Origin of the sequence: Bradyrhizobium sp. Gha (assembly GCF_900113735.1) — a bacterium.
Lineage (GTDB): Bacteria > Pseudomonadota > Alphaproteobacteria > Rhizobiales > Xanthobacteraceae > Bradyrhizobium.
This window is the reverse complement of the sequence record NZ_FOQM01000002.1, coordinates 111883-167039: the sequence shown is the minus strand read 5'-3', so window position 1 is coordinate 167039 and position 55157 is coordinate 111883. Positions and strand designations below refer to the sequence as shown.

The window sequence follows — 55157 nt, the reverse complement described above, 5'->3', positions numbered from 1 at the left end:
CGAGCGACATCGGCACCGCATCCTGCAAATGCGTGCGCCCCATCTTCAGCACGCGATCGAATTCGCGGCCCTTGGCGAAGAACGCCTCCTGAAGCTGGCGCAGCGCCGTCATGTAGCTCTCGAGCCGCAGGATCAGCGCCAGCCGAAACGCGGTCGGATAGGTGTCGTTGGTCGACTGGCCGTAATTGACGTGGTCGTTCGGGCTGACGTGCTGGTAGTCGCCCTTGACGAAGCCGAGTGATTCCAGCGCGAGATTGGCGATCACCTCGTTGGCATTCATGTTGGTCGAGGTGCCGGCGCCGCCCTGGATGAAATCGGTGACGAACTGGTCCATCATGTCGCCGGCGATGACGCGGTCGCAGCCGAGGATGATGGCATCGGCGACCTTGGCGTCGATCGCGCCCAGGTCGCGGTTGGCCATCGCAGCGGCCTTCTTCACGTAACCGAGCGCCTTCACGAAGTAAGGCTCCTGGTTCATCGGAATGCCGGTGATGTGGAAGTTCTCCTTACCCCGGATGGTCTGGACGCCGTAGTAGATGTCGTCGGCGATCTCACGCTGTCCGAGGAAGTCCTGCTCCGTGCGACTCATGGGCGCTCCTTGCTGCTCGCGCGACGTCCCTAGTTCTGGCACAGCGCGCTGGTGACGACGGTATCGGTGCGGCAATCATCCGGTTTGCGTTGCCTGCCCGGAATGAGAACTTTGGCCGAGCACTTCTCGGCAGCGTCGGTGTTCAGACTCTTGCCTTCCCTGTAGCCCTTGCTCTGGCAGAGCTGGTCGGCGGCGGGCTTGCAGTCGGGCGCGCCATTGGACGAAACCGGACACGCCGCCCGGCCCGACACCATGGTGGCCGGCCGCGCCAGGCGCGACAGATCGTTGATGGTCTCGCCGGGGCTTTTGATGGGCGGCAGGATCGAGGGCAGCTTGTCGAACAGCTTGCCCATTTCGTTGAACAGCCCGGGGTTTTCCTCCCGCGCGGGCGGGGCCGAGGGAGCGGGCGTCGAGGACGGCGCCGCGGCCAGCGGTCCCTGCTCCTGCAAGCCAAGCGACGGCGGCGCGGATTGCGCCCATCCGGTCCCGCCGACAGCAAGCAACAGCAGCACTGCTGACGTCAGCGTCCCGAGCCGCACCACCGGATTGCCGGATCGAACCATCATGCAGGCAACCGTAGCCGAAGCCGGCGCAGCGGCAAAGCCGCCGTGGATCCAAATCCTAGATCAGCTTGATCGCCACCACGAAGCCGAGCACCAGCACGGCAGCGCCCAGCGCGACCCACAGGCCGAGATGCTTCTCGATGCGCTCGCGGATCCAGTCGCCATAGCGGTTGAGCAGGATCGCCACGATGAAGAAGCGTCCGCCGCGCGCGACGATCGAGCACAGGATGAAAAGGACGAGATTGTAGCCGGCAAAGCCCGAGGTGATGGTGACGAGCTTGTAGGGGATCGGCGTCAGTCCCTTGAGCAGGATGATGACCGCGCCCCACTGGGCGTAGGAGGCACGAAAGGCATCGACCTTGTCGCCGAGGCCGTAGACCTGGATCAGCCAGTGGCCGACCGAGTCGAACAGCAGCGCGCCGATGGCATAGCCCAAAAGGCCGCCCAGCACCGACGTCGCCGTGCAGATCGCCGCATAGACCCAGGCACGCTGCGGGCGCGCCAGGGACATCGGGATCAGCATCACATCCGGGGGAACGGGAAAGAACGAGCTTTCGGCGAAAGCCACGGCCCCCATGATCCAGAGCGCGTAGGGCTTGTGGGCGGCGTCGATGCACCAATCATAGATACGTTTCAGCATGGCGCCGCGATGAAGCACCATGGGACGGATTTGTCCATCGTGAGTTTTGTGATGATTTAGTGCCGTTTCCGTGCCGAACGGCCCTCGAGCGCGACGATCGGACGCCGGGGCGAGGTACGGGGTGAGGCGACCTTAGGCAACTTCATCGACGATTTCGGCAGCTTTTCGGCAATGCCGAGCATGTCTTCCCGTCGCGACATTTCACGCCAGACATCTTCGGGGCGGACGCCGGCGGAAGCCCAGAGCACGGTGAGGTTGTAGAGCAGGTCGGCGCTTTCCCGGATCACCGCTTCGGTGTCGCCGTTGACCGCATCGATCACGACCTCGATGGCCTCTTCGGCCAGCTTCTTCGCCATTTTAGAGGAGCCGCGCTGAAACAGCCGCGCGGTACGCGAGATTGCGGGATCAAGGTCCCTGGCCGCGAGCACAGCCAGATATAGCCGCTCAAGCGAATCACTCATGCAGGCAAAATTACTCTAAACAAATGGTCGACGCGTTAACGCTTGACAATAAAGGCAAAAAGGCCGGCGCGACAAGCGCGCCGGCCTGTTCGTCGATGGCTTATGGCCGAACGGTTAATTGCAACCCCACCCGGAATAGCCGTGGGCGCAGACCTTGTCGTAACCGCCATAGCGCTCCTGATAGCCCGAGCCATAGTAATAGGGGCCATAGCCGGGGCCGCCATAGTAGACCGGGCCGCTGTCGTAGTAGTAACCCGGACCCGCATCATAGGCGTAGGCGTCACGGGTCGCTGCGATCGCAAGGCCGGTGCCGATGGCGCCGGCGATGGCCGCGCCAGCGAAGGCCGCACCGCCACCACCATGCCAATGGCGGCCGCCTGCGAACGATGCGGTGGGGGCGACGGCGGTCAGCGCGAGCACCGCCGCGGTGGCCAGAACGGCCTTGCGGCCAGCAAATTTCGCAAATCGGTCGAACATGATTTGGACCCTCCTTGGGACCTCTGGGGTGCCTCGAGACAGGCTCATGTCCTTCAAACACCCGCATCCCATCTTGGGTTCCCCACCCCCAACACAAGCTGAATGGGGTTGCGTGAACATGACGCAACCGCCGCTCATCTCCTGTTCAGGTTGAAGGATGCGCCCCCCCCCCGCACAGGCTCGGCCACGCCAGACATTGGCTCGAGACATTGGCTAAAGACGCCCAAAGCTTCGCTGTATCTCGCTGACGATCCCTGCTTAAAATGCAATCGCATCGTCACATCGCCTGTCCCGGTCAGCGCCGCCTCATGTCCATCTTCAGCCTCTATACCCGCGTTCTCGAGTTGCTCGGCAAGGAGGCGCGGCTGGGCTGGTTGCTGGCCTTCGCAAATCTTCTGCTCGCCGCCTCGCAATTCGCCGAGCCGGTGCTGTTCGGGCGCATCGTCGACGTGCTCTCCGGCAAGACGGTGCAGGGGTCGAATTCCGCATGGCCGTTCCTGACGGCCTGGGTGGCGTTCGGGCTGTTCACAATTGCCTGCAGCGCGCTCGTTGCTCTGCAGGCGGACCGGCTTTCCCACCGCCAGCGTCAGGCGGTGCTGACGAGCTATTTCGAGCACATCCTGCAGCTGCCGCTGACGTTCCATTCCGGCACCCATTCGGGCCGGTTGATGAAGGTGATGCTCAACGGAACCGACGCGCTGTGGCGGCTCTGGCTCGGCTTTTTCCGCGAGCATTTTGCCGCGATCCTCTCGGTCGTGGTGCTGCTGCCGTTGTCGCTGTATCTGAACTGGCGGCTCGCGATCCTTCTGTTCGTGCTGTGCATCGTCTTCACGGCGTTGACGACCTTCGTCGTGCGCAGGACCTTCGGCATGCAGATGGCGGTCGAGGAGCAGTACAGCGAACTCTCCGCGCGCGCCTCCGACGCGCTCGGCAACGTCGCGCTGGTGCAGAGCTTCGTGCGCGTCGAATCCGAGGTGCAGGGACTGCGTTCGGTTGCCGACCAGCTGCTTGCGGCGCAAATGCCGGTGCTGTCCTGGTGGGCGCTCGTCACCGTGATCACGCGCGCCTCCACCACCATCACCGTGCTCGCGATCTTCACGCTCGGCATCGCACTCCATGACCAGGGCCTCACCTCGGTCGGCGAGATCGTGATGTTCGTGAGCTTCGCGACGCTGCTGATCCAGAAGCTCGAGCAGGTGGTGAGCTTCATCAACAACGTGTTCATGGAAGCCCCGCGCCTGCGCGAGTTCTTTGGCGTGCTCGATGCGGTGCCGGCAGTCCACGACCGGCATGACGCGATCGATGCGGGCAGGCTGTCGGGTCTCGTCGAGTTCAACGACGTCACCTTCTCCTATGACGGCAAGCGGCCGGCGGTCGAGGACCTGTCCTTCACGGCACTGCCCGGCCAGACCATCGCGCTGGTGGGCCCGACGGGCGCCGGCAAGTCGACCGCGATCGCGCTGCTGCATCGCGCCTTCGATCCGCAATCCGGCTTCATCAGGATCGACGGCATGGACGTGCGCGGCGTCACGCTGACATCGCTGCGCCGGAACATCGGCGTCGTGTTTCAGGAAGCGCTCCTGTTCAACCGTTCGATCGCGGAGAATCTGCGCGTCGGCAAGCCGGATGCGACCGAAGCCGAGATGCGCAAGGCTGCGGAGCGCGCGCAGGCGCTCGATTTCATCGAGCGCAGCGGCGGCTTCGAGACCAATGCCGGCGAGCGCGGCCGCATGCTGTCCGGCGGCGAACGGCAGCGGCTGTCGATCGCGCGCGCGCTGCTGAAGGATCCACCGATCCTGATCCTGGACGAGGCCACCAGCGCGCTCGACGCGGTCACCGAGACCAAGGTGAACGCCGCTCTCGATGAAGTGATGAAGGGCCGCACCACCTTCGTGATCGCGCACCGCCTCTCGACCATTCGCAATGCCACGCGGATCCTGGTGTTCGAGAACGGACGCGTGATCGAAAGCGGAACTTTCGATGAACTCGTGGCCAAGGGCGGCCATTTTGCCGAGCTCGCCAAGGCTCAGTTCATGGTGCAGGAACGGGAACAAACACAGGTCCAGGCAAACGCAGGGCGTGGCGCGAGTGCGGCCGAGGCCGCGACTTCTGCCGCCAAGTCCTCCTGACCAAGTCCCCTCGACAAGTCCCCGCAGCACCGTCGAAATTCAGCCCATTTCATTGCGGAATACCAGGCGGAAGCCCTATTCTCGACGCACCAGCCGGTATAGGTTTGCGACCGCCGCAAGCGGCGGAGCTGGATTTCAGAACCGTACATCAGACGAGAACCGTCCATATCAGGCGGATCTCCCAGGACCGGAATCGGATAGTGCACGCCTTTCGCCCGCTGCTTCGCAAGTCCCTGTTCAACCTGTTCGCTGCAGCGCTCGCCATCGGTGCGCTCGTCCTGCCGCGCCTCGCCAATGCCGAAGCGCTGCTGCTGATCGAAGCCGACAGCGGCAAGGTGCTGCAAGCCGAGAACGCGACCGTTCCCTGGTATCCGGCCTCCGTCACCAAGATCATGACCGCCTATGTGACGCTGAAAGCGGTGAAGGACGGCAAGATCACGCTCGATACGCTGCTGACGGTGTCGCCGATGGCCGCCTCGCAGTCACCCTCGAAGATGGGCCTGCGTCCGGGAACACAGGTCACCGTCGACAACGCGCTGAAGATGATGATGGTCAAGTCGGCGAACGACATGGCCGTGGTGCTCGCGGAGGGCGTCGGCGGTTCGATCGACGGCTTCGCCGACATGATGAACGACAACGCGAAGCGATTGGGCATGACGCAGACCAACTACGTCAATCCCAACGGCCTGCCCGCAGACGGGCACGTCACCTCGGCGCGCGATCTCGGCATTCTCGCGCGCTCGTTCCTGCGCGACCTGCCGGAATACGAGTCCTACGTGCACATCCCGGCGATCCGCTTCGGCAAGCGCATCACGCCGAATTTCAACAAGCTGATCGGCCGCTATCCCGGCGCCGACGGTTTCAAGACCGGCTTCATCTGCGCCTCGGGCTATAATCTCGTGGCATCGGCCACCCGCAACGGCCGCCGCCTGATCGCGGTGGTGCTCGGCGCCAATTCCGGCACGGCGCGCGCGGTGAAGGCGGCGCAGCTGCTCGAGCGCGGCTTCAGCCAGGATAATCTGTCGTGGCTGCGTCCTTCGCTCGGCACGGTCGAAAACCTCGTGCCGGTCGACGCCTCTCCGCCGAACCTGCGCGAGGAAATGTGCGGCGGTCATCGCAAGCATCCGGCCAGCGACGACGACGATGCGTTGATCGCGACCAATGGCGCGACGGGCGGCCCGGCCTCCGCAACCGGCGGCGCAGCCCAGGTGACGTTCTTCACCGCAGGCCTCCAGCCCCCTTTGATGAAGGCCTCCGAGCTGATGGCTTCAGCACCTGCGGCCGCAGAGCCCGTGGTGGTGTACACCGGCCCGACTCGCACCGGCGCGGCCCTGGTCGCGGCGGTCGCAGCCGACACCGACCAGCAGAGCCCGCCGAAGGCGCGTGGCAAGAAGTCGCGCGTCGCCAAGAAGCCTGACGCCGGCAGCGATTCCAAGGCAGATGCCAAGAGTGAAGCGAAGACGGCAGCTGCAAAACCGGCGGCGACCAAGCCGGATGTGGCTGCCAAGAGCGATGCCAAGGCCGACACCAAGACCGCGGCAAAGCCGGCGGCAAGCAAGCATGCCGCGGCCAAGTCTATGGACAAACCTGCAGCGAGCAGCGATCAGGCTGCCGCCAAGCCGGCCAAGCCGAAGGCGGCCACGAAGCCGAAGCCTGCGCCCAACAACAGCTAGGTTAACGCGGCCGGCGCGGTAGCTGCGACCGCACTTCGCACCTGCGGCAGCGATTTGCGACCATTCCGGTAGCCACTCTCCAGCCTTTGCCCTAAGCCTCGGCCTCCAAGCCTGGACCGCTTGCCAGCCGTTCCCGCAGGCTCGATACTGCGGCAATGAGGCAAGCCCGAGACACAACGGGCTCTGATGCAAGAGAGGGGAGTTTCCATGGAGCGCATCTGGCTCAAGCAATATCCGCCCGGCGTGCCCGCCGATGTCGAGCCGACGCAATACGCATCGCTGGTCGACCTGCTTGAGGAGAGCTTTGCGAAATTCGCCGACCGCAAGGCGTTCATCTGCATGGACAAGGCGATCACCTATCGCGACCTCGACCAGATGTCGCTGGCGCTCGCGGCTTACCTGCAGGGTCGCGGCCTGCAGCGCGGCGCTCGCGTCGCAATCATGATGCCGAACGTGCTGCAATATCCCATCGCCACCGCCGCGGTGCTGCGCGCCGGATTTGCCGTGGTCAACGTCAACCCGCTCTACACCCCGCGCGAGCTGGAGCATCAGCTCAAGGATTCCGGCGCCGAAGCCGTCATCGTGCTGGAGAACTTCGCGCATACCGTCGAGCAGGTGGTCGCGAGGACGGCGGTCAAGCACGTCATCGTCGCCAGCATGGGCGATCTGCTCGGCTTCAAGGGCATGATCGTCAATCTCGTCGTCCGCCGCGTGAAGAAGATGGTGCCGGCCTGGTCACTGCCGGCCTCGGTGTCGTTCAACGACGCGCTCTCGGCCGGACGTGGCCAGACCTTCAACAAGCCGAAATTGTCGCCCGGCGACGTCGCCTTCCTGCAATATACCGGCGGCACCACCGGGGTCTCAAAGGGCGCCACGCTGCTCCATCGCAACATCGTCGCCAACGTCTTGCAGAACGATGCCTGGCTGCAGCCGGCGCTCAATGCGCCGCCGCATGTCGAGCAGCTCATGATCGTCTGCGCGCTGCCGCTCTATCACATCTTCGCGCTGACGGCCTGCTACCTGCTCGCGGTGCGCGCCGGCGGCTGCAATCTGTTGATCCCGAACCCGCGCGACATCGCAGGTTTCGTCAAGGAGCTGGCGAAGTACCAGGTCAACAGCTTCCCGGCAGTGAACACGCTCTACAACGGGCTGATGCATCACCCCGACTTCAAGAAGCTCGACTTCTCCAAGCTGAAGATCTCCAACGGCGGCGGCATGGCGGTGCAGCGCCCCGTGGCCGATCAATGGAAAGCGATCACCGGCTGCTTCATCGCCGAAGGCTACGGCCTGTCGGAGACCTCGCCGACGTTGACCTGCAACCCGGCGACGGCAACGGAGTTCACAGGCACGATCGGCATTCCCGTGCCTTCGACCTGGATCTCGATCCGCGACGACGATGGCAACGAGCTGCCGCTCGGCCAGGCCGGCGAGATCTGCGCCAAGGGCCCGCAGGTGATGTCGGGCTACTGGAACAGGCCGGAAGAGACCGCGAAGGTGATGACGGCCGACGGTTATTTCCGCACCGGCGACATCGGCATCATGGACGAGAAGGGCTACACCAAGATCGTGGATCGCAAGAAGGACATGATCCTGGTCTCCGGCTTCAACGTCTATCCGAACGAGATCGAGGAAGTGATCGCGAGCCATCCAGGCGTGCTGGAATGCGCCGTCATCGGCATTCCCGACCCCAAGTCGGGCGAAGCCGTGAAGGCCTTCGTGGTCAAGAAGGACCCGAACCTCACGGCTGAATCCGTGATCAAATTCTGCCACGAGCAGCTGACCGGCTACAAGGTGCCCAAGCACATCGAATTCCGCAGCGATCTGCCCAAGACCAATGTCGGCAAGATCCTGCGCCGCGAGCTGCGCGACGAGAAGAAGGCCCAGGCGGCGTAACGCTGCCTCTCTCCCGGAAACGGCGCGCGGCTGCGCGCCGTTCCGTCATTGTGGCCGACACGGAGCAATTCAGGAATGTATCTGCGGAGGCAGTCTGGATTGCCTCGTCGCCAGCGCAGAATTGCTCGGCAAGTTTGTCGCGGGCTGCTCGCAATCACGAGAAAAAGGCCCCGCGGCCTCATCGCAGCTGTTTGAAGCCGTTTCCCTCCGGCGGTAAAATGCTCTAGAACAGCCCCGGCCCCTTCCATGGAGAAACGACGATGGCGATCCAGACTGGCGACAAGCTGCCCGAGGCGAAATTCCGCGTGATGACGGCGGAAGGCCCGCAGGTGAAGACCACCGACGATATCTTCAAGGGCAAGAAAGTGGCGCTGTTCGCGGTGCCCGGCGCCTACACCGGCACCTGCCACAAGATGCACCTGCCGAGCATCTTCCTCAACGCCTATGCCATGAAGGACAAGGGCGTCGACACCATCGCGATCGTCTCCGTCAACGATGCCTTCGTCATGAATGCCTGGAAGCGCGACACCGACCAGCGCGACGAGGCGATCTTCCTCGCCGACGGCAATGCCGACTTCGCCAAGGCGATCGGCATGGAGCTCGACGCCTCCGGCAACGGCCTCGGCATCCGCTCCAAGCGCTATTCGATGCTGGTCGAGGACGGCGTGGTCAAGAAGCTGAATGTCGAGGCGATGCCCGGCAAGGTCGAGGTGTCGGGCGGCGATACGCTGCTGGGGCAGCTCTGAGATCAACGTCATTCCGGGGCGCCTCGAAGAGGCGAACCCGGAGTTTCGAGATTCCGGGTTCGGTGCTTCGCACCGCCCCGGAATGACGAAGCAAACTACTCCGCCACCCGCGCTTGCAACCTTGCCTTCACGATCCCGTCCCGCGCGAGCTGATCCGCGCGCTCGTTTTCGGGATGACCGGCGTGGCCCTTCACCCAGTGCCAGCGAACCTCGTGCGCCTTCAGCGCGGCATCGAGGCGCTGCCACAGTTCGACGTTCTTGACCGGCTTCTTGTCGGCGGTGCGCCAACCGTTGCGCTTCCAGCCGTGGATCCAGCCGGTGATGCCTTGCCGGACATACTGGCTGTCTGTGTAGAGATCGACCGTGCACGGCTTCTTCAGCGCTTCGAGCGCGGAGATCGCCGCCATCAATTCCATCTGGTTGTTGGTGGTGTGCGGCTGGCCGCCGTTCAGCTCCTTTTCCTTGTCGCCGAACTTGAGAATCGCGCCCCAGCCGCCGGGCCCGGGATTTCCCGAACAGGCGCCGTCGGTGAAGATCGTGACGTTGGGGAGCTCGCTCACGCGACCAGTCCTGACGGTATCAACCCGTAATCGCGCGCGCTGGACACGCTCTGGTGGAAGCGCAGCTTGCGAAAATACTCCAGCGGATCCTTCGGCTTCACCAGCGCGCCCTCGGGCACGTTGAGCCAGTCGACCAGCCGCGTCAGCAGGAAGCGGATCGCAGCGCCGCGCGCTAGGAGCGGCAGCGCAGCCTCTTCCGCTTCGGAGAGCTTGCGCACGCGGCCGTAGGCGCCCAGGAAGGCGCGCGCCTTGGTGACGTTGAAGGAATGGTCCGGCTCGAAGCACCAGGCATTCAGGCAGATCGCGACGTCATAGGCCAGCATGTCGTTGCAGGCGAAGGTGAAGTCGATGATGCCCGAGAGCTTGTCGCCGAGGAAGAAGACGTTGTCGTTGAAGAGATCGGCGTGGATCACGCCCTCGGGGAGATCCGTCGGCCAGACGCCCCCAGAGAGATAGTCGAGCTCGGCCGCGAGGAACGCGCGCAGGCCCGGCTGCACCTCGTCGGCACGGTCCGCCGCCGCACTGAACAAAGGTCGCCAGCCGGCAACCGAGAGCGCGTTGGCCCGCTTGATGGCAAAGTTCGCGCCGGCCAGATGCATTCTCGCGAGCCCGTCGCCCACGCCGGCGCAATGCACGGCATTCGGCTTGCGCGGCCAGATGCCTTCGAGAAAGGTGATGATCGCGGCGGGCCTTCCCTGCATCTCGTGCAGCGCCTCGCCGTCTTTCGCCTTCACCGGCAGCGGGCAGTTCACGCCGTGCTCGGCCAGATGCGTCATCAGCGCGAGGAAGAACGGCAGATCGTTCTTCGCCACGCGCTTCTCATAGAGCGTGAGGATGAACGAGCCTTGAGTCGTGTGCAGCAGGAAGTTGGTGTTCTCGACGCCCTCGGCGATGCCCTTGTAGGAGAGCAATTCGCCGATATCGTATTGCTTCAGGAAATCCGCAAGCTCGTCGGCGGCAACGTCGGTATAGACCGCCATAAAAATCTACTCAGCGGCGGCTTCGGGGCGCACCTGGCGCGGCAGCGGGAAGAACTCGTTCTCTTCGGCGGCCGAGACCGTCTCCACATGCAGCGTGTAGCGCTCGGCGAACGCGTCCATGATCTCCTCGACGATCACTTCGGGCGCGGACGCACCTGCAGTGATGCCGAGGCTCTTGATGTTGCCGAACCTGGTCCAGTCGAGGTCGGCGGCGCGCTGCGCCAGCACCGCGATCCCGCAGCCCTCGCGCTCGGCGACCTCGCGCAGGCGCTGCGAGTTCGACGAATTGGGGGCACCGACAACGATGAGGGCATCGACCACCGGCGCCACCTTCTTCACCGCGAGCTGGCGGTTGGTGGTGGCGTAGCAAATGTCTTCCTTGTGCGGCCCGTTGATGTTCGGGAAGCGCTCCTTGAGCAGCGCTACGATTTCCGCGGTGTCGTCGATCGACAGCGTGGTCTGGGTCACGAAAGCGAGGTTGTTCGGATCCTTCGGCGAGATCGTCTTGGCGTCCTCGGCGGTCTCGATCAGGGTGACGGCGCCCGTCGGGAGCTGGCCGAGCGTGCCGACGACTTCAGGATGATGGGAATGGCCGATCAGGAAGATCTCGCGGCCGCGCTTGAAGTGGATCGCGGCCTCGCGGTGCACCTTGGTTACCAGTGGACAGGTCGCATCCAGCGAGAACAAATTGCGCGACGAGGCGTCGGCCGGAACCGATTTCGGCACGCCATGGGCCGAGAACACCACCGGCGCGGTGGTATTCTCAGGGATTTCGGCGAGCTCCTCGACGAAGATCGCGCCCTTCTTCTTCAACCCGTCGACGACGTATTTGTTATGCACAATCTCGTGGCGAACATAGACGGGGGCGCCATACTTATCGAGCGCCCGTTCCACGGTATCGATCGCCCGGACCACCCCGGCGCAGAAGCCGCGAGGAGAACAAAGCACGATCTTGAGGTCTGGTTTGGCTGACATTGAGCGATCTCGGGACCGAATCACCCCATTCGCCTGCGGGCGGGGGACGGGTCGATGGATGGAAAAAGGCGTAAAACCGTCTGCTTCGACGTTATAGCGGCTTGAGAGGGAATTGGGCCCCCTTTCAGGCGCTGTCAAGGCACTATCTATAGCAGAACCATTGCGTGGCTACCCCCTCCGGGCTTATATAGCGCGAATTCCCTGTCATCGCTGATGACCACCGGTTTCGCCTCCAGAGGGGTGGGCGAAGCACAAAGGAGATTTGCCATGAGCAACGCACCTCTGATGCCCAAGGCGACCGCCGTCTGGCTGCTCGACAACACCGCGCTGACCTTCGACCAGGTCGCCGATTTCACCAAGATGCACCCGCTCGAGGTGCGCGCGATCGCCGACGGCGACGCCGCGCAAGGCATCAAGGGCATGGACCCGATTTCCAACGGCCAGCTCACCCGCGAGGAGATCGAGAAGGGCGAGAAGAACCAGGACTACCGGCTCCGTCTCCAGGAGAGCAAGGTCGTGCTGCCGCCGCAGCCCAAGCGCAAGGGCCCGCGCTATACCCCGGTGTCGCGCCGCCACGAGCGCCCCAGCGCCATCCTGTGGCTGCTGCGCAGCCATCCCGAGCTCAAGGACGCCCAGATCATGCGTCTGGTCGGCACCACCAAGAGCACCATCGCCAGCGTCCGCGACCGCACCCACTGGAACACGTCCCAGCTGACCCCGATCGACCCCGTGACGCTCGGCCTCTGCTCGCAGATCGAGCTCGATTTCGAAGTGGCGCGCGCGGCCAAGGAAAAGCCGATCGACGCAGCCTATGGCGGCGCCACGCTGCTGCCGGCCTCCGAGACCACCAAGAAGGACGAGTACGAACAGTCGGAGAAGTCGAGCGACGACCTCAACGTCGACGCCGTGTTCGCCAAGCTCAAGACCCTCGGCGGCAAGAAGCACGAGGAAGAGGAGGAGTAAGGCTCCTTTTTCGTCATCGAAACGCAAAGCGCGGCGGGGCAACCCCGCCGCGCTTTTGTTTTGAAAGCCTCAACCTCGTCATTGCGAGCGCAGCGAACCAATCCAGTCTGTCTCCGCGGAGGGATGCTGGATTGCGTCGCTGCGCTCGCAATGACGGAAGAAGCGTCGATCAGGGCCGCTACGGATGGTTCAGCATGTATTCGCCGAGATCGCGCTGACGGCGGTCGGCGCGCGAGGTGGCGGCGCTGCGCTGCACGTCGCGGTCCTTGCGACACGCCACGTATTCTGGTGAACCCTGCGCATAGCCGCGGCTCTGGCACACCGCATCATCGTCATCACCGCCCATCGCCACCGGCGTCTGGTAGCGCGCCGAGCAGGCGGAGAGAGCGATGGCGAGCAGAACGGCTGCGAGCAGGCGCGGCGCGGTGGCGAGTGGCATACGAGGTCCCCTGTTGGCCGGCCTTGTTTAGCGCGGAATGAGGAGATTGTAAGTCGCCGTCGCTCACACCCTCCCCTTCAGCGCCTCCCCGATTTCATCCAGCACCTTGGGATCCTCGATCGTGGCGGGCATGGTCCAGGCCTCGCCGTCGGCGATCTTCTTGATGGTGCCGCGCAGGATCTTGCCCGAGCGCGTCTTGGGCAGCCGGCCGACGGTGATGGCGAGCTTGAAGGCGGCGACCGGACCGAGCCTGTCGCGGACCAGCGCGACGATCTCCTTCTCGATCTCGGCTGGCGCGCGCTTCACGCCCGCCTTCAGCACCAGGAAGCCGCAGGGCACCTCGCCCTTGATCGGATCCTTGACGCCGAGCACGGCGCATTCGGCGACGTCGGGATGCGAGGCCAGGATCTCCTCCATGCCGCCGGTGGAGAGACGGTGGCCGGCGACGTTGATGATGTCGTCGGTGCGGCCCATGACGAAGACGTAGCCGTCCTCGTCCTTGTAGCCGGCGTCCGAGGTTTTGTAGTAGCCGGGGAACTCGCTCAAATACGCTTCCCTGAAGCGCGCGTCCTGATTCCACAGCGTCGGCAAACAGCCTGGCGGCATCGGCAGCTTGATCACGATCGAGCCCATGGTGTTGGGGCCGACGGGCTTTGCCGCTTCATCCACGACGTCGACCTGGTAGCCCGGCATCGGCACCGTCGGCGAGCCGTGCTTGACCGGCAATTGGCCGAGGCCGACCGGATTGCCGGCGATGCACCAGCCGGTTTCGGTCTGCCACCAATGGTCGATGACAGGCACCTTCAGCTGCTGCTCCGCCCATTCCACCGTCGGCGGGTCGGCCCGTTCGCCGGCGAGGAACAGCGTGCGGAATTTGGAAAGATCGTATTGCCGGATGAACCTGCCTTCCGGATCTTCTTTCCTGATCGCGCGAAACGCGGTCGGCGCGGTGAAGAAGGCGACCGCCTCGTGCTCGGAGATGACACGCCAGAACGCGCCGGCATCGGGGGTGCCGATCGGCTTGCCCTCGTACATGATCGAGGTCGCGCCGTGCAGCAGCGGGCCGTAGACGATGTAGCTGTGTCCGACCACCCAGCCGATATCGGAGCCGCACCACCAGACCTCGCCCGGCTTGACACCATAGAGGTTGAACATCGACCATTTCACCGCGACCAGATGGCCGCCATTGTCGCGCACGACGCCCTTGGGAATGCCTGTCGTGCCCGACGTGTAGAGGATGTAGAGCGGATCGGTGGCGGCAACCGGCACGCAAGGAGCGCGCCTGCCGTCGTTCATCGCCTTGCGGCGCAGGCTCGCCCAGTCATAATCGCGCTTCGGCGTGAGGTCGCAAGTCAGCTGCGGACGCTGCAGCACGATGCAGGCCTTCGGCTTCGCGGACGCCAGCTTGATCGCCTCGTCGAGCAGCGGCTTGTACTGCACGATGCGGCCAGGCTCGATGCCGCAGCTTGCGGAGAGAATGAGTTTTGGCTGCGCATCGTCGATGCGGGTCGCAAGCTCCTTCGCGGCAAAGCCGCCGAACACCACGGAGTGCACGGCTCCAATACGGGCGCAGGCCAGCATCGCGACCACAGCCTCCGGGACCATCGGCATATAGAGGATGACGCGGTCGCCCTTGGCGACGCCAAAGTCCTGCATGATCGCGGCGAGCGCCTGCACCTCGGCCAGCAGCTCCGCATAGGTGAACCTGGTGACGGAATTCGTCAGCGGCGAATCATGTATCAGCGCGACCTGGTCAGCGCGGCCACGTTCGACGTGACGGTCGAGCGCGTTGTAGCAGGTGTTGACGATCCCACCGGCGAACCAGCGGCCATAGACGCCCTGCGCGCCATCGAAGATCGTCTTCGGCGGTTCGATCCAGTCGATCTCCTTCGCCGCCTCGGCCCAAAAGCCTTGGGGATCAGCCAGCGAGCGCGCGTGGACTTCGTGATATCGGCTCTTTCCCTGGATGTTCATCCCGGCGCTCCCGTTCCGTTTATTGGCCTCGCCTTGACCTGACGCCTGGACGTCAGTCCCGCCATGACGGGGATCAAGTGCCGACCGTTGTTTGAAGGGTATTTTCCCGGGAACGGGACAAGGTTCAAGCTGAAAAGGATGGGCCTTTTGGAGGAGGGAAGGGAACGATTGAAGCAAGCTGGAGCCTCACTAAAGGTGAGCTCTCTCCCCCCTTGTGGGGGAGAGCTGGAGAGGGGGGTACCCACAAACTCCGTTCCGAGTTCGTGGCCACCCCTCTCCCTAACCCTCCCCCACAAGGGGGGGGAACGCAGCTTGCTCGGAGAAGCAGTTACCCCTCCATCGCATTCAACCGCTGCAGCCGGTCCTGCATGACCTTCTTCAGATCGTAGCCGGGGTGGCGGAAGCTCGCGTCGCGGGTGGCGAGGAACTCATGTTGGGATTTGCGCAGATCGGCGGCCGAGCGCCGGCTCATCGAGCGCAATACGCGCTGATAGGCCTGGGCGAGCTGGCGGTCGAGCATGCCGAGCTGTGGATCGGCGCAGATCACCTTCTCCACCTCGCGCCTGGCATGGGCGCAATCGAATGACGGTCCGTTGCCGGAATTCGCAGCGAGCGGCTGCGGCGGGACGGCCCCGAACTTTGCGATCTCCGCGATCATGGTGCGGCGACCGTCCGCGGCGTTGGTGTTGCCGGGGTCGAGCCGCAGCGCCGTCTCGTAATCGGCCAGCGCCTTCCTGCGCTCGCCCATCTTGGTGTAGAGCACGGCGCGGTTGTTGTAGGCCTTCGCGAAGTCAGGATCGAGTTTCAGCGCGTCGTTGTAGTCGCTGAGCGCCGCGCCGAACTCGCCCTTGAACTGGTAGGAATCGCCGCGATTGGTGAAGAAGTTCGGCCGCGGCGCCAGCTGAAGCGCCTGGTTGTAGTCGACGATCGCCTTGTCGTAGTCTTTGGTCGCGGCATAGGAGAGCCCGCGATTGTCGTAAGATTCCGGCACTTTCGGATCGAGCCTGATCGCCTCGTCGTCATCGGCGATGGATTTGTCGAGCTGGCCGAGCTTCTTGTAGGCGGCGCCGCGATTGGTGTAGCTGCGCGGCCGGTTGGGATCGAGCCGCAGCGCCGCGCTGAGATCGCTCACCGCCTTGTCGTAGTCGCCGTTGAGATAAAAGGTTGCTCCGCGGTCGGACCAGGCCTGCGCATAATCCGGCTTCAGCTTGATCGCTTGGTCGTAATCGGCGAGCGCGCGGTCGAGTCGGTGCTGGTTGGTGTAGGCGACGCCGCGCTGTTCATAGGCTTCGGCATCTGTCGGATCGAGCTCAATCGCCTTGCTGAGATCGGACGCGGCGCGGTTGAGATCGCCGCCAGCCTCCCGCAACAAATTGCCGCGCAACCGCCAGGCGCTCGCGTTCTTGCCATCGAGCGCGATGGCGCGATCGATATCCCGCAACGCCTGCGTGAGACCGCCTGATATCCGCGCATTGGCATCGGCCCGAACCAGCAGCGCCGCGACGCGATCGGACGCCGGGTTCGAGCCCTGGTCGATGACGGCGCTGCATACCGAGATCAGGTCCGCAGGCGCAGCCTTGCTGCCCATCACGCAATCGGCTGCGGACGCCGGGGCGGCAAGCCACAGGCTGAGCGCCGCACCGAGAAGGAAGGCGCCCAGCCGACCATTTGCAATCGGGAATGCTTGCGCGCAAGAACGCGAGCCGCACATGGGGATAACTCCGTGACTCGGGTTTTCCGGTTGTCGCGGCGACGGGAGAGTGGGTTCAAAACGGGCCATTAACCTCTCCCGTGTGCGAGCAGCTCTGGCTGCTCTAACGGTCAATTCCCGTCGCCGCCGTTCAGCCGTTGCAGCCGCTCCTGCAGCGCCTTCCTCAGATCATATCCCGGCCGGCCAAACCCGGCGTTCCGGCGGGCGATGAAATCATCCTGATCGTGCTGGAGAGTCTTCGCCTGAGCCGGATCGCGCGCCGCGCGGACCGCGCGCGCATTGGCGGCATAAACCTCCCTATCGAGGTCCGCCAGTTCGCGATTTCCGCAGATCGCCTTTTCGACAGGGCGGTGCGCGCCTGCGCAGTTGAAGCTGGGCCTGCCGGCAACCGCCATCTGCGCGCCGATCCGCTCGATCTCGCGCGCCATCGCCTTGTGGTTGGCCTTGGCTTTTTCATGGTTCGGATCGATCCGGAGCGCCGCGCCGAAATCCAGCACCGCCTTGGGCTTGTCCCCCTTTTTCAGCCAGAGCTCGCCCCGCGCGTTGAAAACATCGGCGAGCGTGGGATCGAGCAGCAGCACGCGGCTGTCGTCGGCGATGGCGCGGTCGATCTGGTCATGACGCGCATAAAGCGCGCCGCGCGCGATCAGCGCCTTGATCAAGTCAGGCTTCACCGTCTTCTCGTTATCGATGACGGCGGCGCAGGCCGCACCTGCCTTGTCCGTATCATCGGCCGCAGCTGCGGAAAGGCATGAAGCGATGTCGACTTGCACGATTGCCGCCGGCTCGCCCCCGGCCGCAGCATCAGCCGCTCCAGCCAAGATCGCCAAGAGCGCCGAGAGCAGCGCTGCAGCCGACATCTGGATGAACTTTTGAAAACGCATGCTCGTTGCGCTCGGAAAGGCTTGCCTCGAGGCCGTATTATTCATCATACGACCCGGTCGGTGCTAGGTTGTGGCGCCGCTCACACCGGTTTTGGGGACCAATTTGTCGACATTCGAATGGATCATCGTGCTTCTGCTCGGCGCCGTTGCATTATCGGCGCTGGCGCGGCGGATCAAGGTCCCCTACCCGACCTTTCTTGCGATCGGCGGCGCGCTGATCGCCTTCGTGCCTGATAGCCCGACCTGGACGCTCGATCCGAATCTGGCATTGGCGCTTTTTGTCGCACCGGTACTGCTGGATGCCGCCTTCGACACCTCGCTGCGCGACCTGCGCAAGAACTGGGTTCCGGTCTCGACCCTGGTCGTGGCCGCGGTCGGCCTGACCACGGCCGGCGTCGCCTATGTCGCACATCGCCTCTTTCCGGACATGCCCTGGGCCGCCGCGGTGGCCCTCGGTGCGATCGTCGCACCGCCGGATGCCGCGGCTGCGGTCGCGATCCTGAGTCAGGTGAAGCTGCCCTACCGCATGGTCAAGGTGCTGGAGGGCGAGAGCCTGCTCAACGATGCCAGCGCGCTCCTGATCTATCGCATTGCGGTCGGCGCCGTCGTCATGGAGCACCTCAAATGGAGCGAGGTCGCGCCGACGATCGCGCTGGGGCTGGTCGGCAGCGTCGTCGCCGGACTTGTCGCGGGACGCATCATCCCGCTGTTCATGGAACGGGTGAAGGAAGCGCCGAGCGCGATCATCGTCCAGTTCGCCACCACCTTCCTGGTCTGGATCGCCGCCGAGCATCTCGGCCTCTCCGGCATCCTCACCATCGTCGTCTATGCCATGACGATCGCGCGCTCGGCAGGGCAACGCGTGCCGGCACGGCTGCGGGTGCCGTCCTATGCCGTATGGGAGACGATGGTGTTCGTGCTCAACGTGCTCGCCTTCATGCTGATCGGCATGCAGATGCGGCCGATCTGGACGCGGCTCGATACGGATGTGCGCTGGGAATATTGCGTGGCGGCGGCCTGGATTCTGGCCACGGTGATCCTGGTGCGGCTGGCCTGGATCACGTTCTACCGCACCACACTGCGCGTGCTGATGGCGAATGGGATCTATCACCCGAAGGATCCGAATCAGGTCGCTTCGCCGAAGGGCGGTCTCATCATCTCCTGGTGCGGCATGCGTGGCCTCGTCACGCTGGCGACCGCCTTCGCGCTGCCGGAGAACTTCCCTTATCGCGATTTCGTCGTCTTCATCGCCTTCGCGGTGGTGCTGGGCTCGCTGGTCATCCAGGGCCTGACGCTGCGGCCGCTGATCCTGGCCTTCGGTCTCAAGGACGACGACCCTGTCGGCATCGAGGTCGCGCGCGCCCGCGCCATCGCCTATCGCGCCGCGCTCGATGCCATCGAGGACGATCCCTCGGAGGAGGCTGAAATCCTCAGGCTCGAATACCGCGCCGTCCTGATGCAGGCCGACGATGATCCGCACGGCGGCATCGCCAACGGCGAGCTCCCCGCCGATCCCCTGCGCCGACGGGCGATCGAAGCCGCACGGAAATCGATCTTTGCCCTGCGCGCCACCGAAGTGATCGGCGACGACGCGTTTCACCGGATCGAGGAAGAATTGGATCGCGCGGAGTTGAGTGCGGGGGGATAGTCGTGGAGCGCGAGGCGAAGCTCACGCCCCCGCTTTGCACGTGATCCCGCCGTCGACCACGAGCTCGATCCCCGTGACATATTTCGACTCGTCCGACGCCAGGAACAGCGCGGCATTGGCGACATCGAACGCATCGCCCATATGGCCCATCGGCACCTGCGCATCGCGGGCGCGCCACATCGCCTCGACATCGCCCTTGGCGTAGCTCGCAGCCAAGCCTGCCGAATGCTCCACCATCGGCGTTTTCATCAGGCCGGGCAGGATCGCGTTCACCCGCACGTGATGCTTCGCGAACTCGATCGCTGTGGTGCGCGTCATCTGGTTCATCGCGGCCTTGGAGGTGCCGTAGGTGACGTAGGAGATCCCCATATGGCGGATCGAGGCGATCGAGGAGATGTTGATGATCGAGCCGCCGCCCTGCTTCACCATCACGGGGATGACGTGCTTCATGGCGAAATAGGCGCTCTTGAGATTGACGGAGAAGACGCGGTCCCAGCTTTCCTCGGTGACCTCGACCACGCTGCCCATCTCGGCGATGCCGACATTGTTGTCGAGCACGTCGATGCGGCCATAGGCCTTGAGACACGCCGCGACCATCACCTCGATGTCGCTCGCCCGCGAGACGTCGGCCGTGAATGCGACCGCCTTGCCGCCTTCGCCGGTGATGATCTCTGCGGTCTCCTCGGCAGCAGTGCGGTTGCGGTCGACGCAAAACACCTGCGCGCCTTCGCGCGCAAAGGTCACCGCGGTGGCCTTGCCGTTGCCCCAGCCGGGTCCGATCGAGCCGGCGCCCACCACCATCGCAACCTTGCCCTTGAGACGGTCCATCGCGTGTCTCCCGTGTCGTTTTTTGTTGGAGCCCGGATCTCTGCCGGCGCTCATCTTGTGGGGGCACCATCTCGCCGCACGGGGGGAGAGGGTGAGCCCCGTCACTGGCAACCCCTTACTGGAACGTCATGTCCAGGCACTTGGAGATGTCGGAACCGAGGCCGGAGGAGATGGTGATGCAGCCGCGGATCTTCTGCGCGGTCATATCGGCGGCCCAGACCGAATAGCCGCCGGGGCCGAAGAACGAGTTGGTGTTCGGCGGCTCGGTCTCCGTCGCGTCGAAATCGTAGTGACCGTCGGTCTCGAAGATGCGCGGCTTCTTGGTGCAGCCGCCGTCGGTCTGGACGTTGATGACTTCCTTGTTGTCGCGGGTCAGCGCCAGCGAGACCTGGCAGCGGAAATATTCCGAGGTCTTGGTATTGAAGAGATAGGTGTAGGACTTGCAGGTCGCGGTATTGAGCTTGCCCGGGGCAAGGCCGCGGCTGCACGAAATCCGCTGGTTGTGGCTGAGCTGGAAGTCGTCGGCCCGGGCGGCCGGCGCCAGCGCCGTCAGCGACATCAACGCGGCCCAGCAGAATTTAATGACATGACGCATTCGAATCACCCCCAGCACTATCTTTGGTCGTGTTGCGTTCTAGACTGAAAGCGGAACATAGTCGCGAGGGGACGAAGGGAAAATCACAAACTGCTGGGCAAGACGTGATGCGCTGCGGCGCCATCGCCGATTGACCCGGCTGCATCGTTCGTGATTTGTTCAAACGGGCACCACCGATGGTGGGGAGATGGATGATGGCATTTTCAATCAAGACATTTGCAGTTGCAGCGGCACTGGGCGCGCTCGCCGCGCCCGCTTTCGCGCAAAACACCGCGACGCCGTGGGAGCTCAAACCGGACACCGGCTATGCCTATGACAAGGAAGGCAAGACGTTTTCCTACAAGATGGGCACCAGCAATGCAGGTGAACTCCTGAAGGGCGCCAAGAAGGTGCCGAAGGGCACGCTGTTCTTCATCGGCCAGAACGGCCAGCTCTATATGCGCAGCGGGCAATATCTCGAAGGCGACGGCCGGTTCAAGTTCGGGCCGGATCAGTAGAGGGCGCGCCACACATATGGTGTCATCGCCCGGCCTTGACCGGGCGATCCAGTATTCCAGAGACACCCGTGAGACACGGAGAAGCCGCGGCGTAATGGATGCCCCGGTCAAGCCGGGGCATGACAGCAACTGCGAGTTAAAACGCCGCCGCGAGCTCCCTTGCGCCGGCATTGTTGCTGTTGCTGTCCATCCGCGCATCCGTCACCGCCAGCAGCTTGGCCACCGTGTCGTGGCGGATCGCGACCGGGTTGCGCTCATAGCCGCTGCGCTGGAAGAAGTTCGAGGTCGGCACCTGCTCGCGCATCGCCTGCGGCATCGTCACCATGTCCAGGCCGGTGCCGTCGCCGGTGAGGTTCATCATCTCGAGCTCGGCCGCGGTGAGTGGACGGGTGTAGCCCTTGGCGCGGGCGAACAGCACCGAGGTCAAGAGTTTGTGGGTTTGCAGCATCGGCCCGATGTCGATGTCGAGCACCATCGCATGCATGGCCCAGCCCTGCGCGGTGTCGCCGATCTTCTCGTGCTCCGACCAGGTGTCCGGCACCGACTTCGCATGCGCCACCATTTTCTTCAGAACGCCAAGCTTGTGCTCGAGCAACTGCCGCGTCGGCCCGGAGGAGCGCGCGATCTTGTCGGAGAGCGCGCGGATGAACTCATGCCCCTGCTCGGCGAGCAGCTCGACGCTGTTGGTGGTGAGCAGCTGGTTGTAGCCCATCGCGGTCGAGATCGCGCGCTTGCCACCATGCTCGATGCCGGCCTGCACGTCGAAATTGCCGGTGCCCCCCGTCTCGAACGAATAGACCCGCACCGCCTGCTCGCGCGTCAGCCCGGATGCGAGCGCGTAGCGCGCATAGGCACGCTTGAACTCGACCTCGGAGGTCGGCCGCTGCGGCGTGAATTGATAGAGATCCTGCGCTGCGCGCAAAAGATCGGAGGCGACCGGAAGCGCCTTGCGGGGAGGACGGCTCGGCGTTTCCTCCGGCTCCGGATTCACCGGCCGCTTCGGGCCGGTATAGACAGGCGGCTGCTCCAGCACGTAGTCGTCGAGCGTGATCTGCTGCCCACTGCGCCGCTTGGCGTTGCGGCCTTTCCGCTTCTCCGTGACCTGGCTCCAATAGGCGCCGGCCTCTTCGTCGAAGGCGCCACGGATCTGCTGATACTCCGCCAGCTTGCGGCGATATTCCAGCACGGCCGGCGATGCGCCGCCGCCTTGCGCGAAGAACTGCGACAGCAGCTGGGCGTTCGCATTGCGAACGGCGGATGGCAGCGCGTCGGACTCGCCGCCACGCGCGGCGGGAACGAGCAGGACCAGCGCGAGTGGAACCAGCGCCAGATATGTTCGAATCGAATGATGCATGCTGCCCTCTTAGCAGGCATCAGGTAACCGTCACGTTAACACGCCGTTTACCATCTCATTTCCAGGCGAACACCGGCTGTTCCAGGTCGGTGACGCGGGTCTGCCGCCCGGCCAGCACCTCGCGGAACTGGTAGATGAGCGCCGCGGTCGGTGCGTGGATCAGGCTCATCTGGTGATGGAAGCGGATCACGCGGCGACTGCTCTCGGGTATCGCAGTGAAGTCGAAGGCATCATCGCGCTCGATCGTGTCGAGCGCGATGCGATGGACCGAGGCGACCTCGTCCGGGTTCGGCACGATGGCGGCGCTCTCGTCGGCCCAGACCACGACCGGCGTGATCAGATAACCGGAGCGCGTCGGATAGTCGTCGAGGAGACCAAGCACGGCGTCAGGTGCAAGCCTGAGCGCGAGTTCTTCCTCGAGCTCGCGCAATGCTGCCTCCACCGGCGTCTCGCCGGCGTCGCAGCGACCACCGGGCAGCGCCCACTGGCCGCGATGGGCGCGCAGGCTCGATGCGCGCGTGGTCAGCAGAAATGCCGTGTCGCGACCGTCATTGGATGCGGTCAGCGCGAGCACCACCGCGGCGCGCTTCAGCGCCGATGGTGCGGCGACATCAGGCAGCCGCGCAAATCCAGCGCAGGCCTCTGCGATATTCCGTCTGGTGGCATCGCCGAAAGCTCTCATGATGCTTGACTACACCAGGACCGCGCTCGATGAAACGAGGAGAGATCAAGCGTTGCGAGGATGGACGGGGCGATGACGAGCAAGACGGCCGCAAAGCTCAAATCCGAGGGTTGGAGCATCCTGGAGACCACGGGCTTCATGCACCTGGTCGGTCCCCTGTGGGAGCGCAAGGTCGACGGCCACTACGAATTCGCGCTCGCGACCGAAGACAAGCACCACAACCGCCGCGGCATGGTCCAGGGCGGCGTGATGATGACCTTTGCGGACCGCACCTGCGGCATGAGCGCCCGTTATGTCTGCGGCAAGGAGTACATGGCCACGGTGCAGCTCGACACGCATTTCGTCGAGGCCGGCCAGATCGGCGACATCCTGATCTCCCGCCCCCGCGTGGTGCGCTCGACCCGCAGCCTGATCTTCATGAGCACCGAGGTCACCGTCGACGGCCGCTGCGTGGTGATGGCGAACGGCGTGTTCAAGATCCTGAAAGGGCCGGAATAGGCGCACGCTTGAGCTGCCGCCGCTCCCTCCACGTCATTGCGGAGCGAAGCAATCCAGCATCTCTCCGCGGATGCATTTCTGGATTGCTTCGCTGCGCTCGCAATGACGGACGCGGCTGGCTAAGGTGGCCCGCCAACAAGCCTCGAGGAAACAGCCCATGCAATACCGCCAACTCGGCCGCAGCGGCCTGAAGGTCTCGCCGATCTGCCTGGGCACCATGATGTTCGGCGGCCCGACGGATGAGGCGGCTTCGCACCGGATCATTGCCAAGGCTTACGAGGCCGGTGTCAATTTCATTGACACGGCGGACGCCTATTCGAAGGGCGCGTCCGAGGAAGTCGTCGGCCGCGCGATCGGCAACGTCAGGCACGCCTGGGTGCTCGCGACGAAACTCGCCAATCCCATGAACACTGGTACGGGGAACGATCCCAATCGCGTCGGACTATCGCGACGCTGGGTGTTGCAGGCGGCGGACGAAAGCCTGAAGCGGCTCGGCACCGACTACATCGACATCTACTATCTACACAAGGAAGACCATGCGACGCCGCTGGAGGAGACGGTGCGCGCGATGGGCGATCTGATCCGATCAGGCAAGATCCGCTACTTCGGCGTCTCCAACTACCGTGCCTGGCGCGTCGCCGAGATCTGCAACATCTGCGACCGGCTCGGCATCGACCGCCCCGTGGCGAGCCAGCCCTATTACAACGCGATGAACCGCATGCCCGAGGTCGAGCACTTTCCGGCCTGCGCCTATTACGGCCTCGGCGTCGTGCCCTATAGCCCGCTGGCGCGCGGCGTGCTCACCGGCAAGTACAAGCCCGATGCAGCGCCGGACAAGGAGACGCGCGCCGGCCGCAATGACCTCAGGATGATGCAGACGGAATGGCGGCCGGAATCGCTTGAGCTCGCGCAGGAGATCAAGACTCACGCCGAGAAGAACGGCATCACCGCCGGCCAATTCGCGGTCGCCTGGGTGCTCAATTCCGGTTTCGTCTCCTCGATCGTCGCCGGCCCGCGCACCGAGGAGCAGTGGGACGGCTATATCCGCGCGCTCGACTACCGCTTCACCGCGGAGGACGAGGCGTTGATCGACCGGCTGGTCGTGCCGGGGCATCCCTCGACGCCGGGCTACAACGACCCCGCCTATCCGATCGAGGGACGCCGCGCGCGAACGGCGTGAGAGCGGGAGACGACAATGGCGATTGAAGACCGCTACGGTCTGCCACTTTCGACCTCGTCGCATGAGGCGGCGTCCGCCTATCGCGAGGGCGTCGATCTCATGCTCTCGGGCTGGACCGGCACGGCGGAAACGCTGGAGCGCGCCATCGCGGCCGATCCGGATTTCGCGCTGGCCCACATCGCCCGCGCCCGCGTGCACGCATTCTATCAGCAGGGCGATCTTGCACGGAGCAAAGCCGCCTCGGCGCGCGAGCTCGTCGCCGTGAGCGGCACCGCGCGGGAGCGCTCGCATGTCGAGACGCTGGCGCTCGCGATCGAGGGACGCGGCCCCGATGCGATCGCAGCGGTGTTCAAACACATCGAAAGCTGGCCGCGCGACGCCGTGGTCCTATCGCTGCCGCTCGGCGCGTTCGGCCTGTTCGCCTTCTCCGGAATGGCCGATCACGACCGCGCGCGGCATGAACTCTGCGAGCGCGTCGCGCGTCATTACGGCGAGGACTGGTGGTTTCTCACCATGTCCGGCTGGGCGATGACCGAGAATGGCGACGTCGCGCGCGGCCGCGCTGTGACCGAGCGCGGCTTCGATCTGCGTCGGGCCAACGCCCACGCCGCACACGCCGTGCTGCATGCGATGTTCGAGGATGGCTCGATTGAGGACGCAGACCGGCTCGTCGACGAATGGATTCCCAGCTATGACCGCGCCGGAATCCTGCACGGCCATATTCGCTGGCACCAGGCGCTCGGCGCACTCGAGCACGGCGATGCGGCCCGAGCGCTGGAAATCTATGCCGACGTGCTGCAGCCCTCCGCCACGCAGGCGCCGGCGCTCAACGTCATCACCGACAGCGCCTCGCTGCTCTGGCGCCTGTCGGCCTATGGCCACGCCGTGCCGAAGCCGCTCTGGGTCGAGGCCGACGTCACCGCACAAAAACTGTTCCCGAAATCAGGCCTCGCCTTCGCCGACGTCCATATGGCGTTGTTTGCGGCCGCGACGCAAAATCACGGAGCGCTCGCGACGCGCCTTGCCGCGATCGAACAGCGCCTTGCCGACGGCAAGCTGCCGGCAGGCCCCGTTGTGCCGGCGATCTGTCGCGCGCTGGCAGCCTTCGCGAACGAGAATTACGCCGCTTGCGTGCGTGAGCTCTCACCTGTCCTCACCGACGTCGTGCGCATCGGCGGCAGTCACGCCCAGCGCGAGCTGATCGAGGACACCTTCCTCGTCGCCCTGATGCGCAGCGGCGAGCTGCCACGCGCCCGAAGCCTACTCGACGCCCGCCTGCACCGCCGCCCATCCTTGCGCGATACGCGCTGGCAGGCTGCGATGGCTTGAGGCAGGATGGACACAACGCGGCCGGAGAACGCCCATGACCGAGATCGTTACGTTGGAGTCTCTCGCGGCGCGGGTTACGCCGGGCCAGTCGCTGGCAATTCCCGTCGACGGCTCGGGCGTGGCGATGACGGCGACCGCGGCGCTGTTGGAGGCCGGAGTCCGCGACCTCAAGCTGATCTGCGTGCCGATCTCAGGCCTGCAGGCCGATCTCCTGATCGGCGCCGGCGCGGTCGCCTCGCTGGAAACCAGCGCGGTGTCGCTGGGCGAGGCCGGCGCCGCGCCGCGCTTCACCGCCGGCATCAAGAGCCGCGCCTTCACGATGCGCGACTCCACCTGCCCGGCGATCTATGCCGGCCTGCTCGCCGCTCAGAAAGGCGTGCCGTTCATGCCGATCGCCGGCATCATCGGCAGCGATCTGCTCAACGTGCGGTCCGATTGGCAGGTGATCGACAGTCCCATCGGCGAGGCGCGCAAGGTGGTCGTGGTGCCCGCGATCTCGCCTGACGTTGCGCTGTTTCACGCACCCGAAGCCGACCGCGACGGCAATGTCCGCATCGGCCGGCATCGCGAGCTCGCCGACCTCGCTTATGCGTCGAAGCGCACGCTGGTCACCGTGGAGCGCATCATCGATCGCAATCTGTTGGATGGCGAGGATTCCGCTGCCGGTGTGCTGCCTTCGCTCTATGTCGACACCATCGCCGTCGCCGAACGCGGCGCCTGGCCGCTGGCGCTGTGGGACGAATATCCGGCCGACGAGGCCGAGATTGCGCGCTACGCCGCGATGGCGCGCAGCGAGGACGGCTTTCGCGCCTACCTCTCGGCCTTCCTGACCCATCGCAGGCAGGTGGCGTGATGTCAGCCGAGCGCGAGCGGCGCGAGATCCTGATTGCGACCATTGCCGATCTGCTCGACGGCATCCGTCACGTCGCCGTCGGCGCGTCGTCGCCGATCCCTGCGGCCGGGGCCATGCTGCTGCGCGCCCGCAACGAGCTCCGTGGCAAGCCGCCGGTGCGCATCTCGATCCTGGGATCGCGGGCGCATAGTTTCTTCACCAATGGCGGCATCGAGCTGTTCGACTGTGCCGCGCAAGGCCGGGTCGACGCCTTCTTCCTCGGCGGGGGCCAGATCGACGGCGAGGGCAACATCAACCTGGTCGGCACCGGCGATTATCCCGCGAGCCAGGTGCGCTGGCCCGGCTCGTTCGGCTCGGCCTATCTCTACCATCTCGTGCCGCGCGTGATCCTGTTTCGCGAGGAGCATTCGCCGCGCGTGTTCGTCCCCAAGGTCGATTTCGTCAGCGCGCGTGCCATGACGCCTGAGGTGCCGCGCCGCGGCGGGCCACATGCGCTGCTGACCAACATGGCACTGTTCGACTTCGATCGCGAGGCAGGCGGCTTCGCCTTGCGCTCCGTGCACCCGCCCTTCACCCCGGCCGACATCAGGGAGAACACGGGCTTCGCCTATCAGGAGCCGGACGTCGTGCGCGAGACCCCGCGGCCGGATGCCGCGACGCTGGCGCTGCTGCGCGGGCGGATTTTCGATGAGCTTGCCGAGACTTATCCGGCTTTTGCACGGACCATGAAGCAGGCGGCATGAGGCCTGCTTCCTTGCTGCCACGAAAAAAACATCGGCTTGGCGGCAAGTGCCTGCTAGCACGGGTTGGGGCGGGCGGTCAGGGCGAATCGCCGATGGGTGGCGCGGTGGTATTCCAGACGGGCTTGGCCGGACACTTGACGGAGCAAACGGGATCGCAACCAGTTTGCGATTTGACGGTTCGTGGATGGAACTTCCGCCCGTCCGTGGCCCGCTGGCACATGAGCCTGACGATGCGCCGCCACGGACTGGTTTTGGCTGCCTCTCTCATTGCTCTCGCAAGTCCTTGTTCGGCCGAATCTTCCACCACGGTCCCGGTGAACAATCCGCCGGCGCAACAGAATTCACTTGTCGACATGCTGGCTCTGATGTCGGGCCACTGCAAGACGCTGAAGGTCGCCGGGCGTCCCTTTGCCTGCAAGACCGTGGCCTTCGCCCACGACGACAAGGGCCGGGTCAATTTCGCCGTCGCCGTCGACGACCCCAGCGACGAGAACCACGTCGTGTCCTTCTCCGGCCAGAACGGCAAGCGGGCCGACGACAATTCGTATGAGCTGCCGATTGACCGCATGCTGCTCAACTCCAAGCACAGGCCAAAGGTTGACGGCCTGCCGGTCCCGGCTGCGCAGACCTCCACCGGCACCTGCCGCCAGACCGGCAATTTCGCCGCCAGGAAGGTGAATGACGTCACCTGCTCTGCGACCGACAGCGAAGGCCGGACGTATGAATTGCTGTTCGTCTCCGACGGCACGCCAGTCAGTGTGCGCCGGATCAGGCAATCCTCGCCGTCGGTGCAGGATCCGTTCAGGTAACGACGTCATTCATCGCCGACGTGAATGATCACGGCCATGCACTGGAGCGCTTCATGACGCGCGATCGCCTGTTTCTGCTGCGCCAGGGTTTCGAAGACCCTGCGCTTCCCGGCCGCCGCTTCTTTTGCTGGCACTGCGCACTGATCGAGGGCGTGCTCGCCTCGTTTCCAGCGCTGGCCGAAAAACTCGACGTCGAGCGCATCGCCTGGCCGAAGCCGCGGCGAGAGGTGATCGCACTGGTCGGCGAGGAGAACCAGTGGCTGCCGCTGCTGGTGCTGGCGGATGGAGCGACATCGCCGCATCAGACCGGCAGTCATCGGGGACAGGCGTTCATCAACGACAAGGACGCCATCCTTGCCGCGCTGTCGGAGCGCCACGGCTTCCCCGAGCCGCATCCGTAGAGCTCGTCCCGAAACGAGGGATAATCGGCATTGCCTGCGCCAGCGAGCGCCTCGCATACTCGGCACGCCAGCCCGGAATCCCTCGCCATGCGCAATCCCCTTCCCGCTCTCATCGTCGTCGACGTGCAACGCGCATTCGACGAATGGCAGGCGGCGGGCAAGCGGCGCAACAATCCGGATGCGGTGGCGCGCATCGCCGATCTGCTCGCGGCATTCAGGACGAGCGGCGCGCCGATCTTCCACATCCGACACGAAGGCACCAAGCCGAACTCGACGTTTTTGCCGTCGCGCACCGGATACGCCGTCATCGACGAGGCCCGCGAGCAGGCGGGCGAGCCCGTCATCGTCAAGCGCGTCAACAGTGCGTTCATCGGCACCGACCTCGAGACGCGCCTGCGCGCAAGCGATATCGCCGCGCTCGTGATCTGCGGCGCCACCACCAATCATTGCGTGGAGACGACGACGCGGATGGCCGGCAATCTCGGCTTCGAGACGGCGCTCGTGCGCGACGCAACCTGGACATTCGACCGCATCGGCCCCGATGGCGAGGCGCATTCGGCCGAATCCATTCACGCGATGACGCTGTCTAATCTCAACGGTGAATTCGCCCGCATCGTGACCACGAGCGAAATCGTCGCCTCGCTCGCAGCCGTGCGACAATAAATCTCGGCGCGATTGGTCGTCGCTCGTCTGCGTCGTTTCGACGCCCGCTCTCGCCGGAACGCCAGCAACACCCATCTGTTGTCACTCGACATCTCAACTGGAGTGATGACATGAAGTATCTCTTTGTCGCGATGGCCATCGGCGCTGCTGCGCTCAACGCGTCAGCAGCCAACGCGGCCGGCGGCGAGAAGCCCAAGCCGAACGCGCGCCTGAGCCAATCGACCGATATCAGCGCGCAGCACAGGCATGGCCATCACGGTCATCGCCAACACCATTGGCGCCCGCATCACCACGGCTATTATCGTCCGCACTATCGCTACGGCTATTACCCGCGGCATCACGGCTATTACGGTGGCGGCCCCTACGGCTATTACGGCGGCGGCCCCGGCGTGACATTCAGCTTCGGCGGAGGCCGCTGGTGAGACAAAAGGCCCGCAGAGATGCGGGCTTTCTTTCTCATTCCCGCAAGATCATTCCCGCAGTCTCCATTCCGCTCGCGAGGGCAGCCTCCACCGTTCCCATGTCGCGACCGCGATAGAGCGCCTCGCCGGAAAACAGCACAGGGCCGTCGGCGCGCGCGAGACGCTCTTGCGCCGCGCGGCTCATAGGCGCCACGGGCAAACGGATCGTGCGCCCAATTGGCAGCCGCGGCCGCAACGACCTCCCGCGCGATATCCTCGCGGGACAGGCCGAAGATGGCTGCGAGGGAGTCGATCCCGATGCCGATCAGACCTTGCGGATCGAGATGCGACAGCTCCGCCGTTCGCGGACCGCCGAACCATCCCGTGAGCACGGGATGCTGATCCGGCTGCCGTGTCCACCACACCGGAATCGTCGCGTCGGACAGCAGGAAGAGCATGTCGGATAAGTCCTGCCTCTGCTCGCGCCACCATGGCCGCGTGAACCGCAGCAGGATCTTGATGACACTTCCGAAGCCGATATCGTCCGAGGCGGCTGCCTTTGCACGCGCGGCTGGTGGCAGCGCGATCTCGCGCAGCAGCGGCAGCGGCACGGTGAGGATCACGCGATCGCAACCGTGCGTCTCGCCGGCCGCACGGACAGCGACCTTGCCGCCGCTCTGCTCGATCGAGGTGACCACGGCGCTGAAATGAATTGCAACGCCAGACCTGCGGCACTCCGCCGCTAAAAAGTCGACCAGGCCGCCATAGCCGCCATCGATCCGCGCCTGGGTCGCGTGTCCGTCATTCATCCATTCGTCGCGCAGCGCCAGTGTCGAGGCGCGCTCGGGGTCGGCCGCGTCATAGCCTTCGACCATGCGCTCGACCGCGTGCCGCAAACGCGCATACTCCGGTCCCGCGAAATGCCGGCGCAGGAAATCGGCGACGGTGATATCCCCGGTCAGATCCTTCACCGCGGCATGAAGTTGTTCGTCATAAGGATCGCGCCGGTTTTCCCGCGAGAATTCCGTGCCGTCGAAGCTCCATTGCGCGCCGCCGATGGTTCGCACGGTCAGCGCGGCCTCTCGCGCGAGCCGGCGCGTGAGCGGCGCCTCGCCATGGACGAATTCGGCACCAAGGTCGGCGGGATAGCCGAACTTGGCTGCCGGCAGCGGATGGATGCGGCCGCCGCAACGCTCCCGCGCCTCCAGGATCGTGACCCGTTTGCCGCCGCGGGCGAGCACGCGCGCCGCCATCAGGCCGGCTGCGCCCGCGCCGACGATGACGATATGCTCTGGCCTGTCGGACATGCTGCTATTGGCGCGCGGGTTCGTTCTGGATGAGATAGCGCAGCAGCAACACGCCGCCGCCGAGTTGTCGCGTGCTCTCCAGCGTCAACGCAGTCAGTGGCGCGCGTTTGTCGCCGTCGGCTTCGTTCGAATCAAACACGAAGGGTGCGCCCCTGGCGCCATCGATGGCGGGACTGAGGATCAGATTGAATTCGTCGATCAGGCCTGCGCGCAGGAACGCGCCATTGGCGACGCCGCCGCCTTCCACCAGCAGACGTTTTACGCCAAGCTCGCGATTGAGAATCTCGACCGTCAAGGCGAGGTCGATCTCGGATTTGCCGGCAAACATATACGACACCCCGTCGTCGCGGAGCCCCGCAAGGTGCGAGTCCGGCACGCTCTCGGTCAGCACCACCACAACAGGATCGCCGCCAATGTCGGAGCGGCCCCAGCCGATCTTGCCGCGCGCGTCGAGCACGACCCCATAAGATTTAGCGTCACGCCGCACGAACCAGTTTTCGCGCGGCAGCTTCTCACTCGTGTCGGGATAGGGCTTTCCCCTGGCGAACTCCGAGCCGGTGACGCGGCCGATCACCCAGGCATCACCGCCGAGCTCGTCATGGATCTTCTCGAACCAGTCGGTGCCGGCGCCCTTCGGACGCCAGCGGCTGGGGTGGGTGCGGCCGTCGAGGCTCGCATGCATCAGACAGATGACGTAGGGCTTCATATGAATTCTCCATACCCGCATGTCACGCCGGGTTGCCGCCTTCTCGTGATCGTCCGGCGCCCGGTCTTTTACGATGGCCGCGTCTGCATGATCAGCCCGGTCGCCGGCGCGGCAGCATTAGCACAAGGGCAGCGCGACGGGGGCGGATGCGCCATTCAGAACAAGGCTGCGAAGCTCGTACTTATCGAAATTACCCACCGTCTGGCCAGTGATCCCGAGAAAGGGTCCGTCGCATTCCTCGGGAAGCGTTGATGGGCACCACGCTTACTTCGCCCATCGGCGTCAGGAACAAGGAGCCCGGGCAAAGCGCGAAATTCTTCATATGAACTTCTTGAGGGCGCTTGCGGCGATCCGCAGGTCGTTGAACATCGTCAAAAACTGGAACGAGAGGACAAAAAAACCCGCATAAAACGGACCTTTACTCCTTTTTTCGGCGGCCCTTACGAAGGGTGCGAGCTTGCCGGCAATAATTGGCGCGATGAAGGAGGCGACGACCACGCCGATGACTGCACCACCGATCACGTCGCTCGCATAATGATATCCTGCAAATATGCGTGGCATGCAAATCACGAGGAGTGACCAGGTGTATGCCGCAAGCCCCAGCCGCTTCGAGAGAAGCCACAGCGCGGTCGAGAGGGCGAAATACACCGCCGCATGGTCGCTCGGAAATGAGCTCCAATGCTCCAAGACGGTATCTTCGGGCGTGATCCCCAAGGGCGGTATGAAGGCGGGATCACCGGCGTGGAGCGGACGGACCCTTTCGGGAAGAGCATCCTGAATTGCCCGGGAGAGCGCTCCCGCAATGAACATTGCGACGAAGCCCTCGAGGATCGCGTGGCGGTTTTCAGTCTCGTTAACGCTGAACCACAGCAGCCACAACAGGGCAAAGAGGGGTAGCGTCTTGAAAGTAGGAAGGGAGAGGAGCTGGATGATGATTTTGTTGAGCAACACGGATTGCTGTGCCCAATGGGACGTCAACCCCACCACATACTGATCAAAACTGTCCATCAATGTGCTTTCCTGAATATCGAGAACACCACGTCATAACAGAATGGCTTCAACCCGAATTAACCCATGATCACGACCGCCGCGTTATGACTTAGAACCAACAGCGGACGAAGGCATAGGGGTGATCAGGTGACGTCGCGAAGCGCGTAATGACAATGGTTCCAACGAGTGTCTGCCGCTTGCGCGACGAGTGTGGCAATGAGAATGGCAAATCCCATCTTGCCATGAAAATAGCCGCGGGTTCAAATACGTTGAACATAGCGCGAGAAGCCAGACAGAACAGAAGTCGGTAAGGATCGTAGGCTGACGGCCCGACTTTTCCGAGCTTGGCCGGTCGAACAAGCAAAAGGCAATGGAGGAGGAAGACATGCTGCGTTCAGTCTTGTTATTCGCAACAGCAGCCGTGATGATAACGCCGACCGCGGTGCTGGCGGACAACAAATCCGATTGTCAGAAGGGTCTTGAGATGATCAAGGCAGAACTGAAGAAGAAACATCCGGCTCCGGTGATCGCAACCTTGCGCAAGGCGCTGAGCGGTGCCGAGACCGAGGTGGTAGAGGAAGATTGGCCCGAATGCATGGACTACGTAAAGACCGCGCGTGCTGCGCTCAAGCAATGAGCGCTACGATCCACGGCAATGGCGCTATGGCTGCGCGCATTGCAACCGAGCACAAAGCCCCTCGTCGGTATCGCTATCGAGGATCGAATGGGTAGCCGACCAACACCTGCTGAGTTCATTGTGGCCCAGAAATATTTCAAAGTATTCATTGCCCCTCGGCCTTAACCGGCGGGTTCTGCGTGCCTTGGACGCTCTGGCTCAGCGACGCCAGCGCGGTCCTGAGGTCGTCAGAGACCGGCGCAAGCCCCTTGATCTCTTCGAAGGCTTGGAAGACGCGCTCATTCGCTGATTTCTCGAATGGTTCGAAGCCGTCAGAGATGCGCGTTCCACCTCCAAGAACGAGGGCAGCAGCGATCGGTCCGAGCACGAGGATTGTGGTCCAGACGCCGAGTCTATGCTTGTTGCTGTGTTGCTGAAGTGTGGAAGATGGCTGCACAAGGTGGTTGTTGGCCATTGTCGTAGCTCTCGGCGAGTGCATGATCACCGATACTCGCGAACAACGGCAGACCAGGCGACTGCTATTAAGTGGTAACCTGCTTGTGTTTGCGGGCCTTCGCGTCTGAAAGGGTCCTCCTAGGTCGCCATGGATTTTGCGGGGCCCTGACGTCACACCGGAGTAGTTACAAGCGCGCGGTCGCGCGGGGCGGGAGCGGCCCTGGCCTCCAGATGAAATGGACTGGAAACTCTCGACGCCGTGGACGGCTGCCCATCAAGGCTTCCCGGTGAGGCGCTTTTCAAGCTGCAGCGTTCGCTGGACCAGGTCATCCAATTCAAACGACTGGGAGTCGAGGAATGCGACGGACCCATTATCGGGATCGCTGGCCAGACGATGGGTCTCGCTCAAATGATGCTTGAGCCAGGCCCTCTGCTCTTGCTGCAATTGCGCCCGCTTCTCGTCCGCGGACCCGTGCAGAAGCCTCTGATAGGCGGCATTCAGTCGCGCATCCCACTTGCCGATTTCGACTTTGCCGCAATCCAGCATCTTCGAGGAAACGCCATTGGCCTCGGCCGTGCACGCGTCGAACTCCGCGCGCTGCTGCGCGCTTGAAGGACATGCGGCGATCGAGAGGACGGCTCCCAGCACGAGAGATGATTTCCAGACCATTGTAGCCGTCCCCTGCCGAGCTCTCACTAAGTAAAGTCTCACCCGCCTGTTATGGCTTTTTGGCGATTGCTCCGATGAACGCAGCGACAGGAGATCGGCCGCGCCAAGCGCAGCTGCAAGGCTTGGTGCGCCATCCCGAACGAACCGCTATATCATTGAAAGAACTATATGATTCAAGCGACCACGCATCCGCCTGCCAGAACGCCGTGAACGGTCGCGTATCAGCCGAACTTGCAGGGAAGCAGGCGTTCGCCAAAAGCTTCGCCTCGCCAGATCAATTGCAGGCCCGTGACGATCTCCGCCCCGTAAACGGCGTAGGGAATTTCGATCGACTTCAGCCAGGGTGCAACCCAGTGGTTGAGAGGCGTGCCGTCGATGCTGACCAGTTCGCAATCGCCGGGAATCTTCAGGCCGTGTTCAAGGGCGCGCCGGTTCACGCCGTACGCGATTTGGTCGCTCACACAGAGAATGGCGTCCGGCGTCTCGCTGCCGCCGAAAATTCGCGCGCCGGCATCGTAGCCTATTTGCAGATGCGATCGCCCTTCCCCGTCGGCCCGGATGATCGCCTCGTCGGACCATCCACGCTCCCGCAGCCTGGCCAGGAAGCCTGCCACACGGTCTCGCGATGCGGACGAGCCCAGCCGTGGAAAAACAACGGCCGGGGCTCGCCGCCCGAGATCGGCGAAATAGTCGGCGACGCGGGCACCCGCCGCGCAGTCGTCGATTCCGACGAACGGGCCGTTGCCGTTCGGATCACGGCGGTTCACGAACACGACCGGGACGCCCGACGCGGAAAGCTCGCTCAAGCCGGGGCTGGGCACCGCGGCGACGAGGACGTAGCCGCTCACCATCTGGGCCCGCATCGCATGGAGATACTCGTCCTGAAGCTCGGGCCGGTCGTGCGTATCGCACAAGACCATGACATAGCCCGCCTCGCGCAGCGCCGCCTCGGTCGAACTTGCGATCGTCGCCATCGCCGGATTGTCGAGGTTGGCCGCGATCATCGCGACTAGCTGGCTTTGGCCGCGCTGGAGCGCGCGTCCCACCGGATTTGGCCGGTAGCCAACCGCGTCGATCGCGTCGAGCACCCGCGCCACGGTGGCTGGCGAGGCGCGGCGCATCTCGCCATTGACGATCCGCGATACGGTCGAAACTGAAACGCCGGCGCGGGCCGCGACTGTGGCAAGTGAAACGTCTTCCGGCATCGGCCTCATGGGGGCTTGGTCCGATTGCAACCTATAGCCACGGTTGAGCCTCCTTCCGAGACCCTACAGGGTGATTTAAACACGATTGACAGTTAGGCAAACGTTTGCCAACATAGTTTTGGCCTTGCAAGCGCCTCGCGACGGCGCTGCCGCCCGATCTCTGCGTCAGCGGAAGCAGGCGCCCAATGGCACGAAAAACGGCATCCGCCCGGGCGGATGCCGATGTGGAAGGAAACGTCTGGCGCTTCGGGATCCGTCGGAGAACGGACCGGATGCGCCTGTCTCACGCGGCCCCAGCAGGGGCCGGCAAGTGTGGAGGAAGAACGATCATGCGTGCCGTCACCCCCGTCATCACGTCTCTTACGCTGTCCCTTCTGTGCGCCACCGTGCTCGGCCGGCCTGCCGCGGCCGAGACGACGACTCTCCGGATGGCCTGGTACTCGGATGGCAACGAGGGCGAGGTGATGGCCGACCTGCTCAAGCGCTTCCACGAGCAGAACAAGGACATCGAGGTCGTTCTCGATCAGGTGCCCTACAAGGCGGTCAACGAGAATCTGCCCGTGCAGCTGGCCTCAGGCCAGGGCCCCGACATCGCGCGCGTCGTCGATATGGGCGGCCTGTCGCGCTTCGCGCTCGACATGCGCCCCTTTCTCAAGGACCCCGGCTATTGGGAGACGAATTTCGGGCCCTTCCTCGAATGGATGCGCCCGGCGGGCGACACGCAGGCCATTCCGGGCTTCATGACCCAGCTCACCGTCACCGGCCCCTTCGTCAACAAGACCCTGTTCGAGCAGGCCGGGGTCGCGATGCCGGGCGGCAAATCGACCTGGGAGGACTGGGCGAAGGCGGTGAAGGAGGTTGCGGGCAAGGTCCAGGCGCCGTTCCCGCTCGCGGTCGACCGCTCGGGCCATCGCTTCTATGCGCTTGCCATGTCGCAAGGCACGAAGGTTTTCGGTGCAAACGGCGAGCCTGATGTCGTCGACGACGGCTTCAAGCGCGCCGCGCAGCTGGTCTACGACTGGCACAAGTCCGGCGTCATGTCGAAAGAGCTCTGGGGCTCGGTCTCCGGTACGGCCTATCGCGGCGCCAACGACGAATTCAAGAACGCGCAGGTCGTCATGTATCTGTCCGGGTCGTGGCAGATCGCCCAATTCGCCAAGACCGTGGACAACGCCTTCGACTGGGTGGCGGTCCCCAACCCTTGCGGGCCGGGCGGATGCAGCAGCATGCCGGGCGGCGCCGCTCTCATGGCCTTCAAGACCACCCAGCATCCCAAGGAAGTCGCGCGGGTGATGGATTATCTCGCAAGCGAACCGGTGCTGGCGGAGTTCTGTGCGCGCTCCCTGTTCGTGCCTGGCCATCTCGGGCTCACCAAGAAGGGCATCGACTATCCGACGGCCAGCCCGGAAGCCGCGGCGGCACTGAAGATTTTCACCGCAAGCGCTGGCCAGGTTTCGCCGCTCGCTTACCGGACCCAGGGCTACGTCAACAGCCGAATCATCTTCAACGCCGTCATCAGCCGGCTCGGGCAGGCGGTGTCGGGCGAAACGACGCTCGAAGACGCCGAGAAGCGCATCACCGCTGACGTCGCGCAGCAGATCGCCGAGCGGAACAAGAAGTGACGGCGATGGGTTCACAGGATCGAGGGATCACCGCGATGTCGGACGCGCCGACCGCTGCCCGGCCGCAGCCCGGCATGGCCGCTGGCGCGCTCGCGCGCGTCGCGGTCCTGCCCGTGGGACTGGCGCTGCGCGTGCTCGATCCGCCGATGCGATGGCTGCAACGCGCAATCGGCGTGCGGCGCATGGCCTACGTGTTCCTGCTGCCCAACTTCGCATTCTTCGGCCTCTTCGTATTCCTGCCGATCGGCATCAACATCGTGTTCTCGGTGACCGGCGGCACGGCCCTGTTTCCCTCGGAGCGCCCCTATGTCGGCGCTGAGCAGTTCGCCTATCTGTTCGACTGCGGCTCCTATCTCGATCCGTCGAGTTGCCGCGAGGACCATTTCTGGCGCGGCGTCGCCAATACGACAAAGTTTGTCGTATTTCAGGTGACCGCGATGGTGCTGTTCTCGCTGATCACCGCGCTGGTCCTCAACATGAAGATCCGCGGGCGCGGCTTCTTCCGCGCGGTGTATTTCTTCCCTGTCCTGCTGTCGCCCGTCGTCGTTGCGCTGATCTGGAAATGGATTCTGCAGCGCGACGGGCTGCTCAATGCCGCCATCACCACGCTCGGCGGTCAGAAGATCCTGTTCTTCGTCGATCCCGGCTGGGCGATGTTCTGGGCGGTGTTCGTATCGGTATGGGCGCATATGGGGTTCTACACCCTGATCCTGCTCGCCGGCCTGCAGGCGATCCCGGCGGACCTCTACGAGGCGGCGGAGATGGACGCGACGCCGCGCTGGCGCGTGCTGACACGCATCACGCTGCCGCTGCTGTGGCCGAACATGATCGTCGTGATCGTGCTCGCGCTCATCAAGGGCGCGCAAACCTTCGACGAGGTCTTCGTGCTGACCGGCGGCGGTCCGGGCACCGCGACACTGATGGTCGTCCAGTACATCTACGAGACCGGCTTCGCCAGCCAGGTGCAGAATTTCGGCCTCGCCGCGGCCGCCTCGGTCGTGCTCGGTCTGGTCCTGTTCGTCCTGACGCTCCTGCAGTTCGCCGCCGCGCGGCGCAAAGAGATCTGAGGTCACCGCATGCGCCTTGGGATTTTGCTTGGTCAACGTCGCAATGGGCCCGGACGGCCGCTGCACTGGACCGATATCGCCGCCTATGTCTATCTCGCGCTCGGCGTCATGCTGATGTTCGGCCCGGTGCTGTGGCTGGTGCTGTCATCGTTCAAGACCGAGAGTGCGCTGCTTGAGTTTCCGCCGTCGCTGCTGCCTTTCGCGCAGGTCGAAGTGACGGTGCCCGGCCAACCCCAGAAGCTGCCGCTGTTCCGCACGACGCTTCCCGACGGCTCCGTCCGCGAATTGGCGCAGGTTCGGCGCATCGGGCTCGTGGCGCAGATGGTCGATCCCGCCGATCCCTCAAAACAGTACCGCGTCGCGATCGACAAGCGTGAACCCGTGCGCCGCGTCGCGCTTGCGACCGAGAATTACAGCGAGCCGCTCCAGCGCTTCGCCTTCCTGCGCTTCCTGTTCAATTCGGTGTTCGTGACTGTTGTCGCGACGCTGATCACACTGCTGATCAATTCCATGGCTGCCTACGGGCTCGCCGTCTACCAGTTTCCCGGTAAGCAGGCGGCGACGCTGGCGGTGATCGGAACGCTGATGATCCCGATGACCATCATCCTGGTGCCGGTCTATCTGGTGGTGACCGAACTTGGCCTCGCCAACTCGCTGTGGGCGGTGATCCTCCCGGGGGCGGCGACGCCGACGGGGGTATTCCTGCTGCGGCAATACATGCTGACCCTGCCGAAGGATCTGATCGAGGCCGCGCGTATGGACAAGGCGTCCGAGTGGCAGATCTATTGGCGCATCGTGATGCCGCTGACCCTGCCGGCGCTCGCGGTCTTGGCGATCTTCTCGATCATGTGGCGCTGGAACGAATTCCTGTGGCCGCTGGCAGTCCTGACCAAGACCGAGGTCTACACGCTGCAGATCGCGCTCAATGCGTTCCAGGGCGAACTCCAGACCCAGTGGCACTACTTGCTTGCGATGACGGTCGTGACGCTCATTCCCGTCGCGCTCGTCTTCGTATTCCTCCAGCGTTTCATCGCGACGGGCATCGGCTCGACGGGAATGAAATGACCGATCGGACTATCCAATGGCTGAATTGAAACTCACGGGCGCACGCAAATCCTTCGCCAATATCGACGTGCTGCACGGCATTGATCTGGCGGTGAAGGATGGCGAATTCGTCGTCTTCGTCGGCCCCTCCGGCTGCGGAAAGTCGACGCTGCTGCGGGTCATAGCCGGCCTCGAAAACGTCACCAGCGGCGAGGTCCTCATCGACGGCGAGCGGGTCACGCACCTGCCGGCGTCCGAGCGGGGGCTCGCCATGGTGTTCCAGTCCTATGCGCTTTATCCGCACATGAGCGTGGCCAAGAACATGGCCTTCGCGCTCGAGAACATGGGGCTCAAGCCTGCGGAGATCCAGGCGCGAGTGGCGCGTGCCGCGGCCATGCTGCGGCTCACGGATTATCTCGACCGCAAACCGAAGGCGCTCTCCGGCGGCCAGCGCCAGCGCGTCGCCATCGGACGGGCCATCGTGCGCGATCCGAAGATATTCCTGTTCGACGAGCCGCTGTCGAACCTCGACGCCGAATTGCGCGTCGCGACGCGCAAGGAACTTGCTGCGCTGCATGCCAAGCTCGGCGGCACGATGATCTACGTCACCCACGATCAGGTCGAAGCCATGACGCTGGCCGACCGCATCGTGGTGCTCAACGCCGGCCGGATCGAACAGGTCGGCACGCCGCTCGAACTCTACAACCGACCCTCGAACGCCTTCGTTGCCGGCTTCATCGGTTCACCCCGCATGAACTTCCTGCCGGCTGTGGTGACGTCCGACGACGGCACGCTGCGCCTGACCGTGGGTGAGCGCGAACTCGAATTGCCCCGGACCGCATCCGGCCTCGTTGCCGGAGCGCGCGTGACGCTCGGCATCCGTCCCGAGCATATCGACGTCGCATCCGACACGGGCATGCTCGGCGCCACCGTCGATCTCGTCGAACAGCTTGGCGGCGAGGCGTTCATCTACGCCTCGGCGCCCGGCCTGCCGCAGATCACACTGCGCCAGGACGGCCAGTCGCAGTTCCACCGCGGCGATGCGATCGCGATCCGCTTCGCCGCCGACCATCTGCACATCTTCGATGCAACAACGGGCGCGGCCCTCGCGCGGCCCTGAGAGACCCGGAGCCTATCCCATGAAAGCCCTGACCCACGGCCGCTTCCGCGGCCTCGACGGCAATGCCGCGCTGTTCGAACTTTCGACCGGACCGGCGGCAGCCCCGCTCGCCACGCTCCGCATCACCATTCTCGAGCGCGACATCGGCCGCGTCACCTTGCGCCGGCCGGAGGGCTATCGCCTCGATCGCGGCTGGGCGATCGCGCCTGATCGCACCGAGCCGCCGTTCGAGGGACGGCAGCGCGACGACGTCGCAGGCTTTGCCAATCCGGCGCCGACGGTTTCGGAGGCCGGCGGCATCGTCACGCTCGCCGCCGCAGGTCTCAGCGCGCAGATCCGGCTCGATCCGTTCGGCATCGCCTGGAACCGAAACGGCGAGGATCAGCCATTCCTGCGCGACCGTCCGACCCAGGCTTATTTCCTGTCGCGCAAGACCGGTGCGTTGCTGCACGCGATGGAACGACATGAAGACGAACGCCATTATGGCCTCGGCGACAAGGCAGGTCCGCTCGATCGCACAGGGCGGCGCTTCGCCATCGATGCCGTCGACCCCTGCGGCTTCGACGCAGAGCTGTCCGATCCGCTCTACAAGATGCTGCCGTTCTTCATCGTCGACGGCGCGCGCGGTGCTCACGGCATTTTCTACGACAACCTTGCGCTCGGCTCGGTCGATCTCGGCTGCACGCTCGACAATTACCATAGCCTGTTCCGCAGTTACCGTGCCGAGGACGGCGACCTCGATTATTACGTGCTCGCCGGCCCGACGGTACCCGAGGTCACGCGCCGATTTTCCTGGCTGACCGGCGGACAGGCTTTCGCGCCGCGTTGGACGCTCGGCTTCGCGATGACGACCATGACCATCGCGGACGCACCGGACGCGGACGCGCGCATCACCGGCTTCATCGAGGATTGCAGGCGCCACGGCATCCGCTGCGACAGTTTTCACTTTGGCTCGGGCTACACCTCGATCGGCAACCGTCGCTACGTCTTCAACTGGAATCGCGACAAGTTTCCCGACCCGGCGGCGACCATGGCGCGGCTCAAGGCCGCCGGCATGCAGCCGGTCACCAACATCAAGCCTTGCCTGCTCGACGATCACCCGCGGCTCGCTGAAGCCAGGGCCAATGGCATCCTGGTCGTCGATGGCGAGACCGGCGAGCCGGCGGTGGCGCAATTCTGGGACGGCCTCGGCTTCCATGTCGACTTCACCAATCCGGAAGGACGGCGGTGGTGGGCGAACGGCATCCGTGACGCGCTGCTCGCCTTTGGCGTGACGGCGGTCTGGAGCGACAACAATGAATTCGAAATCTGGGACGAAGACGCGGTGTGCGATGGCGACGGCCGGCCGTATCCGCAGGCGCTGGCCCGTCCGGCGCAGGCGCTGTTGATGCACAAGCTTGCCTACGAGACCCAGGCTGCGCAGGCGCCGGACAAGCGTCCCTACACGATCACGCGGGCCGGCAGCGCAGGCATCGCCCGCTACGGCCAGACCTGGAGCGGCGACAACGAAACGTCCTGGAAGACGCTGCGCTACAACCTGACCCAGGGCCTCAACATGAGCCTGTCGGGCCTCTACAACATTGGCCATGACGTCGGCGGTTTCCATGGCCCGTCACCCGGGCCGGAACTGCTGTGCCGCTTTGTCGAGTTTTGCGCGCTGTGGCCGCGCATGGTGATGAATTCCTGGAAGACGAGCGGCATCGTCAACACGCCCTGGATGCATGAAAGCGTGCTTCCCGAGGTGCGATCCGCGATGAACCTGCGTCACAGCCTCATCCCCTATCTGTATACCCAGATGTGGCGCGCCGCGGCCGACGACGTGCCCGCGGTGCGCCCGCTGCTGTGGGATTTCGCGTCCGACGCAGTCGCCGCAGCCGTCGAGGACGCATTCATGCTCGGTCCCGATCTCCTCGTCGCTCCGGTGCTGGAAGAGGGCGCGACGACGCGCGAGGTCTATCTGCCCGCCCATCCTGGCGGCTGGTACGACTGGCATGACGGGACGCCGTTCGAGGGCGGGCGAACCGTGACCGTCGCAGCACCGCTGGGCCGGCTACCGGTCTTTGCACGCGCGGGCTCGATCGTTCCGATCGAAGACGAGAAGGGGCTGACGGCGATCGTGTTCGGGCCGCCCGATCATGGCGGCTCCGGCCTTGTCTATGTCGATGATGGCGAGACGGCGGATTGGCGCAGGACAGGCCGGACAATCGAATTCCGCCTGCGCCCTGACAATACCGGCTTCGTTCTCGATGTCAGCGGAGGCGAGTTGGCCGCACCAATCCGCGCCCGCGGCGTCGGCGTGCCGAAGCTGCGCCTTGCCGGCACGGTCGAGTGAGCCGGGTTTGGCGCACCGGCGGCCGACATACAGTCGGGTTCAGCGCCTGATCACAGCAAACCCAAGCTACGGACCAGCATGTAGATCGCCACCGCGAATATGAGCGCCGCAAACACGGTGTTCAGCGCACCTTTGCGGCCAGCAAGGGAAGTTGCGGAGCCCGCGCCGAGAAGCCCGCCGAGAACGCCGCCAATGATGAACAACCCTGCGAGAGACCAATCCACAAGGCCGGACACGGCATAGTTCGCCGCAGTTGTCAGCCCGAACGCGGTGACCGCCAGGAGAGAGGAACCCACCGCGTACAGGATCGGCATGCCGGTGGCTGCGATCAGGGCGGGCACGATCAGGAAGCCGCCGCCGATTCCGAAGAAGCCGGACATGGCTCCCGTGGCGAGGCCCAGGGCAACCAGCTTCGGCAGATTTTCCCGGTTGAGCATCACCGATGGCTCGCCCTCACCGGAACGGCCTTTCATCATCAGCGCGCCTACCACCAGCATGACGATAGCAAAAAGTGCGAGCAGCTTCTGGCCATCGATGATCTTGCCTAAAGTTGAGCCGAGAAACGCGCCGGCTATGCCGGCGAGCGCGAACACCGAGGCGCAGCGCCACTTCACGTTACCGGCGCGGACGTGGTTCGCCAGGTTGGCGGTGGCGTTCGCCGCGACGGCGACGGCGCTGGTCCCGATCGCGACGTGAGGGTCCGCTACTCCGACGAGATAGATGAGCAGCGGAACCGCCAGAATGGAGCCGCCGCCTCCAACCAGGCCCAGGGAGAAACCGACCAGCGAGCCGGAGGCGAGCCCCAGCGCGCCTTGGGTCAGGGACAGCATGGCGACGTCTCCTCCTTCACGCGGCTCGCGCCGGCGCGCCGTAGACTTCGCGGTTCCATGGCGCCCGCATGAGGATGCGTGCCATGCCGCAAAAGCCTGTGAGCCCAGCCGTCATCAGTCCGGCACCGACGAAAGCCGGCACGGCGAAGAACCAAGGCGAGACCAGAAGCCCGAGCAGCGTGCCAGCGAAGACGAGACTTCCGGCCCCGATCTGGACCTGCCGCTGAAGCTCGATCGGCTGCCGTCGGTCGGTCACGACCGGCAGACCAGCCCTGCGCCAGGCGTCGAGGCCGCCACCAACGAGGAAGGCCTCGCCATCCGCATCGAGTTTAGCGGCGAGCCGCGGCGCATTGGCTTGGGTGCGGGCGCCGCTCTTGCAATGGAAGATGATCGGCCTCTGATGCGCCGTGACATCGGCTTCGTCGAGCTTCGACAACGGCAGGTTTCGCGCGCCCGGAATTTTCTCGCGCGCGTGCTCGTCAGCTTCGCGGATATCGATGAGGGTGGCGCCCTTGTCGAGAAGACGGTGGGCGTCGGTCGGGTTGATAGTCGGTAGCGACATTCCTGGTTCCTTCTTTGGCTTATCTGCTCTTGGCTTTGACGGGCGCGCAAAACAGCTTGTGCAGCGTGGCGAACAGCTGCTCGATGCGCGGATCGGCGATGCGATACCAGAGCGTCTGGCTTTCCCGCCGGAAAGTGACGAGACCCTCCTCGCGCATCTTCGCGAGATGCTGCGACAGCGCCGATTGCGACAGGCCGACGGCCTCGGCAAGGGAACTCACGTTGTCCTCGCCGCATTCAACGAGCCTGCACAGGATCATCAGCCGGCGCTCGTTTGCGAGAGCCCGCAGCACGGAGGCCACTTCAACTGCCTGCTTCTCGAAAGCTCCCGGATCGAACGTTGCTGAGGCCATCGCCCTGCTCTCCTTATTTCAGGCATTGCTTAATTAGCTATTTCTAATATATCTGTCAAGACCACGAGGCAATAGGGAGTTTCAGAATGTCACAGCCAATCATCCGATCATTCTTCGACGAGCCGACAAACACGGTGAGCTACCTCGTCGCCGATCCCGCCACGAAAAAGGCAGCGATCATCGACCCCGTGTTCGACTACGACCACAATTCCGGCGAGGTCGATACGCGCTCCGTCGAGGCGATGCTCGCAGCCGCCGAAGAGGCGGGCAACACTGTCGACCGGGTGCTGGAGACCCATGCGCATGCCGACCACCTCTCGGGCGCGCCGTTCATCAAGGCGAAGACCGGCGCGAAGATCGGGATTGGCGAGCACATCAAGGACGTGCAACGCATCTTCCGCCCTATCTTCAACGCCACCGACTTGAAGACCGACGGCAGCGACTTTGATCATCTGTTCCGCGACGGCGAGCGCTTCAAGATCGGCGAACTCGACGTCGAAGTTCTCTACACGCCGGGGCACACGCCGGCCGACATCTCTTACAAGATCGAGGATGCCGTGTTCGTCGGCGACACCTTGTTCATGCCTGACTACGGCACCGCACGCGCCGACTTCCCCGGCGGCGATGCTCACAAGCTCTATCGATCGATCAAGCGGCTGCTGTCGTTGCCACAGGAAACTCGGTTGTTCATGTGTCACGACTACAAGGCTCCGGGCCGCGACACTTTCGCCTGGGAGACCACGGTAGGCGAGCAGCGCGAAAGCAACGTCCACGTCAAGGAAGGCGTTTCGGAAGACGAATTCGTGGCCATGCGGCGGGCGCGCGACACCAAACTGCCGGCACCGAGGCTGCTGCTGCCTTCCATTCAGGTCAACATCCGCGCCGGCAAATTCCCGCCGGCCGAAGCCAACGGGGTGCGCTATCTCACGATCCCCGTGAAGCTGAAGGATGGCGCGCAGGCCTGCTTATAGGCCCGAGACAATCGCGTCGTGCCGCGGCACCGGGCGCTGACCATACGTCGAACGTCAGTTCCGATCTGCTGCCGCCCGTGCGCTCCGGTCGACGGCCGTGACGATCTGCTCGAGCGACCCGCGCACGACCTTCGGGTCGTCGGCAGCCAAGGCCACCTGGGCCTGCGTCTTCAGGCCCGCCAACGGCGTGCGCAATTCGTGCGCCGCGAAGGCAGTCACTTCCCGTTCGTGCCGTCGCGCCGCTGCGACCCTGCTCAGGAGCCCGTTCAGCGCGACCGCGAGCGGCCTGACCTCGGTCGGCGGCCGGTCCGTTTCCACGTGCCGCATGTCTTCAGGCTCGCGCGCGCCGAGATCGCGAGCCATTCGCCGCGAAGCCCCTGCCCGACGCTCGCCCAGATCGCGGCGCCGAGCAACGTGCGATCAGCAGTGCAGGCCACATCCCCCGGCTGCGTGGTGCATGGCTTGCAAGGTCTCGCTGAACCAGGGGGCGCCGAACCGAAACGACACGAATGACGGCCGAAGGCGCTAGATCGCTTCGACCGCCGCCTTCAACTCGCTGCGGACCTTCTCCGCAATGCTGGCCAAGGATGCATTCTGAATGGCCTGCATCGATGCGACGGGGTCCACCGCGGCGACCTCCTCCCCGCCATCGATCTCCTGAACGACCACGTTGCAGGGAAGCATGGTCCCGATCTTGTCTTCGGCCTTCAGCGCCTCGTGCGCCATCTGCGGATTGCAGGCACCGAGAATGACGTAGGGGCGGAAATCGGCGCCGATCTTCTCCTTCAACGTCGACTGCACGTCGATCCTGGTTAACACGCCGAAGCCGCGGAAGCGCGAGCCGCCCGCAAGTGCCATGAGCACGGCTGGATAGGAGATGCGGCCGATACGCGTGACCGCGAGAGCGCCGAAACTCCCGATTTCGATCGGCGAAGATCAAGCCTATCGAAGGCTTGCTCGCCTCTCGGTTGTCAATGGCCGGGACTCGATTTGAGCGTATGTAAAAACCTGGCGCGCCCCGGGAGAGAAATCCGCGAGCGCTCCTCGCGCCGATCGCCGAGCGAAGGCAATCGTACAAGTTCGTGCTCTGGCGTGGAAAAGCGTGGATTTGGTGCCCAGGGGCGGAATCGAACCACCGACACTGCGATTTTCAGTCGCATGCTCTACCAACTGAGCTACCTGGGCGTGCTCCACGAGAGGGGCCAAAGCCCATCGAGCGGGCGGTTTATAGTGGGCTCGCGGCGGCCTGTCTACCCGCGCTTCGCCTTCGGCTACGCGGGGCGCGGCCCGGCTGTGCACAAGCTGGGGCGGCTTGCTGGCCATTCGGACAACATTGATATTACTTATTATTCGACATCATCAATCTCATCATCCCGACCGGGGATGACGTAGGTGCCCTTCAGCCAGCGATTCAGATCGACGTCGCGGCAGCGCGGCGAGCAGAACGGGCGGGTGGCCTGCGCCTGCGGCTTGCCGCAGATCGGGCAGGATTTGAGCGGGCCAGTGGGCTTTTTGACTTGGTCGTTCATGATGGCGGCAGTCTACATGAGGTGACGAGGCTCAAGCGGCTCTCGGCAAACGGGTTCCTCCGGAACAGGCGCATGCGCCCCGCCGGCCGGTTCTACTGTGCATGGGGTTGTTTTCGGGATTTTCGTCAGATCGCGGTGGCGTTGAGCCAGCCGAAGCGAATCGGAAAGCCTTCGCCACCGAGCAGCGTCGTGGTCTCGTAGAGCGGCAGGCCGACGACGTTGCTGTAGGACCCCACCATCTTCACCACGAACGAGCCGGCGATGCCCTGCACGGCATAGCCGCCGGCTTTGCCGCGCCATTCGCCGGAACCGATATAGGCCTGGATGTCGTCCTCCGAGAGGCGCTTGAAGCGGACGCGGGTTTCGACCAGGCGCTGGCGGAACGCCTCGCGCGGCGTCACCAGGCAGATCGCGGTGTAGACGCGGTGGTTGCGGCCCGACAGCAGCCGCAGGCACTGCGCGGCCTCGTCCACCAGATTGGCCTTGGGCAGGATGCGGCGGCCGACCGCGACCACCGTGTCGGCCGAGAGAATGAAGGCGCCGCGCAGCTCGTCGTCCAGCTGCACCGATTTGAGCGCCGCATCGGCCTTGGCCCGCGCCAGGCGGTTGGCGCAGGCGCGCGGCAGTTCGCCCCGCTTCGGCGTCTCGTCGACATCGGCCGGCCGGAGCGCGTCGGGGTCGATGCCGGCCTGGTTCAGCAGCGACAGGCGCCGCGGCGAACCGGAGGCAAGAACGAATTTGGGGCGGCCGAGCATCAGGTGATTTTTGGGGATGAGGCAGGGAGTGAATTGCGCGCGGAACCTATCGGAAGGGGGCTGATTTCACAACCCGGGAACTCGGACTTTGCTGATTCGAGCGGCCCGACATGTGTGTGCCCTTCATCCATGACGCGGGTGTTACGGGCGCCGCGCACTACCCGCTCGCCGCGCCCACCTTGGCGAACCGCCGGCGGATGCGCATCAAAAGCTGGTCGCAGACCTCGCGATAGGCGGCAAGCTTCTGGTCGCGGCTGCCCTCCATCGTGGTCGGATCCTGCGTCGGCCAATATTCGACGTCGGCAGCCAGCGTCCGCGTCAGCTCCAGCGCCTTGTGGTGCGCCTCCGGCGAGAGCGTGATGATGAGGTCGAAGTTCAGGCCCTCCCAGTCCTCGAGTTCCTCGAAGCTCTGCGGCTTGTGGGCGGAGATGTCCTGGCCGAGCTCGGCCATCACCGCGATCGCGAACGGATCGAGCTCGCCTTTTCTCGCACCGGCCGATTTCACGTAGAGGCCTTGCGGAAACATGTGCCGTAGCAGGCTCGCGGCCATCGGAGAGCGCACGCTGTTCATCGCGCAGGCGAACAGCACCGATTGTGGATCGCGTGCGCGTGGGGGCGCAGCCATCCGCGCCTAGCCCTTCCAATGAAGGACGGTGATGAGCGTGAACAGCCGGCGCGAGGTCTCGAAATCGACCCGCACCTTGCCCTTCAGCCGCTCCTGCAGCGTGCGCGATCCCTCGTCGTGGATGCCGCGGCGGCCCATGTCGATGGCCTCGATTTTGTCAGGGGTCGCGGTGCGGATCGCCTGGTAATAGCTGTCGCAGATCATGAAATAGTCCTTCACGATCCGCCGGAACGGCGTCAGCGACAACAGATGCGCGACAACGGGCGTGCCGTCCTCGCGGCGGATGTCGAACATCAGCCGGCTGCCGGTGATGCCGATATGCAGCGTGAACGGACCGTTGCCGTCGGCGCCTTCGGGCGCAAACAAGTTCTGCTCGATCAGATCGTAGATCGCGATCGCGCGCTCATGCTCGATGTCCGGCCCGGAACGGCCGATCGAGTCCTCGTCGAGGGTGACCGCGACGATGCGATTGGTCGAGTCGTCCTGTTCGGGCGGCTTTGTCATGACAGATTGAGGCGCAATCCAATCGAGCGCGAATGAGCATCCAGGCCCTCCGCTTGTCCGAGCGTCATCGCGGCAGGTCCCAGCGCACGCAGCTGGTCCGGGCCGCATTTCAGAATCGACGTGCGCTTCATGAAATCGGCGACCCCCAGGCCTGAAGAAAATCGCGCCGAGCGCGCCGTCGGCAGCACATGGTTGGAGCCGCCAACATAATCGCCGATCGCCTCCGGCGTATGCGCCCCGAGGAAGACGGCGCCGGCGTTGCGGATTTTTGCGGCGAGCGCGTCGGGATCACCGGTCATGATCTCGAGATGCTCGGCGGCGATCGCATCGGCCAAGGGAGCGGCATCGGCCAGGGTCTTCACCATGATGATCGCGCCGAACTCGGCCCAGGACTTGCCGGCGATCGCGGCGCGCGGCAGCGTGTTCAGCTGCGCTTCGACCGCCTTCTCGACGTCGGCGGCGAGTCGCGCCGAGTCGGTAATCAGGATCGATTGCGCGCTGGCATCGTGCTCGGCCTGCGCCAGCAAATCAGCGGCGATCCAGTCGGCGTTACCGGTGTCGTCGGCGATCACCAGCACCTCGGAAGGTCCAGCGATCATGTCGATGCCGACCTTACCGAACACCAGCCGCTTGGCGGCGGCGACATAGGCATTGCCGGGACCGACGATCTTGGTAACAGGCGCGATCGTCGCGGTACCGTAAGCCAGCGCGGCCACGGCCTGCGCACCGCCGACGCGGTAGATCTCGGTGACGCCGCCGAGATGCGCGGCGGCGAGCACCAGCGGGTTGAGCTTGCCGTCGGGCGAAGGCACCACCATCACGAGGCGCGAGACGCCTGCGACCTTGGCCGGCACGGCATTCATCAGCACCGAGGACGGATACGCCGCCGTGCCGCCGGGTACGTAGAGGCCAGCGGATTCGATTGCGGTGTAACGCCAGCCGAGCTCGACCCCGAGCGGGTCGGTGAAGCGCTCGTCCTTCGGCAGCTGACGGCGATGATAGGTCTCGATGCGGTCGCGCGCGAGCGCGAGCGCATCCAGTGTTGCGGTATCGCAGGCCTTTGTCGCGGCTTCGATCTCGATGGCCGAGACGCGAAGACCGGATGCATCGAGCGTCAGCCGGTCGAACTTTTCCGTGGCCTCGAGCAGGGCGGCATCGCCCCGCCTGGCCACATCGTCGACGATCGCGCGCGCGGCGGCCTCGACATCGGCCGAGACCTCGCGCTTGGCAGCGAGGAACGCCTGGAATCGCTGGTCAAAATCGGCACTGCTGCGGTCGAGACGAACGGGCATTCTTGGCTTGGCTTCCGGCTGATCACTGGGGCGGATTGGCTCACCAGCCCCCCTGCTCAATGGCGCGGCGGGGAAGCTGCGTCAACCCTTGGCAGCTATCGTTCCGGTGACGGCCGAGCCGTTTCAGCTGGTATACAGCCGGCTCACCCATCCTGCTCGATCCCCGGCGCCGTTCCCAGGTCATCCGCCCCGAGGTCGGTCAGCTCGCATTCCAGGCACTCGACGTCGAGCCTGATGGCGCCGCCCTGGGCGAATAGCAGGAGCGCGCTGCCGCTTGGCTCCTCGTCACGGCCATGCTGGGGATGAAATTCGATGCCGACGAGGTCGAGGACCGCCTCGGGCGCGGCCAGATCGATGTTGCGCGATTTGCAGGCGAGCACGCGGTCGAAGCGAAGCGCCGAAACCAGCCGGCGCGGCTCGGCCTCGCCATCCAGCGTCTGCTCCCAGTCCAGCCGGCTCATGCCGACGACGAGGCGCTTCTCACCCTGCCGCCAGATGATGTCCGACGGCTGGACGCGGGCGTCCTGCACATGGGTGGAGATCACGGCGAGATCGTCGGCATCGAGCGCGATCAATTTGAGCTGGGAAGACATCACCGGCACTTCTCCTCGAGGGGCGGACGGGGCTCAACGCGCGCCGGCCCCGAAGTATCCAAAAGCTCGCGGCCGATGCGGCGGCCGCGAGCGCGAAAGGATAAACCGGTCAGCTTCGCTGAGACATCCCACTCTCGCCCGCAAGCTGAGCGATCTGCTCAGCTCTTGAAGAACGCGAGCAGATCCGCGTTGATGGTTTCGGCTTCCGTGGTCGGCATGCCGTGTGGAAAGCCCTTGTAGGTTTTCAGCGTGCCGTTCCTGAGCAACTTGACCGACAGCGGCGCGGAATCGGCGTAGGGCACGACCTGGTCGTCGTCACCATGCATCACCAGCACCGGCACGTTGATCTTCTTGAGATCCTCGGTGAAGTCGGTCTGCGAGAATGCGACGATGCCATCATAGTGCGCTTTCGCGCCGCCCATCATGCCCTGGCGCCACCAGTTCTGGATCACCGCTTCCGATGGTTTTGCGCCGGGACGGTTGTAGCCGTAGAATGGACCGGCGGCGATATCGCGGTAGAAGGCCGAGCGGCCTGCGGCGAGCGCAGCCTGAAAGCCGTCGAACACGGCTTTCGGCAGACCGCCGGGATTGGCCTCGGTCTGCACCATCAGCGGCGGCACCGCGGAAATGATCGCCGCTTTCGCCACGCGCGACTCGCCGTGGCGCGCGATGTAGTGCACGACCTCGCCGCCGCCGGTGGAATGGCCGACGTGGAGCGCTTTCTCGAGGTCGAGATGCGCGGTCAGCGCGGCGAGATCGTCGGCGTAATGATCCATGTCGTGCCCGTCGGCCACCTGCGCCGAGCGGCCATGGCCACGGCGGTCATGGGCGATGACACGATAGCCGCGGGTGACGAAGAACATCATCTGCGCGTCCCAATCGTCCGACGACAGCGGCCAGCCATGGCTGAACACGATCGGCTGGCCCGAGCCCCAATCCTTGTAGAAAATCTCGACGCCGTCTTTGGTTGTGATGGTGGGCATTCAAGGACTCCTTTAGCGAGATGCGATCAGGCGAACGCCATCGGCTTGTAGCGGCGCCAGGCGCCGATGATCACCAGCACGAAGAACATCAGCACGAGACCCTGCACCACGGCGAAGACCGGGCCTGACGGCGGCGCCGGTGGCACGGCCGGCGCGAGCGCGGCCAGCGCCGGTATCTTCAGGAAGGACTGGATGATCAGGACGAAGACGTTGAAATAGAGCGAGATCATCGCGGTCACGATGTAGACCGGCCGCCAGACGCCTCTGAGCTTCATGCCGTAGAGCGCGATGCACGCGATCGCGAGCAGCACCAGCGAGATGCCGGCGATGATGTAGGAGGGCAACAGCTCCTTGAACGGAAACAGGAAACCGGTCGCATTGGTCAGAATGGTGAAGAGCAGGAAGATCGCGGTGAGGCCGGGCATCGGCTTCGAGCCGAGCAGGCCGAACATCACGACGAGGCCGGCGGCGATACCGATCAGGCTGATGATGACGTGGACCAACGTGAAGGCGGGAAGGCTCAGGCCGAGGACCATGGCATCTCTCCTACTCTCTGCATTGAGATCTGGAGATTGATATTACGCCCCTCATCGGATTACCATCACAATAGCAACAGCGATGGGCGTGCAGCCATGCGTGTTCGTGCGTTTTGAAAAACGCATGGCTGAATTTTTTGCACCGCTGTCACAAACGACGGCAGCTTTTGACGAAAGTTGAATCTCGGCTCACACCTCCTTGGTGTCGAAGATCAGCAAATCGGCGCCGCCGCTGGCGAATTTCGGCACGTCGGCGCCGGTCGCCTTGCCTTCCGGGCTGCCGAATGCGGCCTGGATGTCGGCCACGCTATCGAAGGTGAGAATGGCCACGAGGTGTATCCCGGAAGGGCCGGCGGGTGATGCGACCGGCCCCTTGCTGACGGCGTATTTCTTCAGGCCGGGAAGCTTCTTGGCGAGCGGAATGTGGATCTCGGCGTAGTGCTTGTCGAAAGCCTCGACATCCTTGGGCGTCTTGTAGAGCACGACGATTTCAGCCATTTAGTCCTCCCATGTGAATCTTTGTATTCGCGCGATTGGTCGCGACGCGTCGATAGTCCGTGCGACATTGGCAAGATCGCAAGCCACATTCAATGCGCTTGTATTAATCGTGGCTAAAGCGCCGGTTTTGCGGCGTCGCCGAGATAGCCGTGCAGGGAGGCCACCACCTGCGCGCCCTCGCCGATGGCGCCGCCGACGCGCTTGACCGAGCCGGAGCGGACATCGCCGACGGCGTAGACGCCGGGGACCGACGTCTCGAGCGGCGCCACCAGCCTGCCCTGGTTCAGATCTGACTGCGCGCCTGTCACGACAAACCCGCCGCGATCGAGCGCGACACCGCAGCCGTCGAGCCAGCCGGTGGCGGGATCGGCGCCGACGAACAGGAAGAGATTATTGATGTCGACGGTTTCCTCGTCATCAGACAAGCGGCTCTTCAAGCGGATGCGCCGCAGCAGCGAGGCCTCGTCGCCTTCGAGCGCCGAGATCTCGGTGTTGAACAGCAGCTCGATGTTCGGCGTCGCTTCGATGCGCTCGATGAGATAGCGCGACATGCTGGCCCCGAGGCCGCCGCCGCGGACGATCATCAGAACGCGTTTGGCGTGACCCGAGAGGAACACCGCCGCCTGCCCGGCCGAATTGCCGGCGCCGACCAGCGCCACCTCCTCGCCGGCGCACAGTTTGGCTTCAACCGGGGAAGCCCAATACCAGACGCCGCGCCCCTCGAACTTATCGAGGTTCTCGATGTCGGGCCGGCGATAGCGGGCGCCGCTTGCGACCACCACCGCGCGCGAGCGCAAGGGTTCGCTGCCGTCGAGCGCAACCACAAACGCGCCGTCCTTGCGCGAGCAGTCGAGCGACTTCACCGTGACGGGGATCATGATGTCGGCGCCGAATTTTTGCGCCTGGTTGAACGCGCGCGCCGTGAGGGCCAGGCCGGAAATGCCGGTCGGAAAGCCCAGATAGTTTTCGATGCGCGCGCTGGCGCCGGCCTGGCCGCCGAACGCTCTGATATCGAGCACGGCGACCGAGAGCCCTTCGGACGCCGCGTACACCGCGGTCGCAAGCCCCGCGGGTCCGCAGCCGACGATCGCGACGTCATAGATGCGGTCGTTACGCGGACCGCCGATCATGCCGATCGCGCGCGCAAGCTCGGTCTCATCAGGGTTGCGCAGCACCGCGCCGTCGGGCGTGACGACCAGCGGCCAATCCTCGGGCCTGGGGGAATAGCGCGCGATCATTTCGGCGGCATCGCGGTCGCGCTCGGGATCGAGCAGATGATGCGGCTGGCCGTTGCGGGTGAGGAAACCCTGCAAGCGCACCACGCCGGCCGAATGCGACGGACCGATCAACACGACTCCGCCGACGCCGGCCTGAAGCAGATTGACCCGGCGCAGGATCAGGGCGCGCATGATGCGCTCGCCGAGCTCGGCCTCGGCAACCAGCAGCGCGCGCAGGCGCTCCGGCGGCAATAGCAACGTCTCGACATCGCCTTCGGCGCGGCCATCGACCAGCGCCGGACGACCGGAGAGCTGGCCGAGCTCGGCCAGGAATTGCCCCGGTCCCTGGTCGATCAAGGGCGTGACATGTCCGAGCCCGTCGCGCTGGGTGATGGCGACGTGGCCCCTGAGCACGACGAACATGCCCGGCCCCGGCTTGCCGGTCTCGAACAACAGCTCACCGTCGTTATAAGTGCGGAGCTCGCCGAAATTCCTGATGCGCTCGATCTCGGCCGGCGTCAGCGCCGGGAAGGTCTGCTCGGGGCGGATGAAACGCGACATCATCGCGTCTCTGTCGGTGTGATCCTGCTCGTCCTGCCCCATGGCCACGTCCATCCATTCCAAGAATTCTACGTCC

General features: G+C 64.4%; 59 protein-coding genes, 1 tRNA gene and 2 pseudogenes (2 of these 62 only partly in view). 23 read left to right on the top strand and 39 right to left on the bottom strand.

Going from position 1 to position 55157, the window contains the following annotated elements:
* The 5 genes from BM222_RS03980 to BM222_RS03960 all read right to left on the bottom strand — a co-directional run.
* Positions 1–589: the 5' portion of an aspartate ammonia-lyase gene (locus BM222_RS03980; RefSeq protein ID WP_092226979.1), read on the bottom strand. It extends 812 nt beyond the left edge of the window; only the first 589 of its 1401 coding nucleotides appear in the window; the start codon lies at positions 587–589; its stop codon lies off the left edge, out of view.
* A gap of 29 nt (positions 590–618) precedes the next feature.
* Positions 619–1155: a hypothetical protein gene (locus tag BM222_RS03975; protein WP_092226978.1), complete on the bottom strand. Its 537-nt coding sequence runs from the start codon at positions 1153–1155 to the stop codon at positions 619–621.
* Positions 1156–1210: 55 nt separating this feature from the next.
* Positions 1211–1813, bottom strand: coding sequence for a YqaA family protein (locus BM222_RS03970; protein WP_177242997.1), 603 nt, complete (start codon positions 1811–1813; stop codon positions 1211–1213).
* Positions 1814–1848: 35 nt separating this feature from the next.
* A complete protein-coding gene (gene hisE / locus BM222_RS03965; RefSeq protein WP_092226977.1) occupies positions 1849–2253 on the bottom strand; it encodes a phosphoribosyl-ATP diphosphatase in 405 nt (134 codons plus the stop codon).
* A 114-nt stretch (positions 2254–2367) separates the two neighbouring features.
* Entirely contained in the window at positions 2368–2730 is a 363-nt protein-coding gene (locus BM222_RS03960; protein WP_092226976.1) for a hypothetical protein, read from the bottom strand.
* Positions 2731–3038: 308 nt separating this feature from the next.
* Between BM222_RS03960 and BM222_RS03955 the strand changes: the two genes are divergently transcribed.
* From BM222_RS03955 to BM222_RS03940, 4 genes are all read left to right on the top strand, one after another.
* Positions 3039–4859: a glucan ABC transporter ATP-binding protein/ permease gene (locus BM222_RS03955; protein WP_092227275.1), complete on the top strand. Its 1821-nt coding sequence runs from the start codon at positions 3039–3041 to the stop codon at positions 4857–4859.
* 200 nt (positions 4860–5059) lie between these two features.
* On the top strand, positions 5060–6532 hold the full coding sequence (locus BM222_RS03950) for a D-alanyl-D-alanine carboxypeptidase family protein (protein WP_092226975.1): 1473 nt from the start codon (positions 5060–5062) through the stop codon (positions 6530–6532).
* Between the two features lie 207 nt (positions 6533–6739).
* Entirely contained in the window at positions 6740–8425 is a 1686-nt protein-coding gene (locus BM222_RS03945; protein WP_092226974.1) for a long-chain fatty acid--CoA ligase, read from the top strand.
* A 260-nt stretch (positions 8426–8685) separates the two neighbouring features.
* Positions 8686–9171 carry a peroxiredoxin gene (locus tag BM222_RS03940; RefSeq protein WP_092226973.1) on the top strand — a complete coding sequence of 162 codons (486 nt, stop codon included), beginning with the start codon at positions 8686–8688 and terminating at the stop codon, positions 9169–9171.
* Between the two features lie 95 nt (positions 9172–9266).
* On the opposite strand, the gene rnhA is transcribed toward BM222_RS03940, so the two are convergent.
* From rnhA to ispH, 3 genes are read right to left on the bottom strand one after another with little or no spacing between them, the layout of a single operon-like run.
* The gene (gene rnhA, locus BM222_RS03935) at positions 9267–9731 is read right to left on the bottom strand and encodes a ribonuclease HI (RefSeq protein WP_092226972.1); all 465 of its coding nucleotides are present in this window, start codon (positions 9729–9731) and stop codon (positions 9267–9269) included.
* A complete protein-coding gene (locus BM222_RS03930; protein ID WP_092226971.1) occupies positions 9728–10711 on the bottom strand; it encodes a homoserine kinase in 984 nt (327 codons plus the stop codon). Before BM222_RS03930 ends, rnhA begins: the two co-directional genes overlap by 4 nt.
* A gap of 6 nt (positions 10712–10717) precedes the next feature.
* Positions 10718–11686 carry a 4-hydroxy-3-methylbut-2-enyl diphosphate reductase gene (gene ispH, locus BM222_RS03925; RefSeq protein WP_092226970.1) on the bottom strand — a complete coding sequence of 323 codons (969 nt, stop codon included), beginning with the start codon at positions 11684–11686 and terminating at the stop codon, positions 10718–10720.
* Between the two features lie 267 nt (positions 11687–11953).
* On the opposite strand from ispH, the gene BM222_RS03920 reads away from it, so the two are divergent.
* Positions 11954–12649, top strand: coding sequence for a DUF1013 domain-containing protein (locus BM222_RS03920; RefSeq protein ID WP_177242996.1), 696 nt, complete (start codon positions 11954–11956; stop codon positions 12647–12649).
* 178 nt (positions 12650–12827) lie between these two features.
* On the opposite strand, the gene BM222_RS03915 is transcribed toward BM222_RS03920, so the two are convergent.
* From BM222_RS03915 to BM222_RS03900, 4 genes are all read right to left on the bottom strand, one after another.
* Positions 12828–13088, bottom strand: coding sequence for a hypothetical protein (locus BM222_RS03915; protein WP_092226968.1), 261 nt, complete (start codon positions 13086–13088; stop codon positions 12828–12830).
* Between the two features lie 63 nt (positions 13089–13151).
* Complete coding sequence (locus BM222_RS03910; protein WP_092226967.1) at positions 13152–15062, bottom strand: propionyl-CoA synthetase; 1911 nt, start codon at positions 15060–15062, stop codon at positions 13152–13154.
* A gap of 328 nt (positions 15063–15390) precedes the next feature.
* A complete protein-coding gene (locus BM222_RS03905) occupies positions 15391–16773 on the bottom strand; it encodes a tetratricopeptide repeat protein (protein ID WP_092226966.1) in 1383 nt (460 codons plus the stop codon).
* 110 nt (positions 16774–16883) lie between these two features.
* Positions 16884–17657, bottom strand: coding sequence for a hypothetical protein (locus BM222_RS03900; RefSeq protein ID WP_177242995.1), 774 nt, complete (start codon positions 17655–17657; stop codon positions 16884–16886).
* Between the two features lie 70 nt (positions 17658–17727).
* On the opposite strand from BM222_RS03900, the gene BM222_RS03895 reads away from it, so the two are divergent.
* Positions 17728–19305, top strand: coding sequence for a cation:proton antiporter (locus BM222_RS03895; RefSeq protein WP_092226964.1), 1578 nt, complete (start codon positions 17728–17730; stop codon positions 19303–19305).
* A gap of 21 nt (positions 19306–19326) precedes the next feature.
* Here the strand turns inward: BM222_RS03895 and BM222_RS03890 are convergent, their stop codons facing one another.
* Together BM222_RS03890 and BM222_RS03885 are read right to left on the bottom strand one after the other, a co-directional pair.
* Positions 19327–20133, bottom strand: a complete 807-nt coding sequence (locus BM222_RS03890; RefSeq protein WP_092226963.1) for an SDR family NAD(P)-dependent oxidoreductase — start codon at positions 20131–20133, stop codon at positions 19327–19329.
* Positions 20134–20248: 115 nt separating this feature from the next.
* Entirely contained in the window at positions 20249–20728 is a 480-nt protein-coding gene (locus BM222_RS03885; protein ID WP_092226962.1) for a hypothetical protein, read from the bottom strand.
* 194 nt (positions 20729–20922) lie between these two features.
* On the opposite strand from BM222_RS03885, the gene BM222_RS03880 reads away from it, so the two are divergent.
* A complete protein-coding gene (locus tag BM222_RS03880; RefSeq protein ID WP_092227274.1) occupies positions 20923–21225 on the top strand; it encodes a hypothetical protein in 303 nt (100 codons plus the stop codon).
* 136 nt (positions 21226–21361) lie between these two features.
* On the opposite strand, the gene BM222_RS03875 is transcribed toward BM222_RS03880, so the two are convergent.
* Entirely contained in the window at positions 21362–22579 is a 1218-nt protein-coding gene (locus tag BM222_RS03875) for a hypothetical protein (protein ID WP_092226961.1), read from the bottom strand.
* A gap of 55 nt (positions 22580–22634) precedes the next feature.
* A complete protein-coding gene (locus BM222_RS03870) occupies positions 22635–23264 on the bottom strand; it encodes an NUDIX hydrolase (RefSeq protein WP_092226960.1) in 630 nt (209 codons plus the stop codon).
* Between the two features lie 69 nt (positions 23265–23333).
* Between BM222_RS03870 and BM222_RS03865 the strand changes: the two genes are divergently transcribed.
* From BM222_RS03865 to BM222_RS03825, 9 genes are all read left to right on the top strand, one after another.
* Positions 23334–23759 carry a PaaI family thioesterase gene (locus BM222_RS03865; RefSeq protein WP_177242993.1) on the top strand — a complete coding sequence of 142 codons (426 nt, stop codon included), beginning with the start codon at positions 23334–23336 and terminating at the stop codon, positions 23757–23759.
* Between the two features lie 157 nt (positions 23760–23916).
* Positions 23917–24939, top strand: a complete 1023-nt coding sequence (locus BM222_RS03860) for an aldo/keto reductase (protein ID WP_092226958.1) — start codon at positions 23917–23919, stop codon at positions 24937–24939.
* Between the two features lie 15 nt (positions 24940–24954).
* On the top strand, positions 24955–26268 hold the full coding sequence (locus BM222_RS03855; protein WP_092226957.1) for a tetratricopeptide repeat protein: 1314 nt from the start codon (positions 24955–24957) through the stop codon (positions 26266–26268).
* 34 nt (positions 26269–26302) lie between these two features.
* Positions 26303–27121 (top strand): CoA transferase subunit A, encoded by an 819-nt coding sequence (locus tag BM222_RS03850; RefSeq protein WP_092226956.1) that lies wholly within the window; start codon positions 26303–26305, stop codon positions 27119–27121.
* Positions 27121–27864: a CoA-transferase gene (locus BM222_RS03845; protein ID WP_092226955.1), complete on the top strand. Its 744-nt coding sequence runs from the start codon at positions 27121–27123 to the stop codon at positions 27862–27864. Before BM222_RS03850 ends, BM222_RS03845 begins: the two co-directional genes overlap by 1 nt.
* 230 nt (positions 27865–28094) lie before the next feature.
* On the top strand, positions 28095–28673 hold the full coding sequence (locus BM222_RS03840) for a hypothetical protein (protein WP_092227273.1): 579 nt from the start codon (positions 28095–28097) through the stop codon (positions 28671–28673).
* Positions 28674–28726: 53 nt separating this feature from the next.
* Complete coding sequence (locus BM222_RS03835; RefSeq protein ID WP_092227272.1) at positions 28727–29074, top strand: DUF3088 domain-containing protein; 348 nt, start codon at positions 28727–28729, stop codon at positions 29072–29074.
* Positions 29075–29161: 87 nt separating this feature from the next.
* Positions 29162–29737 (top strand): cysteine hydrolase family protein, encoded by a 576-nt coding sequence (locus tag BM222_RS03830; RefSeq protein ID WP_092226954.1) that lies wholly within the window; start codon positions 29162–29164, stop codon positions 29735–29737.
* 110 nt (positions 29738–29847) lie between these two features.
* Positions 29848–30159 (top strand): hypothetical protein, encoded by a 312-nt coding sequence (locus BM222_RS03825; RefSeq protein WP_092226953.1) that lies wholly within the window; start codon positions 29848–29850, stop codon positions 30157–30159.
* A gap of 34 nt (positions 30160–30193) precedes the next feature.
* On the opposite strand, the pseudogene BM222_RS03820 reads toward BM222_RS03825, so the two are convergent.
* From BM222_RS03820 to BM222_RS03810, 3 genes and pseudogenes are all read right to left on the bottom strand, one after another.
* Positions 30194–31445 (bottom strand): annotated as a pseudogene (locus BM222_RS03820) (flavin monoamine oxidase family protein).
* Between the two features lie 4 nt (positions 31446–31449).
* Positions 31450–32151 carry a RibD family protein gene (locus tag BM222_RS03815; RefSeq protein ID WP_092226952.1) on the bottom strand — a complete coding sequence of 234 codons (702 nt, stop codon included), beginning with the start codon at positions 32149–32151 and terminating at the stop codon, positions 31450–31452.
* A 318-nt stretch (positions 32152–32469) separates the two neighbouring features.
* Positions 32470–33159, bottom strand: coding sequence for a phosphatase PAP2 family protein (locus tag BM222_RS03810; protein WP_092226951.1), 690 nt, complete (start codon positions 33157–33159; stop codon positions 32470–32472).
* Positions 33160–33526: 367 nt separating this feature from the next.
* Here BM222_RS03810 and BM222_RS03805 point away from each other — a divergent pair, with 367 nt between their 5' ends.
* Entirely contained in the window at positions 33527–33778 is a 252-nt protein-coding gene (locus BM222_RS03805; RefSeq protein ID WP_143105894.1) for a histidine kinase, read from the top strand.
* A 145-nt stretch (positions 33779–33923) separates the two neighbouring features.
* Here BM222_RS03805 and BM222_RS03800 read toward each other — a convergent pair whose 3' ends face one another.
* The 3 genes from BM222_RS03800 to BM222_RS03790 all read right to left on the bottom strand — a co-directional run bounded on the left by BM222_RS03800 (position 33924) and on the right by BM222_RS03790 (position 36118).
* Complete coding sequence (locus BM222_RS03800) at positions 33924–34232, bottom strand: hypothetical protein (protein ID WP_092227271.1); 309 nt, start codon at positions 34230–34232, stop codon at positions 33924–33926.
* Between the two features lie 255 nt (positions 34233–34487).
* Positions 34488–34883 (bottom strand): lysozyme inhibitor LprI family protein, encoded by a 396-nt coding sequence (locus BM222_RS03795; RefSeq protein WP_092226949.1) that lies wholly within the window; start codon positions 34881–34883, stop codon positions 34488–34490.
* Positions 34884–35104: 221 nt separating this feature from the next.
* Positions 35105–36118 (bottom strand): LacI family DNA-binding transcriptional regulator, encoded by a 1014-nt coding sequence (locus BM222_RS03790; RefSeq protein WP_143105893.1) that lies wholly within the window; start codon positions 36116–36118, stop codon positions 35105–35107.
* A 299-nt stretch (positions 36119–36417) separates the two neighbouring features.
* Between BM222_RS03790 and BM222_RS03785 the strand changes: the two genes are divergently transcribed.
* Genes BM222_RS03785 through BM222_RS03765 form a run of 5 tightly spaced genes read left to right on the top strand, consistent with a single transcriptional unit; the run spans position 36418 to position 43273 of the window.
* Entirely contained in the window at positions 36418–37710 is a 1293-nt protein-coding gene (locus BM222_RS03785; RefSeq protein ID WP_092226948.1) for an ABC transporter substrate-binding protein, read from the top strand.
* A 5-nt stretch (positions 37711–37715) separates the two neighbouring features.
* Entirely contained in the window at positions 37716–38777 is a 1062-nt protein-coding gene (locus BM222_RS03780; RefSeq protein ID WP_502690864.1) for a carbohydrate ABC transporter permease, read from the top strand.
* 9 nt (positions 38778–38786) lie between these two features.
* A complete protein-coding gene (locus BM222_RS03775) occupies positions 38787–39842 on the top strand; it encodes a carbohydrate ABC transporter permease (RefSeq protein WP_092226947.1) in 1056 nt (351 codons plus the stop codon).
* 16 nt (positions 39843–39858) lie between these two features.
* Positions 39859–40941: an ABC transporter ATP-binding protein gene (locus BM222_RS03770; protein ID WP_092226946.1), complete on the top strand. Its 1083-nt coding sequence runs from the start codon at positions 39859–39861 to the stop codon at positions 40939–40941.
* Between the two features lie 19 nt (positions 40942–40960).
* Entirely contained in the window at positions 40961–43273 is a 2313-nt protein-coding gene (locus BM222_RS03765) for a glycoside hydrolase family 31 protein (RefSeq protein ID WP_092226945.1), read from the top strand.
* A gap of 50 nt (positions 43274–43323) precedes the next feature.
* Here BM222_RS03765 and BM222_RS03760 read toward each other — a convergent pair whose 3' ends face one another.
* The 3 genes from BM222_RS03760 to BM222_RS03750 are packed head-to-tail and all read right to left on the bottom strand — an operon-like array spanning position 43324 to position 45017.
* Positions 43324–44103, bottom strand: coding sequence for a sulfite exporter TauE/SafE family protein (locus tag BM222_RS03760; RefSeq protein ID WP_092226944.1), 780 nt, complete (start codon positions 44101–44103; stop codon positions 43324–43326).
* Between the two features lie 16 nt (positions 44104–44119).
* A complete protein-coding gene (locus tag BM222_RS03755) occupies positions 44120–44665 on the bottom strand; it encodes a rhodanese family protein (RefSeq protein WP_092226943.1) in 546 nt (181 codons plus the stop codon).
* Positions 44666–44684: 19 nt separating this feature from the next.
* Complete coding sequence (locus BM222_RS03750) at positions 44685–45017, bottom strand: ArsR/SmtB family transcription factor (RefSeq protein ID WP_092226942.1); 333 nt, start codon at positions 45015–45017, stop codon at positions 44685–44687.
* A gap of 86 nt (positions 45018–45103) precedes the next feature.
* Between BM222_RS03750 and BM222_RS03745 the strand changes: the two genes are divergently transcribed.
* Positions 45104–45988, top strand: a complete 885-nt coding sequence (locus tag BM222_RS03745) for an MBL fold metallo-hydrolase (protein ID WP_092226941.1) — start codon at positions 45104–45106, stop codon at positions 45986–45988.
* Positions 45989–46063: 75 nt separating this feature from the next.
* Here BM222_RS03745 and BM222_RS03740 read toward each other — a convergent pair.
* The 14 genes and pseudogenes from BM222_RS03740 to BM222_RS03675 form a co-directional block, all read right to left on the bottom strand.
* A pseudogene (locus BM222_RS03740) lies at positions 46064–46401 on the bottom strand (histidine kinase dimerization/phospho-acceptor domain-containing protein); the annotation flags it as partial.
* Between the two features lie 112 nt (positions 46402–46513).
* Complete coding sequence (locus tag BM222_RS03735) at positions 46514–46846, bottom strand: DUF302 domain-containing protein (RefSeq protein WP_092226939.1); 333 nt, start codon at positions 46844–46846, stop codon at positions 46514–46516.
* A 251-nt stretch (positions 46847–47097) separates the two neighbouring features.
* Positions 47098–47173 (bottom strand) — tRNA-Phe (locus BM222_RS03730).
* A 161-nt stretch (positions 47174–47334) separates the two neighbouring features.
* Positions 47335–47517 (bottom strand): DNA gyrase inhibitor YacG, encoded by a 183-nt coding sequence (yacG, locus tag BM222_RS03725; protein ID WP_092226938.1) that lies wholly within the window; start codon positions 47515–47517, stop codon positions 47335–47337.
* 125 nt (positions 47518–47642) lie between these two features.
* Complete coding sequence (locus BM222_RS03720; protein ID WP_092226937.1) at positions 47643–48272, bottom strand: Maf-like protein; 630 nt, start codon at positions 48270–48272, stop codon at positions 47643–47645.
* Between the two features lie 157 nt (positions 48273–48429).
* Positions 48430–48897, bottom strand: a complete 468-nt coding sequence (locus BM222_RS03715) for an arsenate-mycothiol transferase ArsC (RefSeq protein ID WP_092226936.1) — start codon at positions 48895–48897, stop codon at positions 48430–48432.
* A gap of 6 nt (positions 48898–48903) precedes the next feature.
* On the bottom strand, positions 48904–49401 hold the full coding sequence (locus BM222_RS03710; RefSeq protein ID WP_092226935.1) for a UPF0262 family protein: 498 nt from the start codon (positions 49399–49401) through the stop codon (positions 48904–48906).
* On the bottom strand, positions 49398–50693 hold the full coding sequence (gene hisD, locus BM222_RS03705; RefSeq protein ID WP_092226934.1) for a histidinol dehydrogenase: 1296 nt from the start codon (positions 50691–50693) through the stop codon (positions 49398–49400). The genes BM222_RS03710 and hisD overlap by 4 nt, the downstream gene beginning before the upstream one ends.
* A 143-nt stretch (positions 50694–50836) precedes the next feature.
* Positions 50837–51286, bottom strand: a complete 450-nt coding sequence (locus tag BM222_RS03700; protein WP_177242992.1) for a DUF2948 family protein — start codon at positions 51284–51286, stop codon at positions 50837–50839.
* Between the two features lie 158 nt (positions 51287–51444).
* Positions 51445–52269 carry an alpha/beta fold hydrolase gene (locus tag BM222_RS03695; protein ID WP_092226932.1) on the bottom strand — a complete coding sequence of 275 codons (825 nt, stop codon included), beginning with the start codon at positions 52267–52269 and terminating at the stop codon, positions 51445–51447.
* 26 nt (positions 52270–52295) lie between these two features.
* Positions 52296–52805 (bottom strand): hypothetical protein, encoded by a 510-nt coding sequence (locus BM222_RS03690; protein ID WP_092226931.1) that lies wholly within the window; start codon positions 52803–52805, stop codon positions 52296–52298.
* 189 nt (positions 52806–52994) lie between these two features.
* Positions 52995–53303 carry an EthD family reductase gene (locus BM222_RS03685; protein WP_092226930.1) on the bottom strand — a complete coding sequence of 103 codons (309 nt, stop codon included), beginning with the start codon at positions 53301–53303 and terminating at the stop codon, positions 52995–52997.
* A 113-nt stretch (positions 53304–53416) separates the two neighbouring features.
* A complete protein-coding gene (locus BM222_RS03680; RefSeq protein ID WP_092227268.1) occupies positions 53417–55123 on the bottom strand; it encodes an FAD-dependent oxidoreductase in 1707 nt (568 codons plus the stop codon).
* Between the two features lie 26 nt (positions 55124–55149).
* Positions 55150–55157, bottom strand: partial view of a hypothetical protein gene (locus BM222_RS03675; protein ID WP_092226929.1) — the end only. 181 nt of this gene lie beyond the right edge of the window; 8 of the gene's 189 nt are visible here — the last part of the coding sequence; its start codon lies off the right edge, out of view — the gene reads right to left on this strand; its stop codon occupies positions 55150–55152.

Excerpts from the sequence above, each read along its gene's own strand:
- BM222_RS03800 (WP_092227271.1), bottom strand. The coding sequence starts at position 34,232 with ATGGCCAACAACCACCTTGTGCAGCCATCTTCCACACTTCAGCAACAC.
- BM222_RS03885 (WP_092226962.1), bottom strand. The coding sequence starts at position 20,728 with ATGCGTCATGTCATTAAATTCTGCTGGGCCGCGTTGATGTCGCTGACG.
- BM222_RS03915 (WP_092226968.1), bottom strand. The coding sequence starts at position 13,088 with ATGCCACTCGCCACCGCGCCGCGCCTGCTCGCAGCCGTTCTGCTCGCC.
- BM222_RS03900 (WP_177242995.1), bottom strand. The coding sequence starts at position 17,657 with ATGCGTTTTCAAAAGTTCATCCAGATGTCGGCTGCAGCGCTGCTCTCG.
- BM222_RS03810 (WP_092226951.1), bottom strand. The coding sequence starts at position 33,159 with ATGGACAGTTTTGATCAGTATGTGGTGGGGTTGACGTCCCATTGGGCA.
- BM222_RS03690 (WP_092226931.1), bottom strand. The coding sequence starts at position 52,805 with ATGGTCCTCGGCCTGAGCCTTCCCGCCTTCACGTTGGTCCACGTCATC.
- BM222_RS03700 (WP_177242992.1), bottom strand. The coding sequence starts at position 51,286 with ATGTCTTCCCAGCTCAAATTGATCGCGCTCGATGCCGACGATCTCGCC.
- BM222_RS03815 (WP_092226952.1), bottom strand. The coding sequence starts at position 32,151 with ATGAAGCCCTACGTCATCTGTCTGATGCATGCGAGCCTCGACGGCCGC.
- BM222_RS03785 (WP_092226948.1), top strand. The coding sequence starts at position 36,418 with ATGCGTGCCGTCACCCCCGTCATCACGTCTCTTACGCTGTCCCTTCTG.
- BM222_RS03875 (WP_092226961.1), bottom strand. The coding sequence starts at position 22,579 with ATGCATCATTCGATTCGAACATATCTGGCGCTGGTTCCACTCGCGCTG.
- BM222_RS03910 (WP_092226967.1), bottom strand. The coding sequence starts at position 15,062 with ATGAACATCCAGGGAAAGAGCCGATATCACGAAGTCCACGCGCGCTCG.
- BM222_RS03695 (WP_092226932.1), bottom strand. The coding sequence starts at position 52,269 with ATGCCCACCATCACAACCAAAGACGGCGTCGAGATTTTCTACAAGGAT.
- BM222_RS03830 (WP_092226954.1), top strand. The coding sequence starts at position 29,162 with ATGCGCAATCCCCTTCCCGCTCTCATCGTCGTCGACGTGCAACGCGCA.
- hisE (WP_092226977.1), bottom strand. The coding sequence starts at position 2,253 with ATGAGTGATTCGCTTGAGCGGCTATATCTGGCTGTGCTCGCGGCCAGG.
- BM222_RS03920 (WP_177242996.1), top strand. The coding sequence starts at position 11,954 with ATGAGCAACGCACCTCTGATGCCCAAGGCGACCGCCGTCTGGCTGCTC.
- BM222_RS03930 (WP_092226971.1), bottom strand. The coding sequence starts at position 10,711 with ATGGCGGTCTATACCGACGTTGCCGCCGACGAGCTTGCGGATTTCCTG.
- hisD (WP_092226934.1), bottom strand. The coding sequence starts at position 50,693 with ATGCCCGTTCGTCTCGACCGCAGCAGTGCCGATTTTGACCAGCGATTC.
- BM222_RS03680 (WP_092227268.1), bottom strand. The coding sequence starts at position 55,123 with ATGGGGCAGGACGAGCAGGATCACACCGACAGAGACGCGATGATGTCG.
- BM222_RS03970 (WP_177242997.1), bottom strand. The coding sequence starts at position 1,813 with ATGGTGCTTCATCGCGGCGCCATGCTGAAACGTATCTATGATTGGTGC.
- BM222_RS03760 (WP_092226944.1), bottom strand. The coding sequence starts at position 44,103 with ATGCTGTCCCTGACCCAAGGCGCGCTGGGGCTCGCCTCCGGCTCGCTG.
- BM222_RS03780 (WP_502690864.1), top strand. The coding sequence starts at position 37,716 with ATGGGTTCACAGGATCGAGGGATCACCGCGATGTCGGACGCGCCGACC.
- BM222_RS03770 (WP_092226946.1), top strand. The coding sequence starts at position 39,859 with ATGGCTGAATTGAAACTCACGGGCGCACGCAAATCCTTCGCCAATATC.
- BM222_RS03840 (WP_092227273.1), top strand. The coding sequence starts at position 28,095 with ATGCGCCGCCACGGACTGGTTTTGGCTGCCTCTCTCATTGCTCTCGCA.
- BM222_RS03855 (WP_092226957.1), top strand. The coding sequence starts at position 24,955 with ATGGCGATTGAAGACCGCTACGGTCTGCCACTTTCGACCTCGTCGCAT.
- BM222_RS03955 (WP_092227275.1), top strand. The coding sequence starts at position 3,039 with ATGTCCATCTTCAGCCTCTATACCCGCGTTCTCGAGTTGCTCGGCAAG.
- BM222_RS03720 (WP_092226937.1), bottom strand. The coding sequence starts at position 48,272 with ATGCTCGGCCGCCCCAAATTCGTTCTTGCCTCCGGTTCGCCGCGGCGC.
- ispH (WP_092226970.1), bottom strand. The coding sequence starts at position 11,686 with ATGTCAGCCAAACCAGACCTCAAGATCGTGCTTTGTTCTCCTCGCGGC.
- BM222_RS03860 (WP_092226958.1), top strand. The coding sequence starts at position 23,917 with ATGCAATACCGCCAACTCGGCCGCAGCGGCCTGAAGGTCTCGCCGATC.
- BM222_RS03850 (WP_092226956.1), top strand. The coding sequence starts at position 26,303 with ATGACCGAGATCGTTACGTTGGAGTCTCTCGCGGCGCGGGTTACGCCG.
- BM222_RS03845 (WP_092226955.1), top strand. The coding sequence starts at position 27,121 with ATGTCAGCCGAGCGCGAGCGGCGCGAGATCCTGATTGCGACCATTGCC.
- BM222_RS03825 (WP_092226953.1), top strand. The coding sequence starts at position 29,848 with ATGAAGTATCTCTTTGTCGCGATGGCCATCGGCGCTGCTGCGCTCAAC.
- yacG (WP_092226938.1), bottom strand. The coding sequence starts at position 47,517 with ATGAACGACCAAGTCAAAAAGCCCACTGGCCCGCTCAAATCCTGCCCG.
- BM222_RS03880 (WP_092227274.1), top strand. The coding sequence starts at position 20,923 with ATGGCATTTTCAATCAAGACATTTGCAGTTGCAGCGGCACTGGGCGCG.
- BM222_RS03805 (WP_143105894.1), top strand. The coding sequence starts at position 33,527 with ATGCTGCGTTCAGTCTTGTTATTCGCAACAGCAGCCGTGATGATAACG.
- BM222_RS03960 (WP_092226976.1), bottom strand. The coding sequence starts at position 2,730 with ATGTTCGACCGATTTGCGAAATTTGCTGGCCGCAAGGCCGTTCTGGCC.
- BM222_RS03715 (WP_092226936.1), bottom strand. The coding sequence starts at position 48,897 with ATGGCTGCGCCCCCACGCGCACGCGATCCACAATCGGTGCTGTTCGCC.
- BM222_RS03775 (WP_092226947.1), top strand. The coding sequence starts at position 38,787 with ATGCGCCTTGGGATTTTGCTTGGTCAACGTCGCAATGGGCCCGGACGG.
- BM222_RS03745 (WP_092226941.1), top strand. The coding sequence starts at position 45,104 with ATGTCACAGCCAATCATCCGATCATTCTTCGACGAGCCGACAAACACG.
- BM222_RS03755 (WP_092226943.1), bottom strand. The coding sequence starts at position 44,665 with ATGTCGCTACCGACTATCAACCCGACCGACGCCCACCGTCTTCTCGAC.
- BM222_RS03975 (WP_092226978.1), bottom strand. The coding sequence starts at position 1,155 with ATGATGGTTCGATCCGGCAATCCGGTGGTGCGGCTCGGGACGCTGACG.
- BM222_RS03750 (WP_092226942.1), bottom strand. The coding sequence starts at position 45,017 with ATGGCCTCAGCAACGTTCGATCCGGGAGCTTTCGAGAAGCAGGCAGTT.
- BM222_RS03940 (WP_092226973.1), top strand. The coding sequence starts at position 8,686 with ATGGCGATCCAGACTGGCGACAAGCTGCCCGAGGCGAAATTCCGCGTG.
- BM222_RS03945 (WP_092226974.1), top strand. The coding sequence starts at position 6,740 with ATGGAGCGCATCTGGCTCAAGCAATATCCGCCCGGCGTGCCCGCCGAT.
- BM222_RS03795 (WP_092226949.1), bottom strand. The coding sequence starts at position 34,883 with ATGGTCTGGAAATCATCTCTCGTGCTGGGAGCCGTCCTCTCGATCGCC.
- BM222_RS03765 (WP_092226945.1), top strand. The coding sequence starts at position 40,961 with ATGAAAGCCCTGACCCACGGCCGCTTCCGCGGCCTCGACGGCAATGCC.
- BM222_RS03905 (WP_092226966.1), bottom strand. The coding sequence starts at position 16,773 with ATGTGCGGCTCGCGTTCTTGCGCGCAAGCATTCCCGATTGCAAATGGT.
- BM222_RS03735 (WP_092226939.1), bottom strand. The coding sequence starts at position 46,846 with ATGGCACTTGCGGGCGGCTCGCGCTTCCGCGGCTTCGGCGTGTTAACC.
- BM222_RS03890 (WP_092226963.1), bottom strand. The coding sequence starts at position 20,133 with ATGGACCGTCTCAAGGGCAAGGTTGCGATGGTGGTGGGCGCCGGCTCG.
- BM222_RS03710 (WP_092226935.1), bottom strand. The coding sequence starts at position 49,401 with ATGACAAAGCCGCCCGAACAGGACGACTCGACCAATCGCATCGTCGCG.
- BM222_RS03685 (WP_092226930.1), bottom strand. The coding sequence starts at position 53,303 with ATGGCTGAAATCGTCGTGCTCTACAAGACGCCCAAGGATGTCGAGGCT.
- BM222_RS03865 (WP_177242993.1), top strand. The coding sequence starts at position 23,334 with ATGACGAGCAAGACGGCCGCAAAGCTCAAATCCGAGGGTTGGAGCATC.
- BM222_RS03835 (WP_092227272.1), top strand. The coding sequence starts at position 28,727 with ATGACGCGCGATCGCCTGTTTCTGCTGCGCCAGGGTTTCGAAGACCCT.